Here is a 53,603-nt window from a genome sequence, read left to right on the forward strand (position 1 = left end):
CGGCGGTGAACGACGTGTCCTTCAATGTCGGCCGCGGCAAGGTGCTGGGGCTGGTGGGGGAGTCCGGTTCCGGCAAGACCGTGACGGGCTTCTCCATCATGCGCCTGGTGGACGAGCCCGGGCGGATCACCGGGGGCGAGATCCTGTTCGACGGGCGGGACCTGGTGAAGGCCTCCGAGGAGGAGATGCGGCAGCTCCGGGGGAACCGGATCGCCATGATCTTCCAAGACCCGATGATGACGCTGAACCCGGTCCTGCGCATCGACACGCAGATGATCGAGACGATGCAAGCGCACACGAAGATCAGCAAGGAGGACGCCCGGCAGCGGGCGCGGGACACGCTGGGGATGGTTGGCATCCCCTCCCCCGACGAGCGGCTGAAGGCTTATCCGCACCAGTTTTCCGGCGGCATGCGGCAGCGCGTGGCGATCGCCATCGCCCTCCTGCACCGGCCGGAGCTGATCGTGGCGGACGAGCCGACGACGGCGCTGGACGTGACGATCCAGGGGCAGATCCTGGCCGAGGTGCAGAAGCTGGCGGCCACCACCGGGACCTCCATCATCTGGATCACGCACGACCTCTCCGTGGTGGCGGGCCTGGCCGACGACATCGCGGTGATGTACGCGGGGGAGATCGCGGAGTACGGGGCCGTCTCCGACGTGCTGGACCATCCGCTGCACCCTTATACCCACGGGCTGCTGGGCTCGGTGCCCAGCCGGAACCGGCGGGGCGAGCCGCTGCGGCAGATTCCCGGCACCACGCCATCCCTGCTGAGTCTGCCGCCGGGCTGCCCGTTCCAGACGCGCTGCCCGCGGGCGGCGGATGTGTGTCGGCAGGTGCCGCCGATGGCGGAGATCCTGCCCGCGCACGAGGCGCGGTGCTTCCGGCCCCATCTTGAGAACGCGGAGGCGGCATGAGCGCGACGGTGGCTTCCTCCCCGGCGCCCGCATCGGTATTGCCGGGCTCGGACAAGCTGATCGAGGTGGTGGGGGTATCCCGCCGCTTCGCCAAGCGGCTGGACTTCGCGGGCAAGATCATGGCGAAGCTCGGCGCGCCCATCCGCGAGGAAGTGGTGCACGCTGTGGACAAGGTGGACCTGACCATCCGCCGCGGCGAGGTGGTGGGGCTGGTCGGCGAGTCGGGCTGCGGCAAGTCCACCCTGGGGCGCATGGTGGCGGGCATCCTGCCGCCTTCCGACGGCTCGATCCTGTGGAAGGGCAAGGACCGGACGGGGCTGCACGGGAAGGAGGCGCGGGCGGCGACGCTGCAGGCGCAGATGATCTTCCAGGACCCCATGTCCTCCCTCAACCCGCGCATGAAGGTGGCGGACATCATCGGCGAGGCGCCACTGTTCCACGGCCTGACCTCGCGCGCGGGGCTGCCGGCCTATTTGGACGAGCAGATGCGGCGGGCGGGGCTCGATCCCTCCTTCAAGTCGCGCTACCCGCACCAGTTCTCCGGCGGACAGCGGCAGCGCATCGGGATCGCGCGGGCGCTCGCGGTGCAGCCGGAATTCCTGGTCTGCGACGAGTCCGTGGCGGCGCTGGACGTCTCCATTCAGGCGCAGATCCTGAACCTGTTCATGAAGCTGCGGCGGGAGCTGAACCTCACCTACCTCTTCATCTCTCACGACCTGGGCGTGGTGGAGCACCTGAGCGACCGGGTGGTGATCATGTATCTCGGCCGCGTGGTGGAAGAGGCGCCGACCGAGGTGGTGTTCGCCCGGGCGAACCATCCCTACACACAATCGCTGCTGGCGGCGGTGCCGCGCATCGAGGCGCGGAAGAAGGCCTTCGCGACGGTGAAGGGGGAGATCCCCTCCCCGCTCAACCCGCCGGCGGGGTGCCACTTCCACCCGCGCTGCCCGCACGCCTTCGACCGGTGCAGGGTGGAGATTCCCGCGCTGAAGGAGGTGGCGCCGGGGCACAAGAGCCGGTGCCACCTGAACGACCTGCCGGACCACGGCGGGATGCCGGTCTGATGCGGGTGGCCATGGTTTTCCTGGTCCTGCTGGGGCTGGCGGCCTGCGGGCAGCGCCCCGAGGGCTCGCGCGGGGCCTATGTGGGTGGTAGTGGCGGAATCAACGTCTCTCGTTGAGGACCTGTCCATGCCCCAGTTCGCCTTCGACCACGTCCACCTGCGCAGCCCCGATCCGGATGTGACCGGGGCCTGGTTCGTGGATCATCTGGGCGCCGTGCATGTGCGCCGGCAGGAAGGGCCTTCCAGCCTTCGCGTGGTGCTGGACCTGGGCGGGCTGAACCTGTTCGTCGATCGCGTGCCGGGCGATACCCCCTCCCCGCCCAAGGCGCCCTTCATGGGCATTGAGCACCTGGCCCTGGCGGTGAAGGGGATCGACGCCGTGGTGGAGGAGCTGCGCGGCAAGGGCGTGCGGATCGTGGTGGAGCCGAACAATCCGAACCCGACCACGCGCATCGCCTTCATCGAAGGGCCGGAGAACGTGCGGGTGGAGCTGCTGGAGCGGAGCTGAGCCGCTCCGTCAGGGCGTCTTCCAGAATACGACCGTATCGATAAGGTGCCCGTCCCCGGCCTTCGAGTAGCCGGGGATGGTGCCGACTTCCTGCCATCCGAGGTCACGGTAGAGGCGTTCGCCGTCGCTGCCGGCCTCCGTGTCCAGCACCAGCAGGCGGCGGCCGATGCTGCGGGCCGTCTGCTCCGCGCGGAGCATGAGCGCGCGGCCGATGCCGCGGCGGCGAAAGGCCGGGTCCACCAGCAGCTTGGAGACTTCGGCCCGGTGCGGGGCGTTGGGCTGCTGCGCCAGGGCGAGGTGGACGGTGCCGGCGATCTGGCCGTCGCACCAAGCGGCCAGGAGGACCTTGCCGCCGGTGGCGACGTCGGCGGAGACGGTGCGCCAGAAGGCGCGCGCCACCTCCGCCGAGAGGGGCGGCAGGTAGTTCACGGAGGCGCCGGCGGCGACGCAGGCGGCCATGATTTCCGCTAGGCGGCGCTCCGCGCTGGCGGCGGCGGCGGCGTCCAGGGCCTCTACCACCACGCCGGTGGCGGGCTTGGCGTAGCGGAACTCGAGCGACTTGGAAATGTCGTCGAGGATGCGGATGGAGCCGGCGCGAACATAGCCGCGCTTTTCGTAGAAGCGGTGCGCGGCCTCGAAGCGCGTGTCGGTCCAGAGGATCATGCGGCGGGCGCCGTGCTCCACCGCGTGGCGCTCCGCGCCGTCCAGCAGGCGGTGCGCGAGGCCGGTGCCGCGGCCGGCTTTCGCGACGTACATGCGGCCGATCTCCCAGGCCTCGTCGTCGTCGCGCAGGGGGCGGGTGGCGACCATGCCGACGAGGTCGTCGGACTCGTCCTCGGCGGCCCAGAGGGCGCCGCCGACCTTCTCGAAATGGGTGGCGAGGGCGCGGAGTTCGGGGACCTCCGCGTCCACGTCCAGCACGCAGTTCGGGTACTCCGCCCAGGCGTCGCCGATCAGGCGGATGAAGCCTTCCGCGTCGTCGTCGCGGCCCGGGCGGATGGTGATGCTCAATGCAGGCCCCTGCAGAAATCCTGGATGCGGGCGCAGGCCTCGCGCAGCGTCTCCGTGTCGGTGGCGTAGGAGAGGCGGATGTAAGGGCTCATCTGGTAGGCTGTGCCGGAGACGGTGGCGACGTGGTTTTCCTCAAGCAGGGCCATGGCCAGGTCCTCGTCCGTCTCCAGCTTGCGGCCGCCAGCGGTGGTCTTCCCGAGGCATCCGGCGACGCTGGGATAGACGTAGAAGGCGCCTTCCGGTTTGTGGCACTGCAGGCCCGGCGCCTCGTTCAGCATGGAGACGACGAGGTCGCGGCGTTCCCGGTAAAGGCGGCGGCGTTCCTCCACGCCCTCCTGCGGGCCGTCCAGGGCGGCGATGGTGGCGGCCTGGGAGACGGTGGCGATGCCGTTCGTCGTCTGGCTCTGCATGTTCGTCATCGCCTTGATCAGCGCGCGCGGGCCGCCGCCGAAGCCGACGCGCCAGCCCGTCATGGCGTAGGTCTTGGAGGCGCCGGACACCGTGAGGGTGCGATCCTTCAGGCGGGGCTCCACGGCGGCGATGGAGTGATGGCCGCCGGTATCCTCGTAGATGATGTGCTCGTACATCTCGTCGGACAGCACCCAGACATGGGGGTGGCGCATCAGCACCTCGGCCAGCGCCGCCACCTCGGCGCGGGTGAGCGCGGCGCCTGAGGGGTTGTTCGGGAAGTTCAGCGTCACCCACTTGGTCTTCGGGGTGATCGCGGCCTCCAGGTCCTCGGGGCGCAGCTTGAAGCCGTTGTTCTGCGGGCAGGGCACGAGGACGGGCACGCCGCCGCAGAGGCGGCCGATGTCGGAGTAGGCAGACCAGAAGGGGGTGGGAATCACCACCTCGTCGCCGGGGTCCACCGTAGCGAGGAGGGCGTCGAGGATGACCTGCTTGCCGCCATTGGCGGCGATGATCTCGTCAGGCGCGTAGTCCAGGCCGTTCTCGCGGCTGAACTTGCGGGCGATGGCGGCCTTCAGCTCGGGCCAGCCGTCGTTAGGGGGGTACTTGGTCTTGCCGGCGAGGGCGGCCGCGTGCGCGGCCTCGATGGCGTGGGGCGGGGTGGCGAAGTCGGGTTCGCCGACGGTGAGGGTGATCACCTTATGCCCGGCCTCGCGCAGTTCCCGGGCACGGACGGACATGCGGGTGGAGCCGGAGACCTGGATCTCCTGGATACGCTTGGCGAGGGCGGGCATTCCGGGTGTTCCAGCGGTGGCAGTCGGGAAAGAGGGGCGGAAACTAGAGCAGATCGCCGGAGGGCGGTATCGCCCGGAGGCGTGAATCTGCTCTCCACTTCCGGGGGGCGTGGCGCCAACCCCGCGCGGCAAGGCCCAAAAGGAAGGGGCGGCGCCTGGCCGGCGCCGCCCCCCCTGTTTTCAGGCCTGGATGGTTCCGGCGCGGCTCAGCCCAACTCAGTTCAGGCCCTGGCAAAAGCGCTGGATGCGCGTGCAGGCTTCCTTCAGGGACTCGTCGGAGGCGGCGTAGGAGATGCGCATGTAGCCCGGGAAGAGGAAGGCAGAGCCGTGGACGGTCGCCACGCCCTCTTCCTCAAGCAGGGCGAGGACGAAATCCTCGTCCGTCTCCAGCTTCTTGCCGGCCTTGGTCGTCTTGCCGAGGCAGCCCTGGACGGAGGGGAAGACGTAGAAGGCGCCTTCCGGGGTGTTGCAATGGAGGCCCGGCGCCTCGTTCAGCATGGAGACGACGAGGTCGCGGCGGCGCTCGAAGGCCTGGCGCATCGTCTCCACGTCGTCCTGCGGGCCGTTCAGGGCCTCCACAGCGGCGGCCTGGGAGATGGAGGAGGTGTTGGAGGTGGACTGGCTCTGCAGCTTGTCCATCGCCTTGGTCAGCGCCACGGGGGCGCCGGCGAAGCCGATGCGCCAGCCGGTCATGGCGTAGGCCTTGGAGCAGCCGTTCATCGTCAGGGTGCGGTCGCGGAGCTTCGGCTCCACCTCCACGACGGTGGCAAACTTGAAGTCGCCGTAGACGAGCTTCTCGTAGATGTCGTCGGTGAAGATCCAGACGTTCGGGTGGCGCAGCAGAACGTCGGTGAGGGCCTTCAGCTCCTCGGCCGTATAGGCGGCGCCCGTCGGGTTGCAGGGATTGTTCAGCATCACCCACTTGGTCTTGGGGGTGATGGCGGCCTCCAGCTGCTCCGCCGTGATCTTGAAGCCCTGGTTCGGGCCGGCGCCGACGATCACCGGCGTGCCATCGGCCAGCGCCACGATGTCGGGGTAGGAGACCCAGCAGGGGGCGGGGATGATGACCTCGTCGCCCTTGTCGAGGGTCGCGACCATCGCGTTGAAGATCACCTGCTTGCCGCCGGTGGAGACGATGATCTCCTCAGGCTTGTAATCGAGGCCGTTGTCGCGGGCGAACTTGGCGGCGGCGGCCTTGCGCAGCGCGGGCGTGCCGGAAACGTCGGTGTAGAGGGTCTGGCCCTCGTCGATCGCCTTGATCGCGGCGTCCTTGATGTTGCGCGGGGTGGGGAAGTCCGGCTCTCCGGCGGAGAGGCTGATGATGTCGCGCCCGGCCGCCTTCATCTCGCGCGCCTTGGTGGAGATGGCGATGGTCTGGGAGGGAGAGACCTTGTTCAGGCGCTCGGCGATAAGGGACATGGTGGATGGACTTCCCGGTTCTCGGCGGGGGCGGAAACTAACCGCGTTGCAAGCCGGGCGGAACCGCCGATCAACACAAATCAGTCCCGACCGCGCAACAGGAGACCCACCAGGCCGAGGGTGAGGGCCGCGGCGGCGAGCAGCAGGGTGGCCAGCGCGTTCACCTCCGGCGTCATACCCAGGCGGAGCATGGAGAAGAGGGCGACCGGCAGGGTGGTGCCCGAGGGGCCGGAGGTGAAGGAGGCCAGCACCACGTCATCCAGCGAGAGGGTGAAGGCGAGGAGCCAGCCGGCCGCGAGGGCCGGGGCCATGAGCGGCAGGGTGACGGTGGCGAAGGCGGCGGCGGGGGTGGCGCCGAGGTCCTGGGCGGCTTCCTCCAGATCCCGGTCGCGGGTGGCGAGGCGGGATTGGACGATCACGGCGACGTAGGCGGTGCCAAGGGTGGCGTGGGCCAGGAGGACGGTCAGCGCGCCGCGGCCCGCGGGCCAGCCGGTGGCGCCCTCCAGCGCGACGAAGAGGAGAAGGAGGGAGAGGCCTGTCACCACTTCCGGCAGGACCAGGGGTGCGCCCGCCAGGGTGCCGAGGAGAGAGCGGCCCGCGAAGGCGCCGTGGCGGGCGAGAACCCAGCCAGTGGCGCCGCCCAGCAGCACCGCCAGGGTGGCGGAGCCGGCGGCGACGCGGAGGGAGAGCCAGGCGGCCTCCAGCAGGCGGTCATTGGCGGCCAGGGCGGCGAACCAGCGGAGGGAGAAGCCGCCCCAGCGGAAGGGGACGGAGCTGGCGGAGAAGGCGTAGCCCACCAGCAGCACCACGGGCAGCCAGAGGAAGGCGAGGCCGCCCCAGAGGAGGACCCGGACGAGGCGCGGGGTCACTGGGCTCGCCCGAGGCGCTGGAAGAGGAGGATGGGGCCGGTCAGCAGGGCCAGCAGCGCGAGCGCGAGGGCGGAGGCGACGGGCCAGTCGCGGTTCTGGAAGAACTCCTGGAACAGGACGCGGCCGACGAGGGTCGCGTCGGGCGGGCCCAGCAGTTCGGGGATCACGTATTCCCCCGCGGCCGGGATGAAGACGAGGAGGAAGGCGGCGGCGAGGGCCGGGAAGAGCTGCGGCAGGGTGACGGTGAGGAAGGCGTGGCCGGGCGTGGCGCCGAGGTCGGCGGCGGCTTCCTCCAGCACCGGGTCCAGGCGGGTGGCGGCGGCGAAGACCGGCAGGACGGCGAAGGGCAGGTAGGCGTAGACCATGCCGAGCAGCATGGCGCCGTGCGTGTAGAGGAGCGGGATCGCGTCCTGCGTCAGCCCGAGGCCGCGGAGGACGGCGTTGATCCAGCCCTCGTCCCGCAGCAACCCGATCCAGGCGCCGATCCGGATGAGGAAGCCGGTCCAGAAGGGCAGCAGGACCGCGGCCAGGAGCGCGTTCCTCCAGCGGCCGGCGCGGGCGATGGCGATGCCCATCGGGGCCGCCAGCAACAGGCAGAGGCCGGCGGTGAGGGCGGCGACGACGAAGGACTGGGCCAGGGAAGCGCGGTAGTAGGGGTCTTCCAGCAACAGGCGGAGGTTGTCGGGGTTGGTCCCCTGCCCGGCCCAGGGCGGATCGTAGGGCGGGACGCCGTTGGACTGCCAGGACACGGCGAGGACGAACACCAGGGCCAGGGGCGCGGCCACGAGGAGGGCGAGCCAGAGGCCGGGGACGAGGCGGAGCGCGACCCTCATGGCAGGAGGGGCACCACGTCGTCCCGGTCCCAGGCCAGGCGCACGGCGGCGCCGCGCGGGGGCGGGGCGCCGTCCTCCTCGGCATGGGAGACGCGGAGGGTGGCGCCACCACTCAGCCTGACGAGGAGAAGGCTGCTCTCTCCGCGGAAGGCGGATTCCTCGACCGTGCCGGCGGCGGTGTTCTCGCCGGGCTCGGTGGCGAGGCGGATGCGCTCGGGGCGGAGGGCGACGGCGGTGCCGCCTTCCGGCAGGGGCGCTTCGGCGCGCAGGGTGCAGGCCGCGCCGGGACAGTCCAGCGCGCCATCGGCAGTGCGCGTGCCGTCCAGCACGTTGGCGGCGCCGAGGAATGTGGCGACGAAGCGGGTGGAGGGGCGGTCGTAGACCTCGCGCGGGGGGCCGGCCTGGACGATGCGGCCGTGGTCCATCACCGCCACGCGGTCGGCCAGGGCCAGGGCTTCGGCCTGGTCGTGGGTGACCATGATAAAGGCGGCGCCGCTTTCCCGCTGGATGGCGCGCAGCTCGAAGCCGGTGCGCTCGCGCAGGTTGGCGTCCAGGGCGCCGAGGGGCTCGTCCAGCAACAGCAGGCGGGGGCGCTTCACCAGGGCGCGGGCCAGGGCCACGCGCTGGCGCTGGCCACCTGAGAGGGCGTGGGGCTTGCGGGCTTCCATGCCCTCCAGGCGCAGCACCGCGATGGCCTGGGCCACGCGGGCGGCGACTTCCGCGCGCGGCAGGCCCTCCCGCTTCAGGCCATAGGCGATGTTGGAGGCCACGCTCATGTGCGGGAACAGGGCGTAGGACTGGAACATCATGTTCACGGGGCGGCGGTGCGGGGGAACGCCGAGGAGGTCGGTGCCGTCCAGCTGCACGGTGCCGGCATCCGGCGTCTCGAATCCGGCGATCACGCGCAGCAGGGTGGACTTGCCGGAGCCGCTGCCGCCGAGGAGGGCGAGGAACTCGCCGGGGGGAACGTCGAGCGAGACGCCGTCCAGCGCCGCGACGTTGCCGAAGCGGCGGGTGAGGCCGCGCAGCGTGAGGCGGGGCTTCAACGGGCGGCCTTGAAGCGGGACCAGGAACGGGCGCGGGCGCGCTCCGCCACCGGGCCGGGGGCGGAGACGGTGAAGCTGTGGGCAATCATGTCAGGCGACGGATAGACGTTGAGGTCGGCGGCCACGTCCTGCCGGAGGTGCGGGCGGGAGGCGGGGACGGCGTTGGGGTAGTGCACCTGGTTCGTCACGCCCGCGATCACCTCCGGCCGGAGCATGTAGTCGATGAACCTCTGCGCGGCCTCCGGGTTCGGCGCGTCGGCGGGGACTGCCAGCATGTCGAACCAGAGCTGTGCGCCGTCCTTCGGTGGGGTGTAGGTGATGCCGCCCTCCGGGGCGCGGACCTGGGCCTGCACCACGTCGCCGGAATAGGTGAGGACGGCGCAGTACTCGCCCTGGGCCAGCGCGTCGGTGATGGCGGCGGAGGGGATGATGGCGCGGATATGCGGGCGGATGGCGAGCAGCGCCGCCTCCGCCGCGCGGGCCTCGGCGGCGTCAGTGGTGTTGGGGTCCTTGCCGAGCCAGCGGAGGACGGAGGGGATGACGTCGATGCCACTGTCCATGATGGCGATGCCGCAGCGGGCGATGCGGGCCGCGTTCTCCGGCCTGAGGATCAGGTCCAGGCTGTCCAGCGGGGCGTCGGGCGCCAGGGCCCGGATGCGGTCCGCGCGCAGGCCGAGGCCGACCGTGCCCCAGAGATAGACGGCGCCGTGCCTGTTGCCGGGATCGCTGGCGGCGACCTGGGCGAGGAGCGCGGGATCCTGGCCGGCGAGGTTGGGGATCGCCGCACGGTCCAGCGGGCGCAGGGCGCCGGCGCGCACCAGGCGGGCGAAGCTCGGCTCGCTGGTGGGCACCACGACATCGTAGCCGGAGCGGCCGGCGGAGAGCTTGCCTTCCAGCGTCTCCAGGCTGTCGAAGACGTCGTACCGCACGCGGATGCCCGTCTCCCGCTGGAAGCCCTCGATCGCCTTCGGGTCGATGTAGTCGGTCCAATTATAGACGTTCAGCACGGGCTGCTGCGCGGCGACGGCCCCTGCCAGCAGGGGCGCGAGGAGCAGGGTGGGCAGAAGGCGACGCAGGCGGATCATGCCCCGCAAGGTATGGCCTGGGCCGCGGCGCGCAAGTTGGGCATCTATTCTCTTTTTTCGATATTTAGGAAGATATTTCTTGACTTGAGGCCCACGGTCCTGTAACCCCCCTCTCGTCAACGGGACATCTGCGCCCGCATCGCACATCACGGTCCCCCTCGCCCCGCCCGGCCCTGCCGGCGCGGGGCTTTTCGCGTCCGCGCCCCGCAGGAGCCATGCCAGCATGCCCTACATCGCCAGCAACCTGATCCCGCTCGTCGCGGCCGACAGCTTTACCTTGTGGCTGTACAGGACCACCGACACCCGGGCGACGGTGCTCTCGGCCGGTTATTTCAGCGCGGCCAGGAGCCGGCTGCTGGCCGGGCACATGGTGGTGCTGGAGGCGGCGGATTCCACCGCCCTGCTGCCCGTCCGCACCAACGCGGAGGTGGGGAACGGGCTGGTGGTGGATGCCAGCTCCTCTCCGCTGCGCCTGACGGGCGCGGGGTCGCTGAACCTTGAGGCAGACCTGGCGGCCGCGGCGGTGGCGCGCGGCGTCTCCCTCGGCTCTGTGCCGAGCGGGGTGAACGAGGGCGAGACCTTCACTGTCCGCGCCACCGCCTCCGGCGCGACCAGCTCGGTGAGGTTCAGCATCCTGAACGCGAGCGGCGCCGTGGTGCTCGGGCCCAGCACGGCCGCCGTCTCCTCGGGCAATGCCAGTGCCACCTTCACCGCGCCGGTGCCCGGCAATGGCTACCGGGTGAAGGTGGAGGATGCGGCGGACTCCCTCGTCGTGCAGACCTCGCCTTCCTTCGTCGTGCTCGCCGCCTTCGCGCTGCTGGTCGAGACCGGGCTCGGCCTGCTGATGGCCGAGGCCGGGACGCGGCTCGTCATGTAGCGCGGATCGCCGAAGGGCGCCTTCCGGCGCTTGAATCCGCCCTTCAGCGACCGCCCCTTCCCCGCCCCGCCCGACGCCCTCCCCCTTCCGGAGCCGCTACCCCATGCCTGACAGCAAGATCAGCGACCTTCCCGCAGCGATCTCCTTCGCCGATACCGACATCACGCCCATCGTGCAGGGCGTCGGCGGCGCGGCCGAGACCCGGCGCGCCACCTTCGCCCAGTTCCGCAGCACGGTGATGGCGGACCGGCCGCTGCACGTGCGCGACTACGGCGCGGTGGGCAACGGCACCACGGACGACACCGCCGCGTTTCAGGCCGCGCTGAACGCCGCCGCCAGTACCGGAGGCGGCATCGTCCTCCTCGGGCCGCGCCGCTACCTGATCGACAGCGCGGAACTGGTCATCCCGCCCAATGTCACGCTTCAGGGCGGCGGAGATCCGGGCGGGTGGCGCATCAACAACGACTACAACTCCGTGCCCTACTCCATCATCCTGAATCCTGCCCGCACCATCCGCCTGCGGCGGAACTCGGCGCTGGAGCAGGTGGCGATCATCCGCAAGGGCTTCGCCGCGCCCTCCTCCGTGCGGGAGGCGCTGGACTGCGCGGCCGCCTTCGCCGGCACGGCGGTGAGCATCGGGGACGGCACCACGGGTGGCAGCGCGACGAACGCCACCGACGCTTCCGTGCGGGGCCTGCTGATCATCGGCTTCACCTGGGGCGTGTACAGCAACGGGGCCAGCCGCACGCGGATCCGCGACGTGGTGGGGGACTGCACCAACGGCCTCTATCTCGGCAAGTCCTTCGACATCGGGCAGAACGAGCGCATCAACTGGCACCCGCTGGCCACCACGGGCCGGACCTTCGCCGCCACCACCTGGGCGGTCACGGGCTGCGCCAACAACGGCGGCGGCCTCGTGCGGCTCACCACGGGCTCGGCGCACGAGCTGCGGGTGGGCGACGTGGTGCTGGTCAGCGGGGTCGGCGGCGTGGCGGGGGCGAACGGGCGCTTCACCGTGGCGGCCGTGCCCAGCACCACCACGCTGGACCTGCTGGGCAGCGCCTTCGCCGGCAGCTATGCCGGCGGCGGATCGGTGAACCCCACGGTCAATCACCGGCGCGGCAAGGCCTTCTGGATCACCACGGCCGACATGCCGAACTTCGTGAACTGCTTCGAGTACGGGCACGACATCGGCTGGCACCTGGATGACCTGACGCACTCCGCGCAGTTCGTGAACTGCGGCGTGGACGGGGTGAACACCGATCCCGGCACGATCGGCGTGCAGATGACGGGGCTGTGCTACCGCAACAAGTGGTACGGCGGCTTCTGGTCCATCCGTGGCCGCCATTCCTACAAATTTCGCGCAGGTCCGTTTCGCCCCGATCCGCCTACCTTTATGGTGGGTCCGAGTTCCTATGACCTCCGCACCCTTCGCCATGATCCCCGGTCAGGACCGGGTATATTTCGGGTACAAGGGTCGGAAAAACCGGGTATCGGGAGATTCTGCCGGTGAAGCTGACGGACAGGGCGGTGAAGGCCGCGCAGGCCAGACAGGATGGCCCGTACAAGATGCCCGACGGCGGCGGGCTGCACCTGCTGGTCACGCCCGCCGGCGGCAAGCTCTGGCGCTACCGGTATGAGGTGCGCGACGCCGAAGGGCGCCGGGAGAAGATGCTCGCCCTCGGGACGTACCCGGCGGTGTCGCTGGCGGATGCGCGACGCGCGCGGGAGGAGGCGCGCGCCCTGCTCGGCAAGGGGCAAGACCCGTCCGTGGAGAAGCGCACCCGCCGGGCCCAGGCCGCGGCCGAGGCGGCCACCACCTTCGAGCCGATCGCCCGCGCCTGGCACGCCATGCGGAAATCGGCCTGGTCGGAGAGCCACGCGCGGGACGTCATGCGGAACCTGGAGGCGGACGTCTTCCCGGCGCTCGGCGCGCTGCCGATCAAGGCCATCAAACCGCGCATGGTCCTCGAGATGCTCCGCGGGGTGGAGGAGCGGTCCATGACCACCGCCCGGAAGATCCGGCAGCAGGTGAGCGCGGTGTTCGTCTACGCCATCGCCGAGGACCTGGCCGAGTTCGACCCGGCGCAGACTGTCGGCGGCGCCCTGCGCCCGGCCGAGGCGGAGGAGCACCACCCTGCCCTGGTCTCGATCGTGGAGCTGCGGGAGATGCTGGCGAAGGTGGACACCCAGCCCGCCTATCCGCCCGGGCGGATCGCCATGCGCCTCCTCGCCATCACGGCCGTGCGCTCGAAGGAGCTGCGCGGCGCCATGCCGGCGGAGCTGGAGGAGCTGGACGGGCCGAACCCGATATGGCGGATCCCTGCCGAGCGGATGAAGGGGCGCAAGGGGAAGAAGCGGGAGCACGTCGTGCCGCTGGCGCCGGAGGCGGTGGAGCTGTTCCGCCTGGCCCGGGAGTTCGCCGGTCGCGGCCGCTTCCTCTTCCCGAGCGGCAGATCCTCGCTCCTGCCGATCAGCGAGAACACGCTCAACCGGATGCTCCACCGGGCGGGGTACGAGGGGCGCCACACGCCGCACGGCTTCCGGTCCAGCTTCTCCACCATCATGAACGAGCGGCACGCGGACAGTGAGCAGGACCGGGCCATCATCGACTTGATGCTGGCGCACGCGCCCGGCAGCGGGGTCGAGAGCATCTACAACCGGGCGGCCTACATGCCGCGGCGGCGCGAGCTGGCGCACGAGTGGGCGGCCCTGGTCATGGAGGGGCTGAGCCCGGCCGCCAGCCTGGTGGCCCTCCCCCGCTCCGGCATGGGGCGCCCGGCGAAAAAGAGGTGAACAGAACGAGAACGCCATGTAAGGTTCCGGCCCGCGAATCGATAGGAGCCGACATGGCCAAGCCCCCTGCCCGCCCCTCCGTCCAGCAGGAGGTCGCCACCCGTATCACCCGCCTCATGCAGAAAGAGCCGACGCCCGCGCGCTGTGTGATGGAGGTGGAGACCATCGTCTCCAACCTGCGCCGGGACGGGGACGCCGAGCAGGTGTCCACCTGGCTCGAGGAACTGCGCGACGGCTTCGCCGAGGCCTCCGAGCAGGCAGCCGAAGCGGTGGACGAGGTCGAGGCCACCCAGAAGGCGGAGCGGCGCAAGGCCGAGAACGCGGTGGTCTGCCTGCGCGCCATCAGCCAGGCGTTCGGCCGCGCGCTGGAGGAGCCCGTCCTGGCATGATCCAGTGGCGTTCCCAGTGGCCCGCCGCTCTGCGGGAGGCGGTGGGACTGGCTTACAGGGAGGCAGGCGGCCGCGGCGCCGATGAGCGCGGGCGGCTCGAGGCCGCAGTCGAGGCCTTCCTCGACGCTGGCGGCGTGGCAGCGGTCCCGCGCGAGACGGTCGAGGACATCATCCGGGACCTATCCCGCGACCGGGCGGACTGGCTGCTGGAGCTGGCGGAGGCGTGGGCGCTAAGGCAGCACCGCCGGCCCCAGGACGGTCGCCTGCGGTGGCGGCGCCCGTTCCGCTGGGACAATACCGAGCCGCAGGCGCCGGGTGATCGGGTGAGGAGCGGCTGACCTCGCATGGCCGACGCGCATCTCACCCCGGCCGCCCCCAAGGATCTCGCCGCCGCTATCTCCTACGCCCTTCGCTTCAACGATCGGGGCAAGGCGCACACGAAGGGGCTGAGGGACGATCCCGACTACATGGCCCAGTGGATTGCCGCCCACCTCGCCCGGAGCCTCTATGTGGTGCTGAAGAAGGCGCCTGAGCCCCGGCCGCTCAACCCGTTCGGGCAGAACAACCCCGGGGTGTGAACGCAAAAACGGCCAGCGCGGGAGGGTTCCCGGCTGGCCGTTCAGTCCCCAGCGCTTTCGTCACCCGCACGAGGATCGTGCGTCTCCAGCCCAGGGCGCGAGGCACAAACCTAGCCCCCCTGCTCCCGCCATTTCCAGCGCCTTCGCCTTGGTACTGTCCGTCCGCCGGGTCCACCCCAGGCCGAAGGTGTCGAAGGTGGAGAGGCTCCGGTAGTAGGTCATCCGAGCCTTCGCCAGCACCTCGATCAGCCGCGCCGGGTTGGCCTGCACGACGGCGGCCAGGGTCTTGGGCCCGAACGCCCCATCCGCCGCAACGCCGACGCAGCCCTGAAGCATCTTGATGGACCGCCCGGGGCCGGCGTTCACCCCGAAGTCGAACACCATCAGGTCCACCCCTGTCGGGAGAACGACGATCTAATGGCGGCCAGCATCGCCGAGCAGCTGCAGAACTCGGGGGACGTGTTCTTCAAGGTCGCGATCAAGATGAGCTGCCCAGAAGACTTGCGAGCGGGTTCGGCTAATCGACAGCCTCAACCGTTTGACCTTCTCCGGATGGTAGTCTTTTACGCTGCTGGCGTCATAGAGACTGCCTATGACACCTGCCGGCTCAGGAATCTGAGTTGTCGAAGTCTGGAACTGGAGATCTCATGTCGGTGGATAATTGGTCGGGAAAAAAGGAGGATTTCCGCATCCTCTTGTCTTACTTCGAGCGGCAGCTTCGACGTCACCTGCCCACGCTGCTTAGGGGCTACAAGGCACCACCGAAAGATGATGTACGCCTCCCACTAATCGGCGACATCAGACATCACCCGTTCGCTAAGAATTGGCACCATCTGCACGATGTTGCGGAGAAGGTAGAGCGCGAAGGATTCGATATTTTAGTTCCCGAACTACGCCTTTTTCTCGAAGACCTAGTCGCGATCTGCGAATGCCTAGGCGATCCTCAAGAGGACTCATTCTTTCGGCGTCTCGCACAAAAATCTGAGTATCACTCAGCCGCCTTCGAAGCGGCTTGTCTTTTGAGCTTACGCAACACTGGTTACGAGGTGGACTTCGTTCCTCCAAATTCGACACCTGGAGCACGAACACCTGATCTGCGCATCACGCTGCCGTCCGGCTTCGTGAACTTCGAGTGTAAGTCACTCGAGGACTTCAACGCAGCTCAAAAGAGGATCGCTCGTCTCCTCTTCAAGGTTGCACTGGAGGGGATGGACAGAGCCGACGTTAGCTCCGTCTGCACCTTCTATTTTGACGGTATTCTGGAAGCTCACGATGCGAACCTGCATGCCCGAGCGATCCGCGACGCGGCGCGGACCACTCAAGATACTCCTGTGCGTTTGTCTGACCGGATAAGCCTGCAGTACGAGCAGGTGCGGGAATTACCTTTTATCTCTACTCCCGGGAGCATCGGACATTTCGAGATTTCTAGTCCGGATGGCTACGCTATGTCGGTGCGGGCTTGTGAGGCAGCCCTCGAGGTGCGGAAGAATTACTCAAGAACAGCGATATCCCAGTTGAAGTCGGCTCGAGGGCAGCTCCCGCCGGATGAATTCTCGATCGTCTGCATAGGCGTTTCAGAGAATCACGGGCCCACATATCAAGAGATCATCAATTCGCTAAAGCGAGAAATATTCGACTGGCTCCCTCGGCACACTACTACGATCGATGCTGTATGGGTGATCGGACGGCTTGTAAACCAGCATGCTCACACTACCCAGATAAACGTTATCGACGATTATCACTTCATTCCGAACCACAGCGCATCGGCGACCTGCCCGCCAGGCTTTGCCTTGTTGCAGGGCACAAATAGATGGCCCGCCAACGAGCGCGGAGAGGAGAGGATGCCGAGAGAAGGAGGGTATACCTTTACTTACAAACCGAAGCTCCCTCTTGCTCAATTGTCCGGAGCGCCGATCACGAAGATGATGTCTCCGGACGGGAAAGAACAGCTGTCGGTCTACATTGGCTTCGATCAGAAAGCGTATTTCGAGATATACTCGGCGGCAGCGGGTTATCAACAAACATCGATTGATGTTTCCCACCATACGACACTTGGCCGTCACAAGTTCGCACTGACATGGGGGGACGGGTCGCCTCTTAAGTTTGCAATCAGTGATGCTTCAGCCGAATAACCTCGCCAGTAGTTGACACAAATTGCTGCCAAACCTACGTCCGCCGTGCGGGTCGGAGCAGAACTCGGACCAGTGAAGAGCCGCCGATCAAGAAGCACGCCGGAGTACTCTCCGGACGACCTGGGCATCGGACCCGGGCACCCTAGCTGGATTTTTGGGGGTGTGGTGTATGGACTAGCCTCCGACCCGCAGTTCAGACGGCGTGGACGGCAATGGGGGCGCCTGATTACGCTCAGATTAGCCCCGCCACCCGATTCAACTGCCATCCCCAAGCGAAGTCTTCCTGGGTCGGGTTTGCCTCCGTGATCTCCAGATAGCGGACCGACTGCTGGGCAGTGACCATGGCCACCAGCACCCGGTTGGCGTCCGCCTTCCCACGCCGCTGGATCAACGAGGCAAGTGCCGCCCGGGTCATGGTGCCGCACGCCCCATCCAGCATCAGGTTGCCTTCTGGGCCGGCTAAGCTGCTGGGGCGAGTGAGGTAGTTCTAATATCGCAATTTCCTATGAACCCCGGCTTCCCGACACCTATGGTGTGGACATCGCAGGCTCCTCCGTGGCTGCCTGCGCATGACGGATGTTTGTGCCGCCGCCACAGGACTGCGGGGCATAGATGCCGAGGTACTTCTTCCATGTCCACGATGGGCAATACCTGCCAGACCGAGAAGGGACTGACTTACCCGACCTGACGGGCGCTAGGCTGAATGCAGTGCTCTATACAGGCGAACTTTTGAGCAGAGACACGGAGGGCTTCTGGAACGGTGAATTGTGGCACATGGACGTGACCGACGAAGTCGGAGTGATCCTGTTCACCCTCGACATTGTTGCCACAGACCCGACCGTAGTCCAATTAGAAGGCTCGCCCGGCCACGAGCCCGATGGATGAGCGCCCGATCGGCTTAGAGCCGGTTGGCTGCCACAGCTTCTAGCGCCTCCCGCCAGTGCCCCGCCCAGGTCTCCGGGTGCGGCTTCCCCGGGTGCCAGCGGGACAGGTAGTAGCCCCAGCCGGCGTCGGGCTGATCCACCCCAGGCAGCGCCTTGGGGCTTCCCCAGAGCAGCAGACGGGCAAAGGCGCAGGCCAGGAGGTCGTTGTGCTCCAGGGCAGCATAGACGGTCGCCCGATCGGTGGAGACCTGCAGGTCGGCGCATACCCGCTCCGCCAGGCGCTTCGTGGCGCCGCCGGTCAGCACCTCGGCCGTGGCGCTCATCGGCCCGCCCTCGAACTGCCACCAGCCGCGGGCTGGCCCGTTGCCGCCCTGTCGCCGGGCCTTGAAGGCCCCACTCTCCTGGCCGCCGATTGCCAGCAGCATCACCCGGGCGCGGTCGTCGCTCTTCACCCCCAAGCCGGCCAGGTAGGCCAGCACGGGATCCACCGTCAGGCGGATGCAGAGGGCGGGGGTCATCGGCCGCCTCCGACGAAGCGGTCCAGGGTGGCCGCGCGCGCCGCGCTGCCGGCACTGGAGCCGATGTGGTAGCTGACCACGGCCGTGTTCCAGCCGATCACCGCCCCGAGGGCGATGTTGAACATGTCCCGGTTCTCGGGCGGGATCTGGATGAAGATCAGCGCCACCAGCATCAGAATGAGCAGCAGGGGCGAGACGGCGGTGACGATGAGCTGTCCGATGCTCGGCCGGCCAGGAGGCACGACAGGATCGGCAGCCGGCGCAAGGGCGTCGGACATGAGGTGTTTCCATTTTCGGTGAGGTATCCGGCTACCGGCCAGACGCGGAGCTTCATCAATTTTGACGAGGCCGTGCCACGCGGAGCGCGAGGGCAACTGAAACGATTGTATTTTCTTCGGATACTTGCGCTGTGACAGACGCTCCTGGACTGCGTTAGCTCTCCCGTCTGCAGCTGCGGGGATGGACCCGTCTCGGCCCGAACGAGGCACAACGAAGCGCCAGAAGCTACGGGGTCTGGACGCCGTCCGACGTGCAGCCGGTGTCGAACCCGGTCCGCGACGCCTCTTTGCGGCCTTCCCAGCTGACCGGCCGGTCGTGGGTTACTCTGCGCTAAGGTGAAAGCGGCCGATGTGAGCTACACGGGGACATGCACATCAGCACCTCCCGACCGAGCGAAATCGAAGCGATCCACGCCGCCTGCGATGCCGCCCTTCGCCGTTCGACCGAGGTGCTGGCGCTCCCAGTGTATCCTTGGCTGCCGCCTTCACGGCGGCCCGGAGAAGTACCTTGCGAGCCCTCGCCGAAAGAGGCGGCAGAGCCCGCCGACTGATCCGCCCGGCGTGGGGCTACTCGATGTCCTTGAACACCGGCACCTCGGGCAGCACCCGGTCATCCCCGGCGAGGATGAGCCGCTCGGCCGCGACGTGCCGGATCTTCACGGCCGCCAGGGTTAGGACGCTGATGAAGGCATGGGCGTGCGCCAACTTGCGCCGCGCCATGGCCAGCGCCATCTCCAGCTCCTCCTCATCCTCCTTGTTGATGGCGTCCCGCCGCGAGCGGATGGCGCCGTAGGCGGTGAGCAACCCGGCCAAGCCGGCGAAGAACATGGAGCCGATGGCGACGATCTGCTCTGCGGTCAGGCTAGGCATATCGGCGCCACAACCTCCACGAGAGGATGCCCGCGATCGTCGTGAGCGCGAGCAGCAGGGTGATGATGGGGGAGAACGGGTCGAGGCTCATTGCGCCCACGCAGACCGTCACGTGCGCCAGGACGACATAGCCGGCCGTCTGCACGAGAGCGCGCTGGCGCAGGCTCCCCATCCGCAGCGCGGCGATCTGCCAGGGGAAGAGCGCGAAGCCGATCCAGGGCCAGAGCCAGCCGCCCAGCACATTCAGGATGGCCAGCGCCGGACGGTCTGTCAGGGCGTCGGGCGAGAGCAGGTTGGCCACGGACCAGCTCAGCCAAGTGATGGCGAAGGTGGCCTCCAGCCATTGCGGGTAGCGGAAGGGATCGCGGAACCAGCCGGCGGCAGCGCTGGCCGACCCGGCCGCGGCCCTGGCCGCTGCATCAAGGGCGGCGTCACTGGCGCCCGTGTTGCCCAAGGGGCGCAGGTTGGGGCTGCTGGGCATGGCGTGGCCCTCCCTCAGCACCGCGTCACGACGCGCACCCAGCCCGGGCCGCCAGCGCCGCCTGTGCCGCCCGAGCCGCCCTGCGAGGCCCCACCGCCTCCACCGCCGGCGCCGCGGTGCCCTGCCCCGCCAGCGCCGCCAGCCGCTCCCACCGCGCTGCCCCCGCCTCCACCGCCGGAGCCAGCGCTGTCCCCGGTCGGCGCGTTGACGGGCGAGCTGCCGGCCGCGCCGATCGCGCCGGCCGGGCCGCCGTTGAGTAGGCCAGCCGCGCCGCCGATTCCGCCGGCGGCGGCGACATTGGCCGCAGTTACGCCCCCGCCCGAGCCGCCGCCTGCCGGCCCGACGCCCGCGGCCGGACCTGCCGAACCGCTGTTGGCATTGGCGGCCGCAGCGCCGCCGGCGCCCAGCCCAGGGATGGTCTGGGCGGTGCTGCCAGCGACGCCCCCGGTGAGGCCCGCCGCGCCGGCGGTGGCGCCGCTCGCATCGCCACCGGCACCGCGGAAGCCCGCGCCCCCGCCGCCCCCAGCGTTGACGCCGACGCCCCCACCGGCGCCCGCGCCGCCCCCGTGGACCTGAAGGCGAACCTGGTTGTTCGGGAACCAGTCGGTCATCCCACCGCCGGTCCCGGCTGACCCAGCCGTGTTGTCGGCCGTGGCGCCTGCACCTCCCGCGCCACCGGCCCCGACCGTGATCTGCGCCGTGGCGGGCAGCTCCAACGCCTCGAAGGAGCGGCGCCGCATCGCGCCACCGCCGCCTGCACCGCCGCCGGAGCCGGCCGTGCCGGAGGCAAGGCGCGCGCCCCCTCCCCCACCGCCCCCGCCGCCGACCACGTCCACCTCCACGACGACGGCGCAGGCCCGCTTGGTCCAGGTGTAGGGGCCGCCCGGTGTCGCGTAGGTGTCCACGAAGGCCCGCGGTGTGGCTGTGGTGGCGATGCGGTTGCTGCTGTCGCCTTCGGTCGGGAGCGGCGCCGTGGGCGCGCCAGTGAGCGCCGGGCTGTCCATCCCGAGGGCGCCGAGCGCCGCGCGGGCGCCTGCCGCGTTCGACGCGCCCGTGCCGCCGCTGGCGATCCCGAGCGGCACGGTGAGCGTCAGCCCATCGAAGGTCGGGCTCTGCGCGGCCGCCGGAGCGGCCAGGAGTGCGAGGGCGAGCGCCCCGCGGATCAGGACACGCACAGGACACCTCCGTTCAGCCACCACTGGCCGGGCAGCGCCGGCTTCGCGGTGGGCAGGGTTGTGGGATCGGGCAGCCCCGCGAGGTCGGGCGTGGGCGGGATGATGACGGGCGGGCGCGGCAGCACGTCCGGATAGACCCGGCGCACCAGGTCCTCGACCTGATCGCGGCGGGTGGGCACCGCCTCGCCCAGCAGATCGGCGCCCTGCCAGAACCAGGCGTCGCGCAACCAGCCGTCGAAGGTGAAGGGGCCGGCCAGGTCCACCTGCCCACAGAGGGCGAGGTTCGCCGAGGCGACGCCGGCGACGGCCGCGAGCCCCGCGGCCGAGACCGTACCCTGCGCGACATCGGAGCCCTGCCAGCGCATGCGAATGGTGCCCGCGCCGTCGTAGGAGCCCCACACCAGCATCGGCATGCCGCGCTGGACGCCGACCTGGGTGATCATGTCGGCCTGGCCGCCATGCTTCAGGTAGAGGGTCGGGAAGCCCGAGCTGTCGGCGATACTCAGCCCCGTGCCGGGCGAGGCCGCGCCGGCCGCGGCATGCTTGCCGAAGAGGTAGCCGCTCGTGGCGCTTGCGCCGGCCTGGATGAGCCCGGCGAAGGTCCAGGGCTGCAGCAGATCCACCGGCGCCTGCGCGCTGTACCAGGAGACGACCCCGTTCCCCATGCGGGCCATGCGCTCGGTGCCGAGCAGCATGCCCTCCGCAGGCGTCGCCTGTCGCACCGCCGTTGCCTGCCGGAACGCCTCCTCGCCGCTGGCGCCGGTCCTGCGGTTCCTCCAGGCGACCACCTTGCCGCCGGCTTCGACCAGGTCCGAGGCCTCGGCCGAGATCCACCAGGCGAGGTTCGCCTGCCCGGCCACGGCGGCCGCGAGCTCCGGGGCGACCTGGGTGACGAGGGGCACGTCCAGCATGGTCAGCGGCGTTCGCTCGCTCACCGCGTCGTGGCGCGACTTCTGCGGGATGTCGCCGCCCGGCTTGCCCGGCGCGCCGGACTGGCGGCGCCGCCAGTAGGGATTGTCGTGAATGGACGGCGCATAGAGCTGCCCCCGCCCGTTCGCCCAGGTGTCCGCGCTGCTGGTGTCCTGGCCCAGCGCATAGGCAAGGTCGCCGGTCGTGGCCGGCGCCGTGGTGAAGGTCAGGTCCACCGCATCGCCGCGCCCGGCCGCCAGCGCCGCGCCGGTGATGGCGTTCCCCGCCACGTCCGTCATCGGCGTGAGGATCGCCGACTGGACGTGCCGGAAGCCGAGGTTCGGCACCACGAAGCGGCTGTGCACGGCCAGCGCCTGCGCCGTGGGCGGCAAGTCGTAGAACACGCGCACTGCCGGCTGGCCGGGGATCCGCCGCACCGCGCGGCGCCAGACCGGGTTCCAGCGCTGGTCGAGCACCGTCTCATGCAGCATGGCCTCGGCCTGCGGTCCGGCGACCTCCTTGCGGCCGTCCTCCTCCGGGTGCTGGTTGGAGGTGATGTAGGCGAGGCCCGTCATCGTGCCGATGAGGCTGAATCGGTCGGGCCGGTCGCGGCAGAGCTGCGCCTGCGCGGCGGGGACGATGTCGCGGTTGGTGAAGTCGCCCAGGTTGGACGCCAGCGCCGTCTGCATGAGGCAGATGCGGAAGGGCCTGCTCTGGCCGGTGATGGCGGTGAGATCAGCCGCCAGATAGTCGGCGATCTCGACCATGTACCCGGCCCAGAGCGCCGAGGTGCTGATGGGGGAGACGCCGGCCTCGCCCTGGCAGAAGAACATGGACGCGTCGATGCCGCGGCCGTAGCGCTCGCGCGCGATCCGCTCCGCCGCGACCACGCCCTCCCTCAGATTGCCGTAGGTGTTGGCGGCATCGGGGGTGGCCCAGCTCGCGCCCGGAGGGGCGAAGCCGTTGAGCGAGGTGCCGCCCTGGCCGGCGCTCCAGCCGATCATGAGCCGCGGCGCGTAGCCGATCTGGCGCATGAGGTCCTGCAGGGCGGTGAGCACCGCCGTGCCGACCCAGAGCACGCCGTCGCCGCGGTCGCGGTACGGCGCAAAGGCGGTGACACCGGACAGGTCCACCAACCCCTCGGTGCCCTCGACGGCGCCGAGCTTGGGAAAGTCGAAGCAGACCAGGGTGTGCGGGTAGAAGGCCTCGCGCAGGGAGGAGAGCGCCCGGCCAATCGCGCCGCCCCGGGCCGAGTTCGACTGCCCCCAGAACAGGAGAAGCGGGATCCGGTCGGTCCAGTGCTGGATGGGCAGGCCACCGTTCGCCGGCTGCAGCACCTGGTAGGGCGCCACCGGCATCACATCCAGCCAGGGCTGCTCGGTCAGCGTGGCCGCGACGCCACCCGCGGCACGGTAGGCGTCCCGTGCCAGCGGCGCCGCCGCGATGGCAGCCGGCGCGGTGCGGATGTCCTCCTGGGTGAGGGTCGCGATCTTGAGGTCTGCCGCGGCCGCGCCGGCCTGGCTTGCGTAGTCGCGCAGGATCGGCAGCGACACGTCGGCTTCGACCAGGCTGGCCGCGCCGAGCATGGAGGCGCCGACATCCACCGCGATCTCTGCCGTTCCGGGCGTAGGGCCCTCAACCGTGCAGCGGATGCGGTAGCGCCCGCTCTCGTCCGTCACGTGGGATAGGGCCCAACCCTGGGCGGTCTCCACGCCGGGCACGTCGTCCCAGTCCAGGGTGCCGGCCTGGGAGGGGCGCTGCACCTGCCAGGACACGCCCGATAGCGGCACCGCCGCGTCAGTGAAGCGGTCCGCTCCCGTCGCCAGGACGCGGATCATCGTGCCGTCCTGCAGGCGAGCCGGACGCTCGCTTCGCCCGACCCGCAAACGCAGGTTCACCGCCGCCGGCAGAGCCGTCGTCGCCATGCTGGTGCTCCAGATTGTGGGGTGGTGCGCTAGAGAAGCTTCAGGCCGGTGAGCTTCTTGACCAGCCCACCGAGATCGTTCTGCAGGGCCTGGATCGCCTTACCCTGGTCCTGGATGGTCTTGCGCTGCGCCTGGATGGTCGCGATCGCCAGGACCATCAGCTTTGACTGGTCCATGGCCCACATGCGGAAGCCCGGGTCCTCCTGGCCTGCCACGTCGCTGTCGCCGGGCGTCACCGCCTCGGGGAACACCGCGTGCACCTCCTGCGCGAAGAAGCCGGTCGCCTCCTCGCCGTTGCGCTTCCAGCGAAAGCGCAGCGGGCGGAGCTTGTAGAGCAGGTCGGGATCGACAGGGCCGATCTCCTCCTTCAGGCGCCGGTCGGACGAGGTGTTGAAAGACGTAGCAGTGGCCGAGGTGCCGATGCTGCCGACGTTCGTCCCGAAGGTGGTGAACTGCACCGCGTTGCCGCCGACGTTGATGGCGACGTTCACGTTGAGGGGTGCGGACGTGCTGGAGGAGAGGAATGCCGATCCAGTGGGCGTCAGCGAGGCTCCAACCTGATCGCCGACACCCGCCGAGCCCGGGGCGTTCTGGGGCGTGTTGACCCGGAGCCAGCCGGAGACGAGGAGGCTGCTGTCCGTCTCGAAGACGGGTGTGCGGTCCGCGTGCACGGTCAGGAAGACGAACCGCGTGCCTGCCGGCCAGTTCACAGCCAGGGTGCCAAGGGAGCTGGCCTTGATCTGCGCCCGGGTGAGCGTGGCAGGGCTGCCGGCGGAATAGATGCCCTCTCCCAGCTCCAGCATCGTCGGCGCCGTCAGGCTGTCCACCACCACGTACATGACCCGCGAGCCGGACGGGATGCCCGCTTCAGCGGGGGTGAAGTAGGTGGCCGCCACCGCGCTGCCGGAGAGCTGGTAGGTGCCCGTGCCCGTCGTCGTGGTCGTCAGCAGGACGCGATTGCCGGTCCGCAGCGGCGTTCCCATTCAGAGGTCCTCCTGGAAGGCGATGTGCGCCTTGAAAAGGCGGTGGTTGGACTGCTCCGGCGCCGGCGGCTCGGAGAAGCGGCCGAACATGCCGTGCCGCAGGTCGTCGTTCAGCGGTGAGACGAAGCCCTGCGCCGTGGTGCCGAGGGCGAGCCCGGCCTCGTCCAGGGCCAGGGCGTCCTCCGGCGGCAGCAACTGCAGGTCGAAGTCGAGACGGCGATAGGTGGCGCCGCGCTGGGCGTAGCGGACGCCGGAGACGGGTGCGCGCTCCACCGTGCCGGCATCCAGGACCCCGCGCCCCCAGCCGTAGGAGACGGCCCGCGAGGTCACGAGCGCCTCGCCCGCCCAGACGCGGCCGAGCTGCAGGTAGGGGTCACCCGCGACGGTCCTGATGATGAACTGGGCGTAGCGCGCGGAGACGGGCGCCGGCAGCAGCGTCGCGGCCACGCCGCGGCGCATATCGAGGGCGGTGAAGGCGGGGTTCGCCACGTCGGTGCCGCCGACTGAGGTGTTGCTCAGCACCACGCGCCAGGTCGCCCCTGTTCCCGGCAGGATGCCGTCCCGAGGCGCGGCGATAGCGAGGAGACGCAGCGGGACCACTGCCCCGAAGTCGATGCCGATCCAGTGCGTGACCGCCCCGCCCGTGGCGCTGCGCCACACCTCGGCGATGGTCGGGGTGAGCAGCGACTGCACGCCGAGGCCGGGCGCCTGGGTGTTCGAGGACAGGCTCACGCCCGCGGCCTCGGCCGCGTTGCGCCACGCGATCACCGCCATGCTTACCCCCAGAGATCCAGCGTGAGGCGGTCGCCGCGGGCCGAGATGCCGCGCAGGATCATCGTCCGCCCACCGCGCAGCGCCGCGATGCCCGACCAGGTGAGGCTCACCGGCTGGCCCGGCTCCATGACGGACCAGAAGCGCCAGGCCTGGTCCGGCCGGACCTCCGCTCGCCAGGTGCGCCGCGGCGTGCCGTGCAGGTCCATCAGGCGCACTGCCATGGCCTGCGCATCGGCCGCGTCATCGAAGGCGCTGGGCACCTGCGGCCCGTCTTGCGCGCCCGGGAAGGCGCTCTGGACGGCCGGGCGGTACTCCGTCGCGGTCTGGGCCGCCTGCCCGTAGAGAGCGCGGTCGGCGTCGCTGACGGCGCCCAGGTCCTCGCCGCTCTGAGTGACGCCGAGGGCGCGGTAGTCCACCCGCACGCGCCACCACGGCGCCTGCGCGGCGTCCACCTCCTCCGGCGGCGTGGCCAGCATCCAGGGCTCCAGCAGGATGGAGGGCCCCACGATTTCGGGCGGCAGGAGCTGCGAGCCGCGGAAGCGCCCGAGGGCGTCCGCCCCCCACCAGCCGCCGACGCTGGAGGCCAGGGCATCCATCGCCGCCGCGACCGTCAGGCCCGATGCGTCCAGCCGCACCTCGCCCACCGGCCAGTCATAGAACGAGACGGCCTGCGCCAGGTCAGACGTCACGCCGCCTCTGCGCCCCAGCAGGTCCGCCGCGATCGCAGCGGCCGTCCCCAGGTAGGCCCCGGCCGGCGCCGCACCGCGCAGGTCCACCGTCAGCGAGGAGGTGGTGCTGCCCAGCCGCAGCCAGCCGGCGGCGAGGCAGGTCACGTAGGTGCCGGCGGCCACCGTGGCGGCGGCGAGCGCCGCCAGGTTGGGATAGTCGCCAGCATAGCCGAACGGATCGCCCCGCCCGCGCACCGCCAGCACCGCGCTGATCGGCCCGTCATGCAGGTGCGCGGCCAGGAGGCCCGGGACTACGATGGCGGGCCGGACGTTGCGGTGGATGCCGTAGCGGATGGGCTTGGCCTGCCCCGCCATCTCGGCCGTGCCCTCCCAGCTACCCGTGCCGGCGTAGGTGCCCGAGGCCGGCATCGTCAGATCCGCCGCCGCGCTGCCCAGCGGCAGGCGGAGCCGGTCGGTGCCCTGCGCCACGCGCTCGATGCGGAACCCCCCGATAGTCGAGAACTCCGACCGCGCCGCCCGGCGGCCGCGGCGGTAGGGGCCGCGCAGCACCGTCAGACGCCGCCCGGCCAGCCGCCAGTCCGTGGCGAGGCTGTCCAGCGCGCCGTCCGCATTGGCCAGCAGGATCTCGCCGGCATTCACCTCGGAGCGCCGCGCCTCGGTCGGGTAGATCGGGATCGTCCGCACGATGGACGGCGCGTCCAACATCCGGGCCGGCCAGCTCTCGTTCGGCGCGTTCGGGTCGGTCGGCTCGCCGATCCAGCCGCGGTCGGTGTAGCGCAGCACCGGCAGGGCGGGCTCCGCCACGGCCGGGAAGGCGAAAGCCGCCGCGGGAAGGCCCGCCGTCAGCCCGAGGGGCACCACCAGGGCCAGACCTGCCGGCCGCTCCAGCGCGACAGCCCAGATCGGATCGACGGCGCCCGTGCCCACCAGCACGGTACCGGGCACCGGGTCCGGGATGTCGGGCTGCCACAGCGCCGCCAGCGGCGCGGCGGCGAGCGGGGAGAGGCCGAGGCTCATGCCGCCTTGGAGAAGCGGGTGTTCTCCAGCTCCACGCGCAGCCGCGTCACCTCCTGCTGCAGCGAGGTGAGCGCGTCCCTCACCGTCAGCAGCGGCGCCATGGCGCGCTCGATCTGGCCACCGAAGGCCGGCAGGTCGAGGGCGGCGCCGAGGCTCCGCACCTGGCTCTCCACGGACTGCCGGAGGAACGCCCCCTGGATGCCGTCGCCGAGGTAGGAGGAGCCGGCGGAGAGGAGCGTGTTCGCCGCCGAGGTGACCCGGCCGGCGTCGATCCCCTGGATGCCCGCAGCCCGCGCCTTGGCGATCTCGGCCGCGAACTGCTCCTGGGCGGCGGTGAAGGCGTTCTGCGGCGAGGCCGTCGACGCGTTCATGCCGTTCAGGAAGTCCACCAGGGTGCCCTGCACCGAGCCGATGCGGGTCAGCGCGCTCTGCTCCGTGGTCAGGCGGGTGGTCTCGGCCGCATCCTTCTCCGCCTTGGCCTTGTCCCGCAGGGCCTTGATGTTGACCTGCGTGACGGCGTTGAACTCCTCCGAGGAGGCGACAATGTCGCCGAAGGCGAAGTCCAGGTCCTCCATCTGCCGCTTGAGCGCGCGCCACTCGTTGTCCCGCTGCTGGGTATAGGAGAGCACCCCCACCTCCGGGTCGCCGTTCGCCTCCAGGTAGGCGTTGCGGAGGCTGTTGCGGATGTCGGCGGCCGAGGCCTCCCGGTCCTCGAAGGCGCGGGTGGTCTGCCGCTGGAGCGCGGCCCGCTGCAGGTCCTGCACCCGGTCGAACCCGGCGGTGGCCTTGCTCACGTCGGCGTCCGGCAGGTTCCAGTCCTTGATCTGCGCCTCCAGCGCCAGCCAGGCGGCCGTGCGCGCCTGGTCGAACTGCTTCAGCGCCTCGGCTGTCTGATCGCCGCCGGTGAGCTGCGAGGCCGTGACCCGGTAGCCCTGGAGCAGCTTCTCGAAGTCGCTGTTCCGGGCCTTCTCCACCGCCTCCAGCTGCTCGTCCATCACGTCGGAAATGGGCTCCAGCGCGAGGCCGTACTCCTTGGCCTTGGCGATCAGCGGCTCGTAGGCGTCGGTGACCGCCTTAATCTCCTGCTCGTAGGAGGTCGGCTTCTCGGGGTCCTTATTGTCCTCGAAGGCCTTGTAGGTCGTGCTGGTCCAATCCAGCGCGCCCAGCAGCCTGTCGAGGTCGCCCGTGCCGACTGTGGCGTAGGTGGTCGCCATGGCGCCCTTGAGCTGGTCCGCCACGCCCTCAACGATGCGCTTCGACGCCTCGCGAAGAAGGTCGGTCGAGCCCTTCTCGTCCGCCGTGAAGGTCAGCTTGTCGCGGCCGTTGCGGGTCAGGTACATGCCGTCGCGGTCGCCCACGCCGACCTGCATGCGCCCCTCCAGGCGGACCCCGTAGGCGGTCTCGATGCGGTCGGCGATGCCGCCGATGGCATCGGTCAGGCTCTTGGCTGCGTCGCGGTTCTCCTGGCTGAACTTGCCGCCCGTCGCGCCGCCGCTGAAGACCGACCCGTCGCCGAAGTCGATGGTGGAGTTGCCCTCACGGTTGGAGGGCTTCTGGGCGGGCAGGAACATGGCGACGATCGCCGCGATGGCTGCAACGTAGGGGGCGACAGTCGCCACGGCGCCCAGCACGCCCGCCATACCGCCGGCGGCCGCGGTGGCCGCGCCAGCGCCGGCGGCAGCGCCGCCTGCGGCGGCCCCCGTGGTGCCGACGGCGCCCAGGGCGGCTGTTCCGGCGCTCGCGAAGCTGCCTGCTGCCGCGGCCCCGGTCGCCGCACCGATCGCTGTGCCGCCGCCACCCAGGAGCGCAGCCGCGCCCCCGGCCATACCGGCAACACCGCCAATTCCCTGGACCAGCCCCTTGGGGCCGCCGTTCTGGATGCCGGTGTAGAGGCCGTAGGCGCCACCCGCAAAGCTGGCAGCACCTAGGGCTGCGCCACCCACGGACACGGGAGCGCCACCAACGCCCTCCCAGACCGGTGTGTTAAGCGTGCCTCCGATATTAGTCCCCAGCCAGCCGTCAGCCCGCCCGATGAAGCCGCTGGAGAAGTCATACCCACTCTGCAGCATGGTCGGGCCAGGCGTGCTGTTGAACAGGCCGGAGAGTTGCTGTCCGTTGGTGGCAGTGCCGGCGTACCCGATGAGGTTGCCGCTGGTGTCAGTAACGGGCATCCCCTTGGAAGCCATCGGCGAGAGAGTGCTGCCGACCGTGCCCGCTGCCGAGAACACACCGCCCAGCGTTGGCCGGGTGCCGCCGAACGCCCAGTTCGCCAGCGGGTTGATGGCCGCCAGCTTCAGGAGGTCGGAGCCGACAGAGGTGATCGTCTGCTTCCAGATCGTGCCCCAGTCCCGGACCTTGCCGCCACCGTCGATGACGGCCTGCGTGACCCGGTCCACCGCGTTCTCACCGATGCGGCTGAACTCGCTCCAGCTGTTGGTGAGCTGCTGGTTCGCGGCCTGCATCTCGCCCATGCGGCGGATGTTGTTCTGCGCCGCCTGGCTGACGCCGCTGTCCGGATCGCCGCCCTCCCGCAGTACGCGCTGCCGCTCGCGGAAGACGGCCAGTTCGGTCTGCCTCGCCTCGGCGCTGAGGCTGACCAGCTGCCCTTCCTTCTCCAGCAGCGCGAGCTGCTCGCGCTGGGCCGGGAGGTTCTTCGCCGTGGTGTTGTCGGCGGCGGCAGCAGAGTTGAGGCGGTACTCCTCTGTCAGCCGCCGGACATGCTCGGCGTAGTCGCCCGTCGTGACCGCGGCAGTCTTCTTCGCCTCGGTTTCGGCGCGGATGGTGCGATCCACCTCGGCAGCCGACTTTGAGCCATCCAGGTATGCTGCCGTCAGCCGTTCCTGGGCTTCCCGCGCGAGCCGCCCCTTGTCGATGGCGACTTCGAGCTCGGCGTTCAGCAGCTCCTGGGCCCGGGCACGGGCGCCGGCCACATCGGGGGTGCGGCCCTCCTGGCGCGCGCTCTCGATCTCCTGCTGCTCGGCCTCCAGCAGCTTCCGGGCCGCGCCCTCCTCCATCTGCAGCAGCGCCACCTGATTGCGGTGCTGCTGCGCGCGCTGGTCCATGGGGTCGCGCAGGGCGGCCAGCTTCGCGAGCTGCTCCTCCAGAAGCTCGTTGTACCGCTTCTGGTCCTCGGCATTCAGCCCCGGGGTCGCCAGGGTGCGCCGGGTCTGGGAGATCTGGTCCTCCAGGTTTTCCCGCTCGCGGGATCGGATCGAGGCGGCGCGGTAGCGCTCGTCCGCCGTCCCGATCTCGTCGGCCGCGCCGGTCAGCACGCCGCTGCGCGCCGTAGCCCGGACATAGCCCCAGGTCTCGGACGGGAGGGTGCCGCGCCCTTCGAGGAACTTCTGCACCCGGCCAGGGCCGGCGTTGTAGGCCGCGGCAACCAGGCTCTCGTCCGCGCCCAGGTCGCCCGTGCCAGTGCGGCGCCCCAGGTCGTTGAGGAACTTCCTCAGCCACTGGATGTAGGCCAGGCCGCCCCGGATGTTGTCGGCCGTGTCCGTGGCGTCCACGCCCATTTGGGACGCCGTGCCCGGCATCAGCTGCATCGTGCCGAGCGCGCCGGCGCGCGACGTCACGATGGAGCCATTCCGGTACTGGCTTGCGCCGCTCTCCTGCACCGCTATGCGCTGGGCGAAGGCAGCGTCCTCGCCCAGGCGCTGCGCCTCGGCGCGGATGGCGGCCTGGATGTCGGAGGTGCTCGCCTCTCGGCCAATGGACCCGCGCGTCAGCGATCCGTCGGAACCGACGATGCGGTCCCGGAGCTCAACGCCGGCCGTGACGGGATCGCCGGCCAGGATGCGGCCGAGGAGGCCTGAGCCCTCGATCAGGGCGCGGATCCGCTCCAGGCGCTCCAGCACGCCACTCAGGGCGCCAAGCAGGCCAGCGGCACCCCCTGCGATCGGGCGCCCGATGCCCTCCACCAGCGGCCGGAGGCTGTTCCAGGCCCGGGCGCCCGAGTTCGACAGGTCGTCCATGGTGCGCTGGAGCGGGGTCAGGTCGCGCGCGGCGCCGCTGCTGGCTTTCGCAATGGCGTCCAGCGTCAGGTTTGCCGCCTCGCTGCGGCGGCCCATGTTGTCCAGCCGCTCGATGGTGCGGAGGGTCGCCTCGTCCAGCGTGCGGAAGTCCTGCTCCGCCAGCTGGCGGGCGGCCTCGGCCGGCTTGCGAAGGGCGGCCGCCACCTTCTCGGCGGCCTCCGGGACGGACAGGCCCAGCACCCGCGCCAGGTCGCCCGAGAGGCGGACCATGCGCTCCAGGTCGGACTGGCTGCCGGAGAAGTCCCTGGCGCCGCCGATCGCCAGCCCGGCCTGCCGCGCGTCGGCTGCGGAGATGCCGCTGGTGGAGGCCACCTTGCGCGCCGTGTCCTCGACCTGCCGCGCCACCTCGGCATAGTCGGCCCGGGTTGCCCGGAGCCGCGCCTGCAGGCCCAGCATGGTTCGATCGGCGCTCTCCGCCGCCGCGACCGATGTGACGAGGGCGGCACCGAGCGCGAGGGTCGCGACCCGGGCCGGCGTCAGAACCTGCCCCAGGAGACCCACGGCGTTCCGCACGCCGCCCACCGCGTCAACGGCCTGCGGCCCCTGCTGAATGAGTGGCAGGAGGATGCCGCCGCCGGAACTGATCTGGACGCCCAGGTCCACCACCTGAGCGGTGAGGTTCTGAACCTGATACTGCTGCAGCTTGAAGCTGTTGCTGGTCTTGTCCGACTGGTCACGGAGGCGCTCGTACTCGGTGCGCGCCGCGGCGACCGCCGAGCGCTGCTCCTCCGTCACCTGCCGGCCCCGGGACTGAAGGCCGGCCATGGCCTCCTCCAGCCGGGCCGCGCGCTGCCGCGCCGCCACCAGGTCGTCATTCGCCGCCGCGGCCGCATCAAGCTCGCGGGTCCAGCGGCCGATCTCGCGGGACGCCCGGGAGGCCTCGGCTGCGCTGCGCCCCACGCTGCTGGTGAGGGTGTCCAGCCCGCCGGCCGTGCGGGTGCTGCTGTCGCGGAGCGCATCGGCGGCGGACTGGAACTCCTTGCCTGCCGTCGCCGCGCGCTCGAACGTGCGCTCAACCTGATCCGCGCCCTCGGCCTGGAGCCGGAAGGCATAGGTGGTGCCGGCCATCAGCTACGCCCTCCTTCCGTGATGCGTGCCGCCTGCTGCTCCAGCAGCTGCGGCATGGTGTTGGCCCACTTCTGGGCGATGGTGTCGAAGTCCAGGCGCTTGCGGATGGTCGCGCGCGGGATGAGGACGAACATGACGATGCTCTCCGCGCCGCGCCCCTGCGCCGCGCGGCGCTTGGTTGCGCGGCGCACCTGGCCGGAGCGGCCGACCGTCTGCTTCTTCAGGACGAGGTAGCCCCAGACACCGCCCCGTGCGGGAACCAGGGTCAGCCGCTCGCCGAAGGATCGGGAGACCTCGTCCGGGGTCATCTTGCGGCGGCTGACCATGGGTACCCGCGCCGTCGGCACCGCGAGCGCCGTGCCTGCCTTGGTCGGGTAGATGGTCCCGCCCTCGGCGAAGAGCTTCAGGGGCGCGGGCCAGGCCGAGCCCTTGCCGCCGCGCCCGACCACCGACCCGGCCGCGTTGATGGAGACCTCGCGCTCCGGAAAGACCCGGCTGGTGACAAGGTTGGCGGCGCGCTTGGACCGCGGGAAGGCCGCGGCGAGGTTCGAGCGGAAGTCCTGCAGCATGCCGGCGGTGCCCACCTCGACGGCGGACTGCACGACCTGATTGGCCTGCTCCCGGTACTTGGTCAGCAGGTCGGGGATCCGCACGCCGCTGGTGGTCAGGCGGATTGCCGGCATGAGGAGCCCCCAAATGAAAAGAGCGCCCCGGATGGGACGCCCATTTGCCCGTGATGGCCCCTTCGGCCATTCTTCGCCCCAACTAAGGGAAGGAGCGCCATGCGCCGGATAGCTGTTGTTGCCGCCCTTCTTGCCTCGCCTTGGCTTCTGACCGGCTGCGCCGTGGAACCGGCGACAACCGACACTACGTTCCTATGCCGCCGCTATACTGCCCCGCTGAGTTCTCAGCGGAATGACCCAGAGATCCGGGCCGAGTTGCTCCGGCGCGGGGTCTATGAATGCGATGGCCCCTATGGCGTAGTCCTGGGTTCGCGCCCGGCTCCGCCGCAGCCGCCCCCACCGCCCCCCGCACAGGCCCGCGAGAATTCTCTTCTCGAAGACGCCCTCTCCGGCCGCCCCGACTACACCGCGGCCCTGCGCCGCGCGGCGGAGGCGAACATCAGCGAGGAGAACCCGGTGGTGCGGCAGAGCCGCGCCGCGCGTGAGGCCCGCATCGACGCCGAGGTGGCCCGCCTCTCCGATGCCGTCGAGAAGCGCCGCCGCGAAGTCCTGGCCCAGCACCAGCAGCAGCAGCGCTCCGCCCAGGACCAGGCCGCCATAGACGCCTGCCAGGCTCGCGGGCAGACGATCGAGGCCTCCATGTACCGGTCGCGCAGCCTGCTGAACCTCGAAGCCTCTGCGGCCGGAGTGCAGGCGCGGGACGCCTGCATCCAGAACTACCTGCGGAGCCGCTGACCGGCACTCAGGCGTCCTTCGCCTTCTCCATGTCGGCCTCGGCGCCGTCCAGCAGCGCGAAGGCCGCCATCAGCCAGGCGGGCTGCTGATTGACCCCGCCCGGCTCGGGGAGGAGCCCGGTGCCGCCCATGGCGCCGCGGCAGCGGCTCCAGAGCTTCACGATGTGGAAGAAGACCGGCCGAAGAGCGAGCCGCGGGTTCCGCCGCCACTGTGTCTCGGCCAGCACCCAGTCGCCGCCACTGGCGTGGAACATGCCCCCGGCATAGGCCCGGGGAGCACGCATCACCGCCAGCGCGGCCCTCAGCCGTTTCCCGCTTCGGCCGTCGGGCGCATGAGTTCCTCGGCTCGCCGGCCGAGCGCGGCGAGGTCGCCCATGGGGATGGCGGCCTCGATCGCCGCGGCGTCCAGCGCCTCCGGGAAGTCCGGAAGGCCCTCACCTTCCCAGCCGCGCAGCACGACGGCCAGCAGGTCGCAGCGGGCGAGGCGCTGGGCCTTGGCCTGCTCGGCCTGCATCGCCTTCAGCTTCGGGTCGCGGGCGATGCTGCTGATGGCCAGGTCGCGCCGGCGGCGCGCGGCCAGCATCTCCGTCCGCACCTCCATCGCCTGCTCCTGGATCTCGCGCGAGGCGTCCGGCCCGGTGAGGATGTGGATGGAGGTGAAGGCCACCCAGCGATCCTCGGCCCGATCGTAGGCGTCCAGCGCCTCCGTGCCGGCGGCGGTGGCTTCCAGCGCCTCGCGGATCGCCTGCTGCAGCTCGGCATCGGTCGGGGCATCCGACATGGCCTGGGCATCAAGGAAGGCGCCCACCTCGGCCAGGGTCGGCGCGGCCAGGATGTACTTGCGCTCACCCAGCGGCATGGTGACGCGAACGCCGCCCCCGGTGACGACGGGGGCGGTGGTGGCGGTGCTGGCCATCAGGGCAGCCTTTCGGTTTGCGGCCATGGGTCAGAAGGCCGCGATGAACACGCCGGCGTCCGGCACGTTCGGCGCCAGGGTGAGCTGGTCCACGCCGAGGCTGTTCCGGTTACTGCTGTCGAAGGCGTTGATGATGGCGCTCGGCACGGAGACCGCGATGCGGTTGCCGTCCGTCTGCCCCAGCACGGCCGCGTACTCTACCGACTGGCCCTGCTGGTACTTCCCGAACCGGGTCGGCGAGCGGGTGGAGTTGGTGAAGGGGTCGATCGTGATCCGCTGGGTCGCAGAGACGGGGATGGGGCTGTCGTAGCCCTGCGGCGCCTCCGGGTTCTCCGGGTCCACCAGCTGCACGCCGAGGTCCCAGGTCATCCGGGCGCAGTTGCAGAGCAGGCCGTCCAGGCGCGAGACGCCGTTGATCCAGACCGGCGGCTGCGCGCGGGAGATGGCGGAGCCGGCCGGGAGGGGCACGGCCTCGTAGGCCGCCAGCAACTGGCCGCGCATGGTGAAGGTGATGAAGGCCGGCTGGGCGTCCACCATCTCCAGCTGCGCGGTGCCGACGGCGCCGACGATGCGGTGCCGGAGCCCGTTCATGTAGCCGTAGATCGTCACCGGCTTCAGCAGGGTCAGGTCCGAGGTCGGCGCATAGAGCGCGTTCGGCAGCACCTGCACCAGGGTGGAGGTGCTGAGGACCGGGTTAAACACATACGGGAGCTTGGCCACCTTCAGCGCGGTGTAGTTCGTCACCGGCAGGATGATGCTGGTGGCCGGGTTGCCGCTGAGGGCTGCCGGCATGCCGCGGTAGGCCTGGGCCGTGCCGGCGAAGGGGGTGCCGAGCGTCGCGGACCCCGCGTTGCCGGCGGTCGCCGCGGTGGGCGCGCCGATCGCGGTCGCGGTCAGCAGCTCGGTGAAGCGGCAGGCCTTCATCAGCTTACCGAACTCCGGGGCGGTGCCAGACGTGCCCGCACCGCGCAGCGGCATGCGGATGGTCACCTCCGGCCGGATGCCGGTGACGATGGGGGCGTTGGTGTCCAGCGAGCCGGTCAGGGACGGGTCGTCGGCGGTCTGCTGCGGCAGCCGCACCGTGATCTCGCCGCCGATCCAGTCACCGGCGGCCGGGGCGCCACCGCCGATCGCGTCGGTGCCGGTGTTGGTCTCCGTGCGGACCGCCGCGGCGGACAGGCGGAGGACGACGTAGTCCTGCGGGGTGGGCATGCGGCCCTCCTATGCTTCGGGGGTGTCGAGGAACCGCCTGCCGAATGGCACGCGGAGGTCGAAGGTGAATTCGAGGTAAAAGGCGCCGACCGGCGTCTGGCTCTCGGTGACGCTGGCCAGGTCGAGATCCATGTTCCCCTCGACGGGGTAGATCTCGGTCAGGCCGTCGCCGAGCGGGATCGGGCCGCGCAGGAGCGCCTCGGCGGCCTCGCCGTAGAGCGCGCTGACGAGGTCGCCCACCTCTGCGTCCTCGCCCTCCACGAAGCCCTCCAGTGTGCCCTGGACAGTGAAGCGGTCCTCGCCCACCGCGTCAGGCGCGGAGGACTGGTCGCCGTCGCGCAGCACGAGGACGCGGTTCTCGCCCTCCCGGATGAGGGTCCGCCGGTTCCGCTCCACGGCCACGTCGGCCACGCCGGCTTCCAGGCAGGCCCTGATCGCCTCGTAGGCGGCCTCTCGGTAGGTGATGCGGGCCATGGCTACCTCAGCAGGGTCAGCGGCAGACGCCAGGCCCAGCCGTTCAGGCCTGCCTGAGGCGTCTCGACCTTCCAGGCCTTGCCGAGCGCCGGGATGGTGATGGTGTCGCCGCGCTCCGGCCTGCCGATCTGATCGGGCGCGGCCTCAGTCAGCGCCCGCACGGCATCGTCGGAGACCAGCGCGGCCGTGACGGTCGCGACCCGGCTGCGCTGCTCCTCGTCGGCCTTCTCAAGCATGAGGCGGAGGTGAACCGGCGGTCCCTCCCCGCGGACGCGGTACTCGGCATCCACGCCCCCGGGCCCACGGGCCATGATGGCGACGCCGCGGGCCCAGGGGTTCATCAGGCCTTCGCCTTGCGGCCGCCGCGCGGGGCCGGGGTCGCGGCGGGCGGCTCCGGCTCAGGCGGCGGCAACTCCACCTGGATCGGCTCCGGGGCGGGCTCCTCGGGAACGGGCTCCGGCTCGGGCGCGGGCAGCACCTCCACGGGCGCCCCCTCGGGCACCTCCTCCTTCTCGACTTCGACCACCTGGCCGAGGGCGATCAGGTTCTCCGCCTCGCTCGTCTCCAGGTCGAAGGCAACGCCTTCCTCATGGCGCTCACTGGCCGAGGTCATGATGTTCGTCAGCGGGACCACCCGCAGCGTCTTCGGCTTGCTCATGGCGGGCCTCAGAAGCTGGTGTTCAGCTTCACGCGACCCACCGCCGCGGCCGAGGCCTTCGCGGTGAAGGCGTAGCCGACCTTCAGGTTGCTGCCGACGGTGCTGGTGAAGTTCTTGGCCGTGGCGTCCCAGTAGATCGCCAGGCCGTGCGTCCAGGCCTGGCCAGTGGCCGCAGCCTTCTCGTGCACGCCACCCGGGCGCACGCGGAGGGGGTCGCCTTCGGCCGCGTCATGCGCGGCGATGCCGAAAGCAATGCCCTGGACGATGAGGTCGCCGGACTTGGCGCCACCGGTCGGGGCCGGGATCTCCCAGACCTCGCCATGCTCGATGAAGGTCTTCATGTGCGTGTCTCCACACGCGCAGAGGGCGCCCAGGCATGAGCCGGGACGCCCTCTGGCGCTGCTTCAAGGGTTGGGGGATCAGTTGCCGGGGTTGCGGTAGGCGACGCGGTAGTCCAGCCAGCCGGCATCGAAGTCGAGCGCGACCTTGAACTCCACGCCCTCGACGTTCCACCCGGCCTTCTCCTCCAGCCGCGGCTCTTCGCGGCCGTTCAGGAAGCCGACCGCCAGCCCGTCCCGCAGCGGCGGGTCGGCGAAGAGGAACCACGCGTTCGTGGTGATGCGCGGCTCCACGATCAGCTGCAGGTCGCCCTGGTAGATGTTGGGCACGCCGGAGGCGTTCGGGCCGGTGCCGAGGAACTTCCGCGCCGTCGCCGCGCGGGTCGGGCCGACCACCAGCGTGCGCGGGGTGATGTCGATCGGCTCGCCGTTCTCGTCCACCTGCTGCGCGAAGGCGAGGTAGGCCGCCTCCATCGCCGCGTCGGTGATGTCGGTGCCGGAGGCCGCCAGGTTCTTGTGGTCGGCGTGGAACACGGCCTTGCCGTCCGACATGATCACCTTGTTGGCGCCGGTGCCGATGTGCCCGTTGTTCACCAGCGCCCACACCCGGGCGGAGATGGTGCGCCCGGCGGAGCTGCCGCGCTCGCGCATGGCACGGGCCAGGGCGCCCAGGTCATCATTGATCAGCAGCTGGCGCGTGAAGGCGAAGATCTTGCCCCAGGTGTCGATCCCGAAGCCCTCGGCACCCTCGGAGAGGGTGCCGTACTTGAACTCGCCGTGCTCGCCGATGCGCTCCAGCTGCGGCGTGCCGGAGAGCTTCAGGAACTGCTTCTTGCGGAAGTCCTCGAAGTTCTCGGGCTGGCTGATCTGGCGCCAGTTCTGCGGTACCTGGGCGTAGGCGCCGAGCAGGGTGCGGCGCGCCGCGTTGCCGAGCACCACCGGGAAGTCGGAGGTAGTGTGCATGCCCGCCTCGGCGCGGAAGTCCGAGGACAGGTTCATGGCGGCGCCGGCCAGGCGCAGCGTGTCATGGCCGAACTTCGCCGGCTTGCCGCCAGCCGCCTCGATGCTGGCACGCGCCAGCTCCATGGCGGAGCGGCCCAGCAGGGGGCGGGCCCGCTCGGTCGGCTGCCCGCCGCCCATGCGGTACATCAGGGCGTCCTCCAGGGCGCCGCGGAAGGTGTCGCGCTCGTCCTGCGTGATCTGGATGCCGCCCTCCGGGCGCTGTGGCTGGCGGGCGGCCATGGCGTCGATCAGGCGGCTGCGCGCCTCGGCGACGGTCACGCCCTCGGCGGCCAGATCCAGGGCCCAGTCGGCGGAAACCGCGCCGCGGGCCTGCGTCACCATGGCGCGCAGGTCCTGGATGGTGGCCACGGCCGTCGGCTGCGAGGCCGGAGGCGCGGCCGGAGCCGGCGGCGTGGGCGGCGCAGCGCCGGTCGGCGGCGTGGCGGGCGCGGGCGGGGCGGGCGGCGTGGCCGGGCCCTGGGCCGTGATGTGCGCCGTGGGCGCGGTGCGGAAGGCGACAGACTGTCCACCAGCTCGGGCCATGATGTCCTCCAGGTTCACGAGGGCAGCGGCCTGGACCGCCTCCCGGTTCTCGATGCGATCCGCGAAGCCGAGGGAGACGGCCTCCTCTGCGGTGAAGTAGGTTTCGGCGGCCAGCAGCTCGGCCACGCGGGCACGGTCCTGGCCGGTGCGGGCGGCGAAGACGTCGGCCTGGATGCCGTCGATCTTGCGCAGCACGGCCAGCACGCTTTCCATCGTCTCGGTATTGCCGTGCGCGCCGCCGGAGGCGTTGTGGATCATCATCAGCGAGGCCTGCGGCATGACGATCTCGTCGCCGGCCATGGCGATGAAGGCGGCGCTGGAGCAGGCCTGCCCCTCGATCGCGATGACCTTGCGCCCCTCGTGCCGCGCGATGGCGTTGAAGATCGCGAAGCCCTCGGTGACGAGGCCGCCGATGCTGTTCACCCGGACCACCAGGTCACGACCGGCGACCGCGGTGAGCGCGCGGCGCACGTCGCGGGCGGTGAAGTCGATGCCGACCACCCCGAAGAGCTCGATCTCGGCCGGGCCGGCGGTGGGCGCCAGCGCCGTCAGGCTGCCAGTGTCCGCCTCCAGCGTGATCTCGTGCTCAACCGTCTCCGCCGCGGCCAGCGCGGCAGGATCCATGGGCTTCATGGGTGCTCTCCTGATGAGCAGGGCGGGGCCGGATGCCGGACCCTCACGATCTCCTGCGTTGAAACTCGGTGCGGCGCCGGCCTATATTCTGGGCGGTGGCCGAAACACGGTGAAACTCGCTGCCGTAGCCTCCCGTCAGGGATGCGCGCGTGAGGGTGCCGGAGCGATCCGGAAGTGAGCCCCTCCGGCCACCTACTTCCCCGGCAGCCTGTGCATCGAGAGCAGGTACACCTCCTTCGAGGTGACCTTGAGCACGGCCCGGTAGGGCTTCCCCCCTATCTCTCCGAAGACCCGCGTGCGGTTCGCCGTCTGCTGCTCGCGCGTACCGCGGTCCAGCATGCCTTGCAGCCCGCGGTACTCTCCCGCCGTCATCTCCGGGTGGTGCGCCCGCTGCTTCGTGGCGGACGCGCGCGAGAGCAGAACGGTATGGGTGTCTGCCCCGATGTCTTTCTGCGCCTGAGCCGGCAGCACGGCCACAGGGAACTCATCGCCTCGCCCATCCAGAAATCGCTGGAAGCCAGCGCCGCCCATAGCGCGGCGGATGGTCCTCCGCGCCTTCCTGCGCGACATGCCGCCGACCATGCCTCTGCCACCGGCGAAACGGCCGTTCTTGTCCCGTGGCTGGTTCGGGTTGAACTGGGCTACGAAGCCCGGCGCGGGCGAAAAGGGACGACAGGCGGCGCCCCCTGCGCCGCTGGATCCGCCGAGGTTGGTGCCTGCGGGCGCGGGGATGCTGCGCCGGTAGCCGCGATCTCGATTGCGGCGTTCTGCTTGGGGTCATTGGCGCCGCCCGACAGGCTCATTCGCCTCGGGTCGCCGTCCAGGATGATCCCGCGCTCATCGAAGTCGGCGTTCTCGCGCCGGATCTCCTCCATCTGCTCGTCCGGGTCGAAGCCCTGCTCCATGACCTGCTGGCCCCAGGTCTGGAGGCCGAGGCGGCGCATGGAGCGAAGCGCCGGCACGTCCTGGGACGGGTCGATCAGCTCGATCCGCGGCGGCATGTGCGTGACCGGGTAGTCGCCCTCTTCGAGGACGCCGGCCGCCATCGCCATCTGCGTGAACCAGTCCACGACCGGGTCGCACATCTGGGGGATGATCATGAGGTACTGGTCGTCCTCGACCACCCGGCGGAACTCCGCCCGGCCGCCGCGCATGCTGCTGTAGTTGGCGGCCCGCAGGTCGCCGGTCGCCTGGTCGTAGGTACAGCCCGCGCCGGCGGCGATGGCCCGCAGCCCGTGCCCCACGAAGGGCTCGAAGGGGCCGGCGCCGGCGGGCTGGAGGTAGTGGGCCTTCGATCCGGCCGGGGCCGAACCGATCATGCCCGGGTACATCTCGACCGGCACGTCCGCCCCACCCGTGTCCTGGCCCTCCCCTGCCCCGCCGCCTGGCTTGCCGGTCTGCATGTCGGCTTCGCCGTCGGCGGTCTCCCAGATGATGCCAGTGAGCGCGGCCGCGCGGGCCTGCTCGATCGCCGCCACCTCGTAGTCGTCCAGGCGGTAGAGCCGGGTGATGGAGGGCGTCAGGTCGGGGATGCCCCGCACGGTGCCCGGGCGGTCGGCATAGGCGCGCTGAAGGTGCACCACGTCGGCCGCCGGCCAAAACCGCGCGTCGTCGCCGTAGCGCAGCATCGTGCCCTCGCCGGGGTGGCTGCCCCGGAACCAGTAGCCGTCGCGGTTGCCGCGCCGGTCGAAGGAGACGCCGTGCACCACGCGCGGGCCGAGCGGGTTGCCGGAGGCGCTCAGCCCATCGGCCAGGAGGTCGGCCTCCACGATCTCGATCTGCAGCGGCACCTTCATGCCGCGGTCGCGCATCTCGCGCGAGGACAGGCGCACTGCGCGGACCAGCGCCTCGCCGCTCTCGCCGCGGGCCCAGGCCGCCTGGTGCTGCCCGCCGAAGTAGTCCAGCTGCCCGCCGATGACGCCCTTCTTGGCCCACTCCGTGAAGGCGGCGTTGAAGCGCTTGTTCGTCGGCTTGTCGTCGGTCGTGGCGCGCGGGCGGATGCCATAGCCGACCTGGTGCCCGGCCAGGGTCAGCAGGATCTTCTTGGCGTAGGGGTTGTCCCGCACCAGCGCGCGGGACCGGCGCCGCAGCACGGCCAGCGCGTTGCCGACCTCGTCGTTCGGCCCGCCGTCGCGGTCCCGGAAGCGGTCGCGCAGCGGCATGCGTGCCGCCTCGAAGCCCATGATCGCCTCGGCTCTGGCCCGGGCGCGGATCCGGTTCAGCCCCCAGGAGGGCGAGAGGCGCAGGGCGGCGCGGTCCAGCCAGCTTGTCGGCATCAGAAGCGCCGCATCGCGGTGGGCTGGTAGATGATCCGCGTCCGGGTCGGCAGCCCCGACACCGCGGCGAGCTCGCCGCGCAGCAGCTTCAGGCGCGCAGGCGCATGGGCAGCGTCCACGTAGGTCACTCCCGCACCGTCGGAGTAGCGGATGGACTGCACCCCGTCGGCGACCTGCTGGACGATGCTGTCGATCGCGGCCTGCAGCTGCGCGGCGGTCGTCGCCATAGGCTCATCTCCCTCCGCCGAAGTAGCCGCGCCGCGGCCCGTTGAACCAACCTCCACCCTGTCGGCGCCCCTCTCGGGCGGCCGGTGGCGGTGGCGTCTCTGCTTCCTGCGCGCCGGGTGGCGCCGTGGTGCCGCGCCGGGGTGGTGGGGGTGGTTCCTCGCCGTCCCACGCCTCGCGCAGTTCCCGCCACTTGCTGTCCGTCCAGCGGTCGGCGCCGATCGCGGTCATCATCGCCCGAGCGTACTTCCAGCCGTCGAGCGCCTCGTCCGGGTGGACCTTTTTCCACTCGCCGCTCTTCTCCAGCCACTCCAGGCCGACGAGCTGCTTGCAGAACTCCTCCGTGGCGAGCCCATTCAAGTCCACGTAGCCGGGCGGCGGTACCACCCCCTGCTCCGCGTCCTCTTCGGTCGGCGCGTCCAGGTTCAGGAGCCCGTAGAGCTCCTGGGTCAGGATCGTGCCGCCCACCATACCGATGCGCTGGCCGCGCTTGCGCTTGCCGCCCCGCGGGCCGGGGTCACGGCTGTCCGACCAGGCGAAGACCGGCGCGTGGTGATTGCTCGCGCCCTTGACCGGGATCACCAGCCCTGGGTGCTTGCGCGCCCAGGCCAGGACGTGGGTGGTGGCGAAGCCGATGTCCGCGCCAACACGAGACAGGCGCATCTCAGCGCCGCCCGCGCGGCGCCAGGCGCCGGTGATGATCTTGCTCACGTCCTCCCAGGTGGCTGGAAGGAACGGGTTCCCGGGCACCACGCGGTGGTCCACCAGGAAGGAGCGCTTGTCCGGCGCCCAACCCCAGATGAACACCTCGATGCGGTTGCCCTGCACGTCGATGCCGCCCGTCAGCAGCAGCGCGTCGCGCGGCACGAGGCCGGGCTGACGCTGCGATCGGCGATCGTAGAGGCGGCGCCATTGCGGCGCGTCGCCCTTCACCTTCCAGGTCTCACCGAGCACCTGGTTCACGAAGGGCATCAGCAGCAACGGGTCCTTGCGGGCCGCGAGGAACTCCCGCGCCAGCTCCAGCCAGGCGGCACCCTCGAACTGGCTGTAGCCGGACCAGATGTGGAAGGACCGGTGCCGGGGGCCGTTCTGCGGGGCGTGGGCGCGCCACTCACCCCGCTCGTCCATCCAGGCCTTCCAGTCCTCCTCGATCTCACAGGCCGCCTCACCCGCGCAGCGATAGTAGGCGCGGGTCGGGTTCTCGCGCGGCTCCCAGCGGATGCCCGGCCCCGTGCCGTCACCGAACACCAGCACCTGCATGTGCCCGCAGTGGGGACAGGGCACGTAGCGGTGCTCCTGCGTCCCCTCCTGGAACAGCTTCTCGACACGACTGGCGCCGGCGACCGTCGGCGTGGAGCCGGCAGCCTTCAGCGGATCATCCGACGTCAGGCAGCGCTTGAACGCCAGCGCTGCCTGGTCGCCCTCGCGCCCCGCCGTGGGCGGGTAGCCGTCAGGCTCCTCCAGCAGCACCTTGTCGGCGGTGACCCGCCGGAATTCCTTGGGGCTGTTCGCCCCCTTGATCTGCACCCACCCGCCCGGAAAGCGCTTGGCCCGGAGCTTGTTGTCCGGGTGCCGCGGCTTGAACACCACCCGCTCGCGCACCGCCGGCCATTGCAGCACCGGCTCCAGGTCGTCCTTGGAGTAGGTCTCGGCGTCATCGATCGTCGGCTGGTAGATCAGCAGCCGGGTGGGCGCCTGGTGGATGCAGTAGGCGACGTAGTTCTGGACGATCTGCGAGTAGCCGATGCGGCTGCTCTTCATGACCGTGATCTGGCGCACCGCCGGATCGGTGAAGGCGTCGGCGATCCCGTTCTGGAATGGGAAGGCCCGGTAGCGCTTGCCGCTTTCCAACCGCGCGTGCTGGGCGGACCACTCCGACAGGCTCAGCCGCTTGCGCGGCTTCCACGTCTCGAACCACCGGGCGACCTGGGCGGCAACGACCGCCCCCTCGACCGGGAAGGGCTCAGACGTCGGTGGGTTCGTCGGGCTCTTCACCCCCATCCGCGTCCTCGCCGATCAGCGCCTCCACCCGCGTGGCGCTCAGGTCCTCCATGGCATCCTCGATCGCGGTGGCCACCCGCTCGCGCAGCCCGGCATCGGCCTTGGCCACGATGGCCGGCACCTTTGCCAGCCGCGACTTGCTCAGCTCGATCAGCCCGACCACCGCCAGCGTCACGGCCGAGACCGGCACGAGTTCGCCGCGGTCCTGGGCGTTCCTCGCCGCGATGCGGTCTGCCTGCTCCTTCGCGAGCCGGGCGCGCTGCTGGACGAGGTCCAGGTCCTCGGCATCGGCGGCATCCGACCGGCGCCCCGCTGCCTGCTCGCGCAGGTGGCGGATGTAGGCCAGCCGGTGAGCGTCGAGGTCAGCCTTGCCGCGCGCGGCGGCGGGGAACACGCCCTTCGTCCGCAGCTCGCGCACCGTGCGGTCGCTGATGTCGAGGTGCGCCGCGATCTCGGTGTCCGTCGCCATGAACCGGAACCCCCTCGCGCTGCCGTCGCACGATCCGGAACCCCTCCCGGCGTCGCTGAACGAGAAAAGGGCCTCCGGACGCACCGGAAGCCCCGCATTCATTGGTTCCGGCGCCAACCGGAACCGGAACCCCCTACCGAATTGCTTCGCCTAGCGATGCAACACGCTCTGCCCCACCGTAATTCCCCCGGACCGGGGAAGGACCCAACGGGGTGGGGGTGCTATACCCCACCGGCACGGTCCTGCGGTCGTTCAGGACGTATGCCGATGGACGGCGCTTCGGCGCTGGGCATGAGGCTCGGCAGGCCGTGTACCCAACCGGTCAGGCATGAATGCCAGGGCGGCGCGCTTCGGCTTTGCCATCGAGCCTTCGCCTTGAAGTGAAGGAGGCCAGAAATGGAAAGCCCCGCGCAGCGAGGCTGGCGGGGCTTCGGTCGCACTTATGGCGATGCAAGCAATCTAATCAGTTCGAAGCCTTCGTCAAGGCCCACCTAAGTGGCTATGGCCTTCGCCCCGAACCGAAGAGAAGATTGGGGGTGCAGTGATTGCGATGAGTGAACATGAACAAATCCCCCGGCACCTCCCTCTCCAGATCGATTGGGAGCGACAGCCTCAAGGATGTCTTGGCTACCAGTGGTGATATCGGTCTCAACGCCGCGGTGGATTCAGGTGCTCTAGATGGCGTCCCCGTTCTGAACGTGTTGACGGGCCTTTACAAGGCCCAGCGCGATGTGCGGCAGGTCCTGTATCAGCGCAAGATCGCTCGATTCTTAAAGGGCCTGGATTCGACGTCCGCTGCAGAAAGAGAGAAGTTCACGAATGATTTGGAGAAAAGCGGGAAGCTCGAGGAGTTTGGAGAAACTATACTTGAGCTGATCGACAAGAGCGATGAGGTCAGGAAGCCTCGCATTGTCGGCCGGATAATGGCCGCACATATCAGCGGGAGTATTTCCTATGAGCAGGCAATACGCGTTTCAACGATGATCAACCGCGTGTTTCTAGACGATTTGAACTTCCTGGCCAACTTTGTCTGGGGATTCCCATCCGACTTTGATCGGGAAATCGCTGCTTCACTAGCTGCCGCCGGCTTTTTGAGGTCGGACGGCACGGATCTCGGCGGCATCGGCGGCAGCTTATCGTCATCCAAAATCCGATATCGCCGAACGCGATACGGCGACATCGTCGTTGAATATGGCCTGGAATGGCAGAGCTGATCTACTTCACCCGCCACCAATCGGCGAGGAAGAGCAGCGCCTCGCGCACCATCCACGCCCGGCTCTGCGGTGACGGCTCGGCATAGATGATCACCATTCGCACCGCATTGGCGTGCTGCATGCTGCACTGGCGCTCCACCTGCGCCATCGCCTCCGAGTAGGCTTTGAAGGCGACGTGGGCAGCCTCCTCTTCCTCCTGGCTGAGCGTGCCGCCGCCCTTGCCGCCGCCAGGGTAACCGCCCGGCACGTCGATGCCCGGCACCGCGGCCTTCCACAGCGCGCCAAGCCTGGCCGCAGCCGCGCGCTGGCGGCGGCACCAGCCGTCGCCATAGCCATCCTCTCTGCGGAGAGGCTGATCCTCCACCCGCCCCATCGGGCGCGTGAATCGCCCAGTCACGTCCGCCGCGAGCGCAGTCAGGTAGAGCTCGTCCCGCTTCTCGTCGCTCATGACATAGGCGCCGCCGGCGGTGACGGTCCCCGCCGCCATGGTCAGACCCAACTCCCCGCCGCTCACTAGCGGCTTGGGCGCTTCCCTGTCGTAGCTCACCCCATCCCCCCTGCTGCGGTGACACCGTGCTTCTGCTCCAGCACCCGCAGCCGCATCGCCGCCATCGGCGCCATGGGTCCGCCCTGCGCCACGATCTTCCGGTACTCCACCGCCAGCAGCGCCGGCGCGACGAAACGGGGCGAGACGGGCCGCCCCTCCGATCCCGCCTCGAGGTCCTGGCGCTGCGCCGCCATGTTCGCCCGCCAGGCCGTCAACGTGGCCGCCACCGCAGCCACCTCGCCCTGAGGGCGCGGCGCGCGGCCGCTCGGCGCCGGCTCGGCGGGCAGCGGGGGCGCGGCGATGCGCTCCAGCGCGGCGATGCGGTCCCGGATGCTGCGCTCGATCGGCTCCAGCACGGCCAGCACGTCGCCGGCGGCGGGGAAGAAGCGGGTCTCGGCGTAGAGGGCACGACGGCTCTCATCGGTGAAGCACCCGGCCGGCAGGTGCCCGCAGTCCTGCGCGATAGCGCCGAACCGCATGGCGAAGGTGTCCTGATCCTGCGGATTGCGGCATCCGCGATTCACGCCCCCAAGCCACATCGCGAGCCGCTCACGGGTCACTGGCGCGAGAAGGGCGCGGAACTGCTCGGCCGCCCACTCGGCCTCCTCCCGCTGCGCCGTGCTGACGCTGCGGGGGTCGAAGTGCCGCAGGGCGCGGGCCTCGCGGTCCGGATCGGTCAGCCTGGCAACATCCAGCGCGAGGCTGCGGCTCATCGGCGGTTCGCGCAGCTCGGCACTCGACACCAGACGGGCGTCGGCCTGGACGGGAGTGAGAGCGTTCATCCGTTGACCACCTTCTCGAAAGCACCAGGGTCGAGCATCCAGGCGAGGTTGCTGGGCTTGCTTGGCCCGGGCGGGCCGGCCCCCGTCCCGGACACGCCGCGGCGGCGCCCAGCGACCTCGCGGCATCGGTTGTGGAAGGTGGCGGACCAGTCGAGCTTCGTGGCCTTCGTGCCAGGCAGCGCGCACCAGTAGTCGCGGAACTCCGCCGCCACCGCGTCAGGGTCGAGGCCCAGGCTGCGGGCGAACGCTCGATCGTCCTCGCTGGGCTGCCAGTTCGTCGGGAGGCGCGTGCCGCGCGCCGCGCCGACCGAGCGAAGCGAGGTCTCCTCTTCCCTCCTACCTCCTTCCTCCTTCCTCTGCGGAGGATTTCCCCGATCGGTCGGCGACGTGTCGGCGACTGGTCGCCGATCCGGCTCCGACGCGAAGGCGACAGGTGGCGGAGCGGTCGAAGGCCCGTCGTCGGCGGCCGGCTGATCGGTCACCGACAGGCCAACGAACGCCCGCAAATCGTCGGGGAGCGGGTGGACAGCCTTCGGCTTCTCGGGGCGCTGCCACTTCCGGAAGTTGCGGATCGCTCCGTACTTCCTCCCCGACACGTCGAACTGCCGGACCTGACCGCTCTCCGACAGCTCGGCGAGCAGGGCGGGCATGTCCACCGCGTCGGCGGGAAAGATCTGCATCTTCAGCCCGAGCGGCTTCCACTCGAACACGCCCTGGTCGTCCGCCACGTTGCGGAGGGCAATGGAGAGGAGGCGCGCCAGCGGTGAGCACGAGACGAAGTCCTCGTCCGTCCACTGGCCGGGGTGCATGCTGCGGATACGGGCCATCAGAGGTGGACCTTTCGGAGCGGAACGCCCTCCCCGCGCAGGAAAGCCTCCACGCCCTCGATGGTGGATGCGATCTCGACCGCGTGGCCGATCTCGCGCATCTCGCGGTGGAGGTTCAGCTGCTCGGACGAAGGCGTGCCAAAGCGCGGCCGCTTCATCTCCACCCAGACCGTCCGCCCGCCGGGCAGCAGGATCGCGAGATCCGGGAAGCCATCCAGCACGCCATCGGCCTTGCGGGCCGCGAAGTAGCGGGCCTTCCGCTCGCTGGACCAGTTCGGGTCCACCGCGGATTCGTTCGCCACGTGGTGAACCTTGGAGCCGGGCGGCAGGGTCAGGGCGAGCCACTCCAGCACGGAGCGCTGCACCTGGCGTTCCTTCGGCGTCAGGGCCCGCGCCACCGCGCGGCCGGCAGCCTTCGGCAAAGAGTGAAGGGTTGGGCAGGTCACCGGGGCGATCCCTCGCCGGCTAGGCGCGCCGCACGAATCGCCGCAGCGCCCTCACCGGCCACTCGCTGCACGTCCAGCATTTCGGCCTCGAGGCGCGCAGTGTCCTCCGCGCAGAGGTGCCCATCCGCCAAGCCCAGGGCGGCGGCCTGGACGACCTCGGCTGCCTCCTTCGCCACCGCCGCGACGTGCTGCATCGCCTCGCCGCTGCCCATCGTGGAGAGGCGCTCGATGCGATAGCCGCAGCGCCGTGCCACCTCCTCCAGCAGCTGCGGGTTGCCGGTCGCCTCGGTGAGGCAGATCAGCACGTCCAGCGGCATGAACTGGTCGTTGTTCAGGCTCTGGTAGGCGCCGAACTGCGTCTTGCCGACGCGGATCCCGTGGCAGGCCGCCGAGGCCTCCACACCGCCGGCATCCGCGATCAGGCCGCGGCTGAGGTGCTTCAGCTTCTTCTCAAGGTCAGAGAGCGGGCGGTCGCTCATGCGGAAGGGTTCCGTGTGACAGCGGTGCTGACGTGGGGGAGGCTGTCCGCATGCGATGCATTCGAGACAACCAGGGCGCCGGCGGCGCGGCAGGAGGCGGGCGGGATCATCGCCGTGCCCGGCGGCAGGCCGATCTGCGTGAGCAGCCGGTCCATGGCGTCGGGCCAGCGGTCCGGTCGGCCGTACTCGGCTGCGGTCATTCAGGCGGCCTCCTTGCCGGGGGTTGGACGTGCTCGCGGCGCCAGGTCGGGACCGCGACGCTTGGTGAGGAAGAACGAGGTGTTGCGCTCGCCGCGCAGCGCGGCCGCGGCGTGCTCCCGCAGAGCGTTCGGATCGACGCCGGCGGCATCGGCCACCAGCTCGCGAGCCTCTGCCCAGCGACCGGCACGGTCCGTGAGGAAGCGGATCGCCTCGTCCTGGCCCGCAGCGGGAGGTGCGTCGCCAGGAAGCCTGCCCGAGGCGGAACGAACCTGACCTCGGATCGCGTCCTGGATCGCCACGGCCAGCACAGCTGCCCAGAGAGCGCGGCAGCCGTCCCCGGCGACCACGCCGACGCCAGCCAGGCCGTAGAGGCCGCCCTCCATCGAGGGCATGGGCTTGGCGGGCATCAGCCCAGGACCGAAGCGATCGCTGCCTTGGCCGCCCAGATCGTGCCCCAGCCCGCCGCACTCATGACGGCGAAGCCCGCCTGCGCGATGCAGCACGGCACCCGGCCTTTTTGCTCAGATGCATTCGCGGCGAGTTCGCGATCCAGCGCAGCCTCGTCTAACTCAACCGAGGGCGCCGATCCCTCAATCTCCACCGGGGAGCTGAACGCAGCCGCGAGGTCGGGCCGCAGATCCGAGGCCGGGATACCCGTCTCTCTGGCCACGGCCTGGAGATACTTGCTGGGCACCTCCCTCCACATGGCGACGGCGGCTCGACTGAGGCCGAGCCTCGCCGCCACCCGGGCCATCAGGCCGCGCTTCGATCGGAGAAGGGTCATGCCGGACATGCGCTATGCTTAGCGCCACTGAGCAAGCAGCTTCAAGGCCTTTGTTCAGTGTGACTGAGCAAATGTCCTGGCAGGTTCCCACTATGGAACTGAGCGACTTTGTTAGGACTGAAAGGATAAAGAAGGGCTGGACCCAGCGGGTCCTAGCCAAGACCCTCGGCGTGTCTCCCAGCGCGGTCGCTCAGTGGGAACTCGGCACAACCAAGCCCAGCCCGGCCAACCTTATCGACCTTTGCAACGTGTTCGGCGTTTCGGCGCAGTCCTTCTTCGCGCCTGGGGCGCCCTACCATGGCCACGTTGTCCAAGACCCCGAAGAGCTCGCCTTGCTGGCGGACTGGCGGCGGCTTACTGGCCCGGAGCGCACGCTCTTTCGCCGCATGCTGAAAGGCGCCCTCCCCGCCGTTAACAGTGATGTGGACCAGCCGGAGCCTGCGCGGGAACGCAACTAGCTTACTGGTCGGCTCCAACTCCCCCACCTTCAACGCCACCTCCGAGAATCGCCGCCACCTCGGGCATTGTGCTTAGAACGAAAAGGGAACACCACAAGTTTTCTAGGATCGTGGTCACGCCTCACGTCGCCGCTCGGTAACGTCGGCGCGAAATTCTGCTCAGTGTCTCTTAACTTTCTGCTTGCGTCAGCGCCGCTGCTCAGCATAACTGAGCAGGCAAAGACGGAGCCTGTTGATGCACATCACCCCTTCCTCTGCTTGGCGTTCCGCCCTCCTCCGCGTCGTCCAAGTTGATGACAGTGGCGCCGAGATAGCCGGTCCGGTCACCATCGATGCCGGCACCTACGCCGACGCCCACGCCGGCTCAATCGCCACGAGCGTGATTCGCGGGCTGATCGCCGGCATTCACCCCTTCATCTCAGTCGGTGGCGGTGTGCTGCCGATTCAGCGGGTGAGCCTAGCGCCCTCCGCTGCGCCGGACTGCTGCGCGGCCGCCTCCTTCGCCAGCGTCGGGCAGGAGCCGCAGATCACTCTGCCGCGCTGGCTCGCCGTCGAGGCTGTGAACCACCTCTGCACCCTCCGCGAGGATGCGGAAGTGAAGGTTCACATCGCGGCCCAGCGCCGAGAGGAAGCCGTCGCGGAGGTGGCCGAGGCGCAGGACGCCCTCGCCCTCGCCAATGAGCGCCGGAACGAACTGCAGACCGTCCGGGACCGCCTCATGGCACACCTGCAGGCGGGAGCCTGAGCGATGGCCGCCGTCCCCGCCACAGACTTCGGCCGCCAGCCTCTGGCCCGCCCAGCACCGCGCCCCCTCGCTGTGCCCAGAGCCTCCCGCGCCGCGGCCTTCTTCACCTCGTTGGTCGCGCCCGGTGCGGAGCAGCTCTCCATCCGGCAGGCCGCGATCCTCTGCCATGTCGTGGCCGCGCCTGGCTCGCTGACCGGCCGGGATGTCGGGGCGGCCGTTGGCGTCGGGCACGCCACGGTGACGCGCGCCTTCGACCAGCTCGAGCGCATGGGCCTCGCGGAGCGCCGTCCGCATCCGAAGGATCAAAGGAAGATCGTCGCCGAGCCCACACCGACCGGCTGCGCATGGGTGGCGATCGCTCTTGCCGCGATCGGGAGGGCCTGATCCATGGCCATCGCCCACGGCCCCACCCTCCGCGCCACCGCCATTGACGGCCGCGAGCAGGGCTCCATCGCCTTCGGCAGCGCCCGCGACTGGCGGTCCACGCTCTCGGATGAGGAGGTGGCCCGCGCCTCCGCCGGTGGCCGCTCCTACTTCGAGGACCGGGGCAGCACCTGGCGGCTGGAGCTCCACCGCGCCGCCCAGCCCGCCGCCCAGAGGGCAGCTTGATGCAGCGCACGCCGTGGCCCCGCGGGGCCCTGATCATCGCCGGCCTCTCCGTCAGCTTCTGGCTCATCGCGGGCGGCATCTACGCCGCCGCGCGCGGCGACACGCTGCCGGCCACCTCCGCCTCCGAGACCCTGGAGACCATTGCCATGGCAGCTCAGCGCCCGGGCCGCGACCCCGCCGCCATGCTCGCCAGCATCGCCGAGACGCTCGGCACCACCGCCCCGCTCTCCGACCAGGGCCGCCTGCAGCTCGGCGCCGCGCTGGCCGACTTCGCGAAGATCCGCGGCGGCCTCCTGCCCTTCGCCGATCAGCAGCACGCCTCGGCGCTCTTCATCAACCGCCTCGCCGCGCATGGCCTGGTGCTGCGGGAGGCGGGCCGGTGAGCGGCGGCCGGCTCCGGAAGGCCTGGAGGCTGACCACGGTAGACGACAAGCCTTGGTCGCAGGGGCAGATCATCTACGCCCCCACCCGCTCGAAGGCGCGGGCGCAGCAACTCTCGGGCGCGCTGGAATGCGGCTGGGACGCTCGCAGTTTCTTCCGGCACATCCGCGTGCGCCGCGCGCCTGAGTGCGACGTGCGCCTGCCGTCGCGGCATCCGGTGGCGGATACGCTCACCCCGGACCAGCTCGACACGGTGCTGCACGCCTACGGCGGCACGGGCCGAAAGGCGGGCTACCGGGACCACTTCTGCACCCACCCCGGCGACCTGGACCTGCTGCGCCTCGCATGGGTGGAGGGGCTGTTCAAGGGGCCGTTCTCCAGCAGCGCGTTCGGCGAACGCTACGCCGACGGCACGCCCGAGCAGGCCTTCTTCTACCTCACCGACCGCGGGAAGGCGGTCGCCCTCTCCTGCCAACCGGAGTATCCGACACATGCCTGATGGGACGATCCATGCCGAGGGCATGGCCGCTGAGGAGACGCGCGTCTCCACCGCGGCGCAGTCCGGTGCCGTGGTGCTGGCCGGTCACCTTCTCGCCGCGGCGAAGGTGGCGCGCGCCGCCACCATGAGGAAGGGCACGATCCCCGTGCTGACCCACCTCCGGGTGGAGGCGGACGGCGGCTCGGTCCGGATCCAGGGCACCGACATGGAGCGGCACGCCGCCACCGCGGCGCCGGCCCAGGGCAGCCTGCCGCCCACGACCGTCTCGGCCTCCGTGCTGGTGGACCTCCTCTCGCGGCTGCCCGCCGAGGCCGAGGTGCAACTGGAGCAGCGCGGGGCGGACAAGGAGTTGGGGCGGCTGGTGCTGCGGGCACCGAGGCTGACTGTCCGGGCGCTTGCCTACCCGCCTGAAGACTTCCCCGCGGCGCAGGACTGGAAGGTGAGGTCCACCTTCTCGATACCAGTGCCGTCGCTGCGCCGGCTCTTCACGCTGCCCGCGCACGCCATCAGCACCGAGGAGACGCGCTTCTACCTCAACGGGCTCTACCTCCACATCGCCACCGCGCCCGAGGTGAGGCTCTGCACCGTTGCGACGGACGGACACCGCCTCGCGCTGGCGGAGGAGCCGTTGCCGTCCGGGGCCGAGGAGATGCCCAGCATCATCGTGCCGCGCCACACGGTGGCGATGATCCGCGGCCTTCTGACCCAGCGCGCCACCGGGCATGTGCGGGTCGAGGTCTCCGATCAGGCGATCCGGTTCAGCACCCCGGCCTGGACCGTCACGTCGAAGGCCATCGATGGCACCTTCCCGGACTGGCAGCGGGTGGTTCCGCACATCGACCAGGCCCGCCACCGCCTGAAGGTGCCGGACCCGCGCGGCTTCATCCGCCTGCTCGAGGCGGCCGGCTGCATCGCTACCGAGCGCTCCCGCCCCGTGCGGTTCGAGCGCCGCCGGAAGGACGCCACGGTCTGGGTCACGATGCGGAGCCCGGACGAGGGCGAGGCCGAGCTGCAGATCCCCCACGATGTGGCGTCCTGGGACGGCGACGGCGTGGAGACCGAGGTCGGCTTCCAGCTCCGCTACCTGCGCGACCTGGCCCAGGCCGTGCCGGGCGGGCTGACCTTCCACATCCAGGA

General features: G+C 70.3%; 61 protein-coding genes (2 of these 61 cut by a window edge). 20 read left to right on the plus strand and 41 right to left on the minus strand.

All coding sequences use genetic code 11. The features are described from left to right. The 3 genes from NRP21_RS06835 to NRP21_RS06845 all read left to right on the plus strand — a co-directional run. Positions 1–917, plus strand: partial view of an ABC transporter ATP-binding protein gene (locus NRP21_RS06835; RefSeq protein WP_257715421.1) — the 3' portion only. 91 nt of this gene lie to the left of the window's left edge; only the last 917 of its 1,008 coding nucleotides appear in the window; the start codon falls outside the window, past its left edge; its stop codon occupies positions 915–917. Then, positions 914–1,981, plus strand: coding sequence for an ABC transporter ATP-binding protein (locus tag NRP21_RS06840; RefSeq protein ID WP_257715422.1), 1,068 nt, complete (start codon positions 914–916; stop codon positions 1,979–1,981). Before NRP21_RS06835 ends, NRP21_RS06840 begins: the two co-directional genes overlap by 4 nt. Positions 1,982–2,107: 126 nt before the next feature. Next, on the plus strand, positions 2,108–2,488 hold the full coding sequence (locus NRP21_RS06845; protein ID WP_257715423.1) for a VOC family protein: 381 nt from the start codon (positions 2,108–2,110) through the stop codon (positions 2,486–2,488). Positions 2,489–2,497: 9 nt separating this feature from the next. Here the strand turns inward: NRP21_RS06845 and NRP21_RS06850 are convergent, their stop codons facing one another. The 7 genes from NRP21_RS06850 to NRP21_RS06880 form a co-directional block, all read right to left on the minus strand. Next, the gene (locus NRP21_RS06850) at positions 2,498–3,499 is read right to left on the minus strand and encodes a GNAT family N-acetyltransferase (RefSeq protein ID WP_257715424.1); all 1,002 of its coding nucleotides are present in this window, start codon (positions 3,497–3,499) and stop codon (positions 2,498–2,500) included. Continuing rightward, positions 3,496–4,701 (minus strand): pyridoxal phosphate-dependent aminotransferase, encoded by a 1,206-nt coding sequence (locus NRP21_RS06855; RefSeq protein ID WP_257715425.1) that lies wholly within the window; start codon positions 4,699–4,701, stop codon positions 3,496–3,498. The genes NRP21_RS06850 and NRP21_RS06855 overlap by 4 nt, the downstream gene beginning before the upstream one ends. 216 nt (positions 4,702–4,917) lie before the next feature. Beyond that, a complete protein-coding gene (locus NRP21_RS06860; protein ID WP_257715426.1) occupies positions 4,918–6,120 on the minus strand; it encodes a pyridoxal phosphate-dependent aminotransferase in 1,203 nt (400 codons plus the stop codon). 80 nt (positions 6,121–6,200) lie between these two features. Beyond that, a complete protein-coding gene (locus tag NRP21_RS06865) occupies positions 6,201–6,989 on the minus strand; it encodes an ABC transporter permease (protein WP_257715427.1) in 789 nt (262 codons plus the stop codon). Beyond that, positions 6,986–7,822, minus strand: a complete 837-nt coding sequence (locus NRP21_RS06870; protein WP_257715428.1) for an ABC transporter permease — start codon at positions 7,820–7,822, stop codon at positions 6,986–6,988. The genes NRP21_RS06865 and NRP21_RS06870 overlap by 4 nt, the downstream gene beginning before the upstream one ends. Beyond that, entirely contained in the window at positions 7,819–8,868 is a 1,050-nt protein-coding gene (locus NRP21_RS06875) for an ABC transporter ATP-binding protein (RefSeq protein WP_257715429.1), read from the minus strand. Before NRP21_RS06875 ends, NRP21_RS06870 begins: the two co-directional genes overlap by 4 nt. Next, positions 8,865–9,953, minus strand: a complete 1,089-nt coding sequence (locus tag NRP21_RS06880) for an extracellular solute-binding protein (RefSeq protein WP_257715430.1) — start codon at positions 9,951–9,953, stop codon at positions 8,865–8,867. Before NRP21_RS06880 ends, NRP21_RS06875 begins: the two co-directional genes overlap by 4 nt. Before the next feature lie 223 nt (positions 9,954–10,176). Between NRP21_RS06880 and NRP21_RS06885 the strand changes: the two genes are divergently transcribed. The 6 genes from NRP21_RS06885 (at position 10,177) to NRP21_RS06910 (ending at position 14,593) form a co-directional block, all read left to right on the plus strand. Continuing rightward, entirely contained in the window at positions 10,177–10,830 is a 654-nt protein-coding gene (locus NRP21_RS06885; RefSeq protein WP_257715431.1) for a hypothetical protein, read from the plus strand. 103 nt (positions 10,831–10,933) lie between these two features. Then, entirely contained in the window at positions 10,934–12,343 is a 1,410-nt protein-coding gene (locus tag NRP21_RS06890; protein ID WP_257715432.1) for a glycosyl hydrolase family 28-related protein, read from the plus strand. Continuing rightward, positions 12,340–13,626, plus strand: coding sequence for a tyrosine-type recombinase/integrase (locus NRP21_RS06895; RefSeq protein ID WP_257715433.1), 1,287 nt, complete (start codon positions 12,340–12,342; stop codon positions 13,624–13,626). The genes NRP21_RS06890 and NRP21_RS06895 overlap by 4 nt, the downstream gene beginning before the upstream one ends. Before the next feature lie 53 nt (positions 13,627–13,679). Further along, positions 13,680–14,015, plus strand: a complete 336-nt coding sequence (locus NRP21_RS06900) for a hypothetical protein (RefSeq protein WP_257715434.1) — start codon at positions 13,680–13,682, stop codon at positions 14,013–14,015. Next, a complete protein-coding gene (locus NRP21_RS06905; RefSeq protein ID WP_257715435.1) occupies positions 14,012–14,353 on the plus strand; it encodes a hypothetical protein in 342 nt (113 codons plus the stop codon). Before NRP21_RS06900 ends, NRP21_RS06905 begins: the two co-directional genes overlap by 4 nt. 6 nt (positions 14,354–14,359) lie before the next feature. Beyond that, positions 14,360–14,593, plus strand: coding sequence for a hypothetical protein (locus NRP21_RS06910; protein WP_257715436.1), 234 nt, complete (start codon positions 14,360–14,362; stop codon positions 14,591–14,593). A gap of 60 nt (positions 14,594–14,653) precedes the next feature. Here NRP21_RS06910 and NRP21_RS06915 read toward each other — a convergent pair whose 3' ends face one another. After that, complete coding sequence (locus tag NRP21_RS06915) at positions 14,654–14,977, minus strand: putative peptidoglycan-binding domain-containing protein (protein ID WP_257715437.1); 324 nt, start codon at positions 14,975–14,977, stop codon at positions 14,654–14,656. 263 nt (positions 14,978–15,240) lie between these two features. Here NRP21_RS06915 and NRP21_RS06920 point away from each other — a divergent pair, with 263 nt between their 5' ends. Next, positions 15,241–16,725, plus strand: a complete 1,485-nt coding sequence (locus NRP21_RS06920; RefSeq protein ID WP_257715438.1) for a hypothetical protein — start codon at positions 15,241–15,243, stop codon at positions 16,723–16,725. Positions 16,726–16,957: 232 nt separating this feature from the next. On the opposite strand, the gene NRP21_RS06925 is transcribed toward NRP21_RS06920, so the two are convergent. Next, positions 16,958–17,164: a putative peptidoglycan-binding domain-containing protein gene (locus NRP21_RS06925; RefSeq protein WP_257715439.1), complete on the minus strand. Its 207-nt coding sequence runs from the start codon at positions 17,162–17,164 to the stop codon at positions 16,958–16,960. A gap of 173 nt (positions 17,165–17,337) precedes the next feature. Between NRP21_RS06925 and NRP21_RS28010 the strand changes: the two genes are divergently transcribed. After that, the gene (locus NRP21_RS28010; protein ID WP_408639606.1) at positions 17,338–17,610 is read left to right on the plus strand and encodes a DUF6894 family protein; all 273 of its coding nucleotides are present in this window, start codon (positions 17,338–17,340) and stop codon (positions 17,608–17,610) included. 13 nt (positions 17,611–17,623) lie between these two features. On the opposite strand, the gene NRP21_RS06930 is transcribed toward NRP21_RS28010, so the two are convergent. From NRP21_RS06930 to NRP21_RS06980, 11 genes are all read right to left on the minus strand, one after another. Then, positions 17,624–18,127: a hypothetical protein gene (locus NRP21_RS06930; RefSeq protein ID WP_257715440.1), complete on the minus strand. Its 504-nt coding sequence runs from the start codon at positions 18,125–18,127 to the stop codon at positions 17,624–17,626. Further along, positions 18,124–18,405, minus strand: coding sequence for a hypothetical protein (locus NRP21_RS06935; protein ID WP_257715441.1), 282 nt, complete (start codon positions 18,403–18,405; stop codon positions 18,124–18,126). The genes NRP21_RS06930 and NRP21_RS06935 overlap by 4 nt, the downstream gene beginning before the upstream one ends. 567 nt (positions 18,406–18,972) lie before the next feature. After that, positions 18,973–19,275: a hypothetical protein gene (locus NRP21_RS06940; protein WP_257715442.1), complete on the minus strand. Its 303-nt coding sequence runs from the start codon at positions 19,273–19,275 to the stop codon at positions 18,973–18,975. Continuing rightward, positions 19,268–19,756: a hypothetical protein gene (locus NRP21_RS06945; protein WP_257715443.1), complete on the minus strand. Its 489-nt coding sequence runs from the start codon at positions 19,754–19,756 to the stop codon at positions 19,268–19,270. The genes NRP21_RS06940 and NRP21_RS06945 overlap by 8 nt, the downstream gene beginning before the upstream one ends. A 14-nt stretch (positions 19,757–19,770) precedes the next feature. Then, positions 19,771–20,931 carry a hypothetical protein gene (locus NRP21_RS06950; RefSeq protein ID WP_257715444.1) on the minus strand — a complete coding sequence of 387 codons (1,161 nt, stop codon included), beginning with the start codon at positions 20,929–20,931 and terminating at the stop codon, positions 19,771–19,773. Beyond that, positions 20,919–23,765: a hypothetical protein gene (locus tag NRP21_RS06955; protein ID WP_257715445.1), complete on the minus strand. Its 2,847-nt coding sequence runs from the start codon at positions 23,763–23,765 to the stop codon at positions 20,919–20,921. The genes NRP21_RS06950 and NRP21_RS06955 overlap by 13 nt, the downstream gene beginning before the upstream one ends. Positions 23,766–23,794: 29 nt before the next feature. Continuing rightward, entirely contained in the window at positions 23,795–24,748 is a 954-nt protein-coding gene (locus tag NRP21_RS06960) for a tail fiber domain-containing protein (protein ID WP_257715446.1), read from the minus strand. Beyond that, entirely contained in the window at positions 24,749–25,522 is a 774-nt protein-coding gene (locus tag NRP21_RS06965; protein WP_257715447.1) for a discoidin domain-containing protein, read from the minus strand. Between the two features lie 2 nt (positions 25,523–25,524). After that, complete coding sequence (locus NRP21_RS06970; protein ID WP_257715448.1) at positions 25,525–27,228, minus strand: hypothetical protein; 1,704 nt, start codon at positions 27,226–27,228, stop codon at positions 25,525–25,527. Further along, positions 27,225–32,330, minus strand: a complete 5,106-nt coding sequence (locus tag NRP21_RS06975) for a phage tail length tape measure family protein (RefSeq protein ID WP_257715449.1) — start codon at positions 32,328–32,330, stop codon at positions 27,225–27,227. The genes NRP21_RS06970 and NRP21_RS06975 overlap by 4 nt, the downstream gene beginning before the upstream one ends. Beyond that, positions 32,330–33,013 carry a DUF6441 family protein gene (locus tag NRP21_RS06980; RefSeq protein ID WP_257715450.1) on the minus strand — a complete coding sequence of 228 codons (684 nt, stop codon included), beginning with the start codon at positions 33,011–33,013 and terminating at the stop codon, positions 32,330–32,332. The genes NRP21_RS06975 and NRP21_RS06980 overlap by 1 nt, the downstream gene beginning before the upstream one ends. A 255-nt stretch (positions 33,014–33,268) precedes the next feature. On the opposite strand from NRP21_RS06980, the gene NRP21_RS06985 reads away from it, so the two are divergent. Further along, entirely contained in the window at positions 33,269–33,748 is a 480-nt protein-coding gene (locus NRP21_RS06985; protein WP_257715451.1) for a hypothetical protein, read from the plus strand. A gap of 7 nt (positions 33,749–33,755) precedes the next feature. Here NRP21_RS06985 and NRP21_RS06990 read toward each other — a convergent pair whose 3' ends face one another. From NRP21_RS06990 to NRP21_RS07050, 13 genes are all read right to left on the minus strand, one after another. Then, entirely contained in the window at positions 33,756–34,034 is a 279-nt protein-coding gene (locus tag NRP21_RS06990) for a hypothetical protein (protein WP_257715452.1), read from the minus strand. 14 nt (positions 34,035–34,048) lie between these two features. Then, positions 34,049–34,663, minus strand: a complete 615-nt coding sequence (locus tag NRP21_RS06995; protein ID WP_257715453.1) for a hypothetical protein — start codon at positions 34,661–34,663, stop codon at positions 34,049–34,051. A 30-nt stretch (positions 34,664–34,693) separates the two neighbouring features. Then, positions 34,694–35,875 (minus strand): hypothetical protein, encoded by a 1,182-nt coding sequence (locus NRP21_RS07000; RefSeq protein WP_257715454.1) that lies wholly within the window; start codon positions 35,873–35,875, stop codon positions 34,694–34,696. A 9-nt stretch (positions 35,876–35,884) separates the two neighbouring features. Next, positions 35,885–36,349, minus strand: a complete 465-nt coding sequence (locus NRP21_RS07005; RefSeq protein WP_257715455.1) for a hypothetical protein — start codon at positions 36,347–36,349, stop codon at positions 35,885–35,887. A 2-nt stretch (positions 36,350–36,351) separates the two neighbouring features. Beyond that, entirely contained in the window at positions 36,352–36,690 is a 339-nt protein-coding gene (locus NRP21_RS07010) for a head-tail joining protein (RefSeq protein WP_257715456.1), read from the minus strand. After that, the gene (locus NRP21_RS07015) at positions 36,690–37,007 is read right to left on the minus strand and encodes a hypothetical protein (RefSeq protein WP_257715457.1); all 318 of its coding nucleotides are present in this window, start codon (positions 37,005–37,007) and stop codon (positions 36,690–36,692) included. The genes NRP21_RS07010 and NRP21_RS07015 overlap by 1 nt, the downstream gene beginning before the upstream one ends. Positions 37,008–37,015: 8 nt before the next feature. Then, positions 37,016–37,348 (minus strand): DUF2190 family protein, encoded by a 333-nt coding sequence (locus NRP21_RS07020; protein ID WP_257715458.1) that lies wholly within the window; start codon positions 37,346–37,348, stop codon positions 37,016–37,018. A gap of 78 nt (positions 37,349–37,426) precedes the next feature. Next, the gene (locus tag NRP21_RS07025) at positions 37,427–39,523 is read right to left on the minus strand and encodes a head maturation protease, ClpP-related (RefSeq protein ID WP_257715459.1); all 2,097 of its coding nucleotides are present in this window, start codon (positions 39,521–39,523) and stop codon (positions 37,427–37,429) included. A 192-nt stretch (positions 39,524–39,715) separates the two neighbouring features. Continuing rightward, on the minus strand, positions 39,716–40,000 hold the full coding sequence (locus NRP21_RS07030) for a hypothetical protein (RefSeq protein WP_257715460.1): 285 nt from the start codon (positions 39,998–40,000) through the stop codon (positions 39,716–39,718). A gap of 164 nt (positions 40,001–40,164) precedes the next feature. Continuing rightward, positions 40,165–41,799, minus strand: coding sequence for a phage portal protein (locus NRP21_RS07035; protein WP_257715461.1), 1,635 nt, complete (start codon positions 41,797–41,799; stop codon positions 40,165–40,167). Then, positions 41,799–42,026: a hypothetical protein gene (locus NRP21_RS07040; RefSeq protein ID WP_257715462.1), complete on the minus strand. Its 228-nt coding sequence runs from the start codon at positions 42,024–42,026 to the stop codon at positions 41,799–41,801. The genes NRP21_RS07035 and NRP21_RS07040 overlap by 1 nt, the downstream gene beginning before the upstream one ends. Positions 42,027–42,030: 4 nt before the next feature. Then, positions 42,031–44,019 carry a phage terminase large subunit family protein gene (locus NRP21_RS07045; RefSeq protein WP_257715463.1) on the minus strand — a complete coding sequence of 663 codons (1,989 nt, stop codon included), beginning with the start codon at positions 44,017–44,019 and terminating at the stop codon, positions 42,031–42,033. Then, the gene (locus tag NRP21_RS07050) at positions 43,988–44,494 is read right to left on the minus strand and encodes a hypothetical protein (protein ID WP_257715464.1); all 507 of its coding nucleotides are present in this window, start codon (positions 44,492–44,494) and stop codon (positions 43,988–43,990) included. The genes NRP21_RS07045 and NRP21_RS07050 overlap by 32 nt, the downstream gene beginning before the upstream one ends. A 560-nt stretch (positions 44,495–45,054) precedes the next feature. Here NRP21_RS07050 and NRP21_RS07055 point away from each other — a divergent pair. Continuing rightward, on the plus strand, positions 45,055–45,708 hold the full coding sequence (locus NRP21_RS07055) for a hypothetical protein (RefSeq protein WP_257715465.1): 654 nt from the start codon (positions 45,055–45,057) through the stop codon (positions 45,706–45,708). A 1-nt stretch (position 45,709) separates the two neighbouring features. On the opposite strand, the gene NRP21_RS07060 is transcribed toward NRP21_RS07055, so the two are convergent. The 8 genes from NRP21_RS07060 to NRP21_RS07095 all read right to left on the minus strand — a co-directional run bounded on the left by NRP21_RS07060 (position 45,710) and on the right by NRP21_RS07095 (position 49,783). Continuing rightward, positions 45,710–46,255 carry a hypothetical protein gene (locus tag NRP21_RS07060; protein WP_257715466.1) on the minus strand — a complete coding sequence of 182 codons (546 nt, stop codon included), beginning with the start codon at positions 46,253–46,255 and terminating at the stop codon, positions 45,710–45,712. Then, a complete protein-coding gene (locus NRP21_RS07065) occupies positions 46,252–47,037 on the minus strand; it encodes a hypothetical protein (RefSeq protein WP_257715467.1) in 786 nt (261 codons plus the stop codon). The genes NRP21_RS07060 and NRP21_RS07065 overlap by 4 nt, the downstream gene beginning before the upstream one ends. Next, complete coding sequence (locus tag NRP21_RS07070; protein WP_257715468.1) at positions 47,034–47,864, minus strand: hypothetical protein; 831 nt, start codon at positions 47,862–47,864, stop codon at positions 47,034–47,036. The genes NRP21_RS07065 and NRP21_RS07070 overlap by 4 nt, the downstream gene beginning before the upstream one ends. Next, the gene (locus NRP21_RS07075; protein WP_257715469.1) at positions 47,864–48,229 is read right to left on the minus strand and encodes a PDDEXK family nuclease; all 366 of its coding nucleotides are present in this window, start codon (positions 48,227–48,229) and stop codon (positions 47,864–47,866) included. The genes NRP21_RS07070 and NRP21_RS07075 overlap by 1 nt, the downstream gene beginning before the upstream one ends. Positions 48,230–48,306: 77 nt before the next feature. Then, complete coding sequence (locus NRP21_RS07080; protein WP_257715470.1) at positions 48,307–48,789, minus strand: phage regulatory CII family protein; 483 nt, start codon at positions 48,787–48,789, stop codon at positions 48,307–48,309. Further along, complete coding sequence (locus tag NRP21_RS07085) at positions 48,786–48,989, minus strand: hypothetical protein (protein ID WP_257715471.1); 204 nt, start codon at positions 48,987–48,989, stop codon at positions 48,786–48,788. Before NRP21_RS07085 ends, NRP21_RS07080 begins: the two co-directional genes overlap by 4 nt. After that, entirely contained in the window at positions 48,990–49,397 is a 408-nt protein-coding gene (locus NRP21_RS07090; protein ID WP_257715472.1) for a hypothetical protein, read from the minus strand. It lies immediately after the preceding gene. Then, positions 49,397–49,783: a hypothetical protein gene (locus NRP21_RS07095; protein WP_257715473.1), complete on the minus strand. Its 387-nt coding sequence runs from the start codon at positions 49,781–49,783 to the stop codon at positions 49,397–49,399. Before NRP21_RS07095 ends, NRP21_RS07090 begins: the two co-directional genes overlap by 1 nt. Before the next feature lie 83 nt (positions 49,784–49,866). On the opposite strand from NRP21_RS07095, the gene NRP21_RS07100 reads away from it, so the two are divergent. The 7 genes from NRP21_RS07100 to dnaN form a co-directional block, all read left to right on the plus strand. Beyond that, positions 49,867–50,232 (plus strand): helix-turn-helix domain-containing protein, encoded by a 366-nt coding sequence (locus NRP21_RS07100; RefSeq protein ID WP_257715474.1) that lies wholly within the window; start codon positions 49,867–49,869, stop codon positions 50,230–50,232. Between the two features lie 235 nt (positions 50,233–50,467). Then, positions 50,468–50,977 (plus strand): hypothetical protein, encoded by a 510-nt coding sequence (locus tag NRP21_RS07105; protein ID WP_257715475.1) that lies wholly within the window; start codon positions 50,468–50,470, stop codon positions 50,975–50,977. 3 nt (positions 50,978–50,980) lie between these two features. Continuing rightward, positions 50,981–51,361: a MarR family winged helix-turn-helix transcriptional regulator gene (locus NRP21_RS07110; RefSeq protein WP_257715476.1), complete on the plus strand. Its 381-nt coding sequence runs from the start codon at positions 50,981–50,983 to the stop codon at positions 51,359–51,361. 3 nt (positions 51,362–51,364) lie between these two features. Next, the gene (locus NRP21_RS07115) at positions 51,365–51,586 is read left to right on the plus strand and encodes a hypothetical protein (protein WP_257715477.1); all 222 of its coding nucleotides are present in this window, start codon (positions 51,365–51,367) and stop codon (positions 51,584–51,586) included. Further along, on the plus strand, positions 51,586–51,969 hold the full coding sequence (locus tag NRP21_RS07120; RefSeq protein WP_257715478.1) for a hypothetical protein: 384 nt from the start codon (positions 51,586–51,588) through the stop codon (positions 51,967–51,969). Before NRP21_RS07115 ends, NRP21_RS07120 begins: the two co-directional genes overlap by 1 nt. Further along, positions 51,966–52,466: a hypothetical protein gene (locus NRP21_RS07125; RefSeq protein ID WP_257715479.1), complete on the plus strand. Its 501-nt coding sequence runs from the start codon at positions 51,966–51,968 to the stop codon at positions 52,464–52,466. Before NRP21_RS07120 ends, NRP21_RS07125 begins: the two co-directional genes overlap by 4 nt. Next, positions 52,459–53,603 carry the 5' portion of a DNA polymerase III subunit beta gene (gene dnaN, locus NRP21_RS07130; RefSeq protein WP_257715480.1) on the plus strand. 67 nt of this gene lie beyond the right edge of the window, so the window shows 1,145 of its 1,212 coding nt (coding positions 1–1,145); the start codon lies at positions 52,459–52,461; the stop codon falls past the right edge of the window. The genes NRP21_RS07125 and dnaN overlap by 8 nt, the downstream gene beginning before the upstream one ends.

The sequence above is a fragment of the Roseomonas populi genome (assembly GCF_024594815.1).
In the GTDB taxonomy this organism is placed as follows: Bacteria; Pseudomonadota; Alphaproteobacteria; order Acetobacterales; family Acetobacteraceae; genus Roseomonas; species Roseomonas populi.

Coding starts and splice junctions, on each gene's coding strand:
- NRP21_RS06890 (WP_257715432.1), top strand. CDS start 10,934: ATGCCTGACAGCAAGATCAGCGACCTTCCCGCAGCGATCTCCTTCGCC.
- NRP21_RS06930 (WP_257715440.1), bottom strand. CDS start 18,127: ATGACCCCCGCCCTCTGCATCCGCCTGACGGTGGATCCCGTGCTGGCC.
- NRP21_RS07110 (WP_257715476.1), top strand. CDS start 50,981: ATGGCCGCCGTCCCCGCCACAGACTTCGGCCGCCAGCCTCTGGCCCGC.
- NRP21_RS07035 (WP_257715461.1), bottom strand. CDS start 41,799: ATGCCGACAAGCTGGCTGGACCGCGCCGCCCTGCGCCTCTCGCCCTCC.
- NRP21_RS06975 (WP_257715449.1), bottom strand. CDS start 32,330: ATGGCCGGCACCACCTATGCCTTCCGGCTCCAGGCCGAGGGCGCGGAT.
- NRP21_RS07090 (WP_257715472.1), bottom strand. CDS start 49,397: ATGCCCGCCAAGCCCATGCCCTCGATGGAGGGCGGCCTCTACGGCCTG.
- NRP21_RS06920 (WP_257715438.1), top strand. CDS start 15,241: ATGTCGGTGGATAATTGGTCGGGAAAAAAGGAGGATTTCCGCATCCTC.
- NRP21_RS07065 (WP_257715467.1), bottom strand. CDS start 47,037: ATGAACGCTCTCACTCCCGTCCAGGCCGACGCCCGTCTGGTGTCGAGT.
- NRP21_RS06995 (WP_257715453.1), bottom strand. CDS start 34,663: ATGGCCAGCACCGCCACCACCGCCCCCGTCGTCACCGGGGGCGGCGTT.
- NRP21_RS06845 (WP_257715423.1), top strand. CDS start 2,108: ATGCCCCAGTTCGCCTTCGACCACGTCCACCTGCGCAGCCCCGATCCG.
- NRP21_RS07010 (WP_257715456.1), bottom strand. CDS start 36,690: ATGAACCCCTGGGCCCGCGGCGTCGCCATCATGGCCCGTGGGCCCGGG.
- NRP21_RS06885 (WP_257715431.1), top strand. CDS start 10,177: ATGCCCTACATCGCCAGCAACCTGATCCCGCTCGTCGCGGCCGACAGC.
- NRP21_RS06870 (WP_257715428.1), bottom strand. CDS start 7,822: ATGAGGGTCGCGCTCCGCCTCGTCCCCGGCCTCTGGCTCGCCCTCCTC.
- NRP21_RS06915 (WP_257715437.1), bottom strand. CDS start 14,977: ATGGTGTTCGACTTCGGGGTGAACGCCGGCCCCGGGCGGTCCATCAAG.
- NRP21_RS07080 (WP_257715470.1), bottom strand. CDS start 48,789: ATGAGCGACCGCCCGCTCTCTGACCTTGAGAAGAAGCTGAAGCACCTC.
- NRP21_RS06940 (WP_257715442.1), bottom strand. CDS start 19,275: ATGCCTAGCCTGACCGCAGAGCAGATCGTCGCCATCGGCTCCATGTTC.
- NRP21_RS28010 (WP_408639606.1), top strand. CDS start 17,338: ATGCCGAGGTACTTCTTCCATGTCCACGATGGGCAATACCTGCCAGAC.
- NRP21_RS06955 (WP_257715445.1), bottom strand. CDS start 23,765: ATGGCGACGACGGCTCTGCCGGCGGCGGTGAACCTGCGTTTGCGGGTC.
- NRP21_RS06960 (WP_257715446.1), bottom strand. CDS start 24,748: ATGGGAACGCCGCTGCGGACCGGCAATCGCGTCCTGCTGACGACCACG.
- NRP21_RS06860 (WP_257715426.1), bottom strand. CDS start 6,120: ATGTCCCTTATCGCCGAGCGCCTGAACAAGGTCTCTCCCTCCCAGACC.
- NRP21_RS06855 (WP_257715425.1), bottom strand. CDS start 4,701: ATGCCCGCCCTCGCCAAGCGTATCCAGGAGATCCAGGTCTCCGGCTCC.
- NRP21_RS06945 (WP_257715443.1), bottom strand. CDS start 19,756: ATGCCCAGCAGCCCCAACCTGCGCCCCTTGGGCAACACGGGCGCCAGT.
- NRP21_RS06900 (WP_257715434.1), top strand. CDS start 13,680: ATGGCCAAGCCCCCTGCCCGCCCCTCCGTCCAGCAGGAGGTCGCCACC.
- NRP21_RS07040 (WP_257715462.1), bottom strand. CDS start 42,026: ATGGCGACGACCGCCGCGCAGCTGCAGGCCGCGATCGACAGCATCGTC.
- NRP21_RS06905 (WP_257715435.1), top strand. CDS start 14,012: ATGATCCAGTGGCGTTCCCAGTGGCCCGCCGCTCTGCGGGAGGCGGTG.
- NRP21_RS07005 (WP_257715455.1), bottom strand. CDS start 36,349: ATGGCCCGCATCACCTACCGAGAGGCCGCCTACGAGGCGATCAGGGCC.
- NRP21_RS06935 (WP_257715441.1), bottom strand. CDS start 18,405: ATGTCCGACGCCCTTGCGCCGGCTGCCGATCCTGTCGTGCCTCCTGGC.
- NRP21_RS06970 (WP_257715448.1), bottom strand. CDS start 27,228: ATGAGCCTCGGCCTCTCCCCGCTCGCCGCCGCGCCGCTGGCGGCGCTG.
- NRP21_RS07120 (WP_257715478.1), top strand. CDS start 51,586: ATGCAGCGCACGCCGTGGCCCCGCGGGGCCCTGATCATCGCCGGCCTC.
- NRP21_RS06925 (WP_257715439.1), bottom strand. CDS start 17,164: ATGCTGGATGGGGCGTGCGGCACCATGACCCGGGCGGCACTTGCCTCG.
- NRP21_RS07095 (WP_257715473.1), bottom strand. CDS start 49,783: ATGTCCGGCATGACCCTTCTCCGATCGAAGCGCGGCCTGATGGCCCGG.
- NRP21_RS07055 (WP_257715465.1), top strand. CDS start 45,055: ATGAACAAATCCCCCGGCACCTCCCTCTCCAGATCGATTGGGAGCGAC.
- NRP21_RS06880 (WP_257715430.1), bottom strand. CDS start 9,953: ATGATCCGCCTGCGTCGCCTTCTGCCCACCCTGCTCCTCGCGCCCCTG.
- NRP21_RS07000 (WP_257715454.1), bottom strand. CDS start 35,875: ATGCCCACCCCGCAGGACTACGTCGTCCTCCGCCTGTCCGCCGCGGCG.
- NRP21_RS06840 (WP_257715422.1), top strand. CDS start 914: ATGAGCGCGACGGTGGCTTCCTCCCCGGCGCCCGCATCGGTATTGCCG.
- NRP21_RS07115 (WP_257715477.1), top strand. CDS start 51,365: ATGGCCATCGCCCACGGCCCCACCCTCCGCGCCACCGCCATTGACGGC.
- NRP21_RS06965 (WP_257715447.1), bottom strand. CDS start 25,522: ATGGCGGTGATCGCGTGGCGCAACGCGGCCGAGGCCGCGGGCGTGAGC.
- NRP21_RS07105 (WP_257715475.1), top strand. CDS start 50,468: ATGCACATCACCCCTTCCTCTGCTTGGCGTTCCGCCCTCCTCCGCGTC.
- NRP21_RS07050 (WP_257715464.1), bottom strand. CDS start 44,494: ATGGCGACGGACACCGAGATCGCGGCGCACCTCGACATCAGCGACCGC.
- NRP21_RS07070 (WP_257715468.1), bottom strand. CDS start 47,864: ATGGCCCGTATCCGCAGCATGCACCCCGGCCAGTGGACGGACGAGGAC.
- NRP21_RS07100 (WP_257715474.1), top strand. CDS start 49,867: ATGGAACTGAGCGACTTTGTTAGGACTGAAAGGATAAAGAAGGGCTGG.
- NRP21_RS07025 (WP_257715459.1), bottom strand. CDS start 39,523: ATGAAGCCCATGGATCCTGCCGCGCTGGCCGCGGCGGAGACGGTTGAG.
- NRP21_RS07085 (WP_257715471.1), bottom strand. CDS start 48,989: ATGACCGCAGCCGAGTACGGCCGACCGGACCGCTGGCCCGACGCCATG.
- NRP21_RS06910 (WP_257715436.1), top strand. CDS start 14,360: ATGGCCGACGCGCATCTCACCCCGGCCGCCCCCAAGGATCTCGCCGCC.
- NRP21_RS07015 (WP_257715457.1), bottom strand. CDS start 37,007: ATGAGCAAGCCGAAGACGCTGCGGGTGGTCCCGCTGACGAACATCATG.
- NRP21_RS07020 (WP_257715458.1), bottom strand. CDS start 37,348: ATGAAGACCTTCATCGAGCATGGCGAGGTCTGGGAGATCCCGGCCCCG.
- NRP21_RS06980 (WP_257715450.1), bottom strand. CDS start 33,013: ATGCCGGCAATCCGCCTGACCACCAGCGGCGTGCGGATCCCCGACCTG.